This is a genomic window from Enterocloster sp., from assembly GCF_057861365.1.
In genome coordinates, this window is record NZ_DBMACH010000001.1 from 457,111 (window position 1) to 512,608 (window position 55,498).

General features: G+C 46.6%; 74 protein-coding genes (2 of these 74 running past the window's edge). 72 read left to right on the forward strand and 2 right to left on the reverse strand.

Annotated elements, in window-relative coordinates:
- The 70 genes from ACZM6M_RS02330 to ACZM6M_RS02675 form a co-directional block, all read left to right on the forward strand.
- Positions 1-118, forward strand: partial view of a hypothetical protein gene (locus tag ACZM6M_RS02330; protein ID WP_117483402.1) — the 3' portion only. The gene continues 1,139 nt to the left of window position 1, outside the view; only the last 118 of its 1,257 coding nucleotides appear in the window; its start codon lies beyond the left edge, outside the window; it ends in the stop codon at positions 116-118.
- A gap of 17 nt (positions 119-135) precedes the next feature.
- The gene (locus ACZM6M_RS02335; protein WP_117483401.1) at positions 136-567 is read left to right on the forward strand and encodes a structural cement protein Gp24; all 432 of its coding nucleotides are present in this window, start codon (positions 136-138) and stop codon (positions 565-567) included.
- A gap of 18 nt (positions 568-585) precedes the next feature.
- Positions 586-1,611, forward strand: a complete 1,026-nt coding sequence (locus tag ACZM6M_RS02340) for a hypothetical protein (protein WP_489489569.1) — start codon at positions 586-588, stop codon at positions 1,609-1,611.
- 12 nt (positions 1,612-1,623) lie between these two features.
- Complete coding sequence (locus tag ACZM6M_RS02345) at positions 1,624-2,223, forward strand: hypothetical protein (RefSeq protein WP_489489571.1); 600 nt, start codon at positions 1,624-1,626, stop codon at positions 2,221-2,223.
- Positions 2,223-2,633 (forward strand): hypothetical protein, encoded by a 411-nt coding sequence (locus ACZM6M_RS02350; protein ID WP_173850659.1) that lies wholly within the window; start codon positions 2,223-2,225, stop codon positions 2,631-2,633. The genes ACZM6M_RS02345 and ACZM6M_RS02350 overlap by 1 nt, the downstream gene beginning before the upstream one ends.
- Positions 2,630-2,986, forward strand: a complete 357-nt coding sequence (locus tag ACZM6M_RS02355; protein WP_118096189.1) for a hypothetical protein — start codon at positions 2,630-2,632, stop codon at positions 2,984-2,986. The genes ACZM6M_RS02350 and ACZM6M_RS02355 overlap by 4 nt, the downstream gene beginning before the upstream one ends.
- Entirely contained in the window at positions 2,983-3,441 is a 459-nt protein-coding gene (locus ACZM6M_RS02360) for an HK97-gp10 family putative phage morphogenesis protein (RefSeq protein ID WP_302765560.1), read from the forward strand. The genes ACZM6M_RS02355 and ACZM6M_RS02360 overlap by 4 nt, the downstream gene beginning before the upstream one ends.
- A gap of 13 nt (positions 3,442-3,454) precedes the next feature.
- Positions 3,455-3,757, forward strand: a complete 303-nt coding sequence (locus ACZM6M_RS02365) for a DUF5026 domain-containing protein (protein ID WP_012742939.1) — start codon at positions 3,455-3,457, stop codon at positions 3,755-3,757.
- Positions 3,754-4,635 (forward strand): hypothetical protein, encoded by an 882-nt coding sequence (locus ACZM6M_RS02370; protein WP_489489573.1) that lies wholly within the window; start codon positions 3,754-3,756, stop codon positions 4,633-4,635. Before ACZM6M_RS02365 ends, ACZM6M_RS02370 begins: the two co-directional genes overlap by 4 nt.
- An 11-nt stretch (positions 4,636-4,646) precedes the next feature.
- Positions 4,647-4,886, forward strand: coding sequence for a YqzN/YkzM domain-containing protein (locus ACZM6M_RS02375; protein ID WP_489489575.1), 240 nt, complete (start codon positions 4,647-4,649; stop codon positions 4,884-4,886).
- 2 nt (positions 4,887-4,888) lie between these two features.
- Positions 4,889-6,292, forward strand: coding sequence for a phage tail sheath subtilisin-like domain-containing protein (locus ACZM6M_RS02380; RefSeq protein WP_173850652.1), 1,404 nt, complete (start codon positions 4,889-4,891; stop codon positions 6,290-6,292).
- Positions 6,293-6,308: 16 nt separating this feature from the next.
- Entirely contained in the window at positions 6,309-6,770 is a 462-nt protein-coding gene (locus tag ACZM6M_RS02385; RefSeq protein WP_489489577.1) for a phage tail tube protein, read from the forward strand.
- A 79-nt stretch (positions 6,771-6,849) separates the two neighbouring features.
- Positions 6,850-7,419 carry a phage tail assembly chaperone gene (locus ACZM6M_RS02390; protein ID WP_302765569.1) on the forward strand — a complete coding sequence of 190 codons (570 nt, stop codon included), beginning with the start codon at positions 6,850-6,852 and terminating at the stop codon, positions 7,417-7,419.
- A 153-nt stretch (positions 7,420-7,572) separates the two neighbouring features.
- Entirely contained in the window at positions 7,573-12,261 is a 4,689-nt protein-coding gene (locus ACZM6M_RS02395) for a phage tail tape measure protein (protein WP_489489580.1), read from the forward strand.
- 3 nt (positions 12,262-12,264) lie between these two features.
- The gene (locus ACZM6M_RS02400; protein ID WP_173850644.1) at positions 12,265-12,948 is read left to right on the forward strand and encodes a LysM peptidoglycan-binding domain-containing protein; all 684 of its coding nucleotides are present in this window, start codon (positions 12,265-12,267) and stop codon (positions 12,946-12,948) included.
- 9 nt (positions 12,949-12,957) lie between these two features.
- A complete protein-coding gene (locus ACZM6M_RS02405) occupies positions 12,958-14,199 on the forward strand; it encodes an XkdQ/YqbQ family protein (RefSeq protein ID WP_173850642.1) in 1,242 nt (413 codons plus the stop codon).
- A 15-nt stretch (positions 14,200-14,214) separates the two neighbouring features.
- Complete coding sequence (locus ACZM6M_RS02410) at positions 14,215-14,571, forward strand: hypothetical protein (RefSeq protein ID WP_178684818.1); 357 nt, start codon at positions 14,215-14,217, stop codon at positions 14,569-14,571.
- A gap of 14 nt (positions 14,572-14,585) precedes the next feature.
- Positions 14,586-15,023, forward strand: a complete 438-nt coding sequence (locus ACZM6M_RS02415) for a DUF2634 domain-containing protein (RefSeq protein ID WP_489489582.1) — start codon at positions 14,586-14,588, stop codon at positions 15,021-15,023.
- A 14-nt stretch (positions 15,024-15,037) separates the two neighbouring features.
- Positions 15,038-16,156 carry a baseplate J/gp47 family protein gene (locus ACZM6M_RS02420; protein ID WP_173850636.1) on the forward strand — a complete coding sequence of 373 codons (1,119 nt, stop codon included), beginning with the start codon at positions 15,038-15,040 and terminating at the stop codon, positions 16,154-16,156.
- A 12-nt stretch (positions 16,157-16,168) separates the two neighbouring features.
- Positions 16,169-17,440: a putative phage tail protein gene (locus ACZM6M_RS02425; RefSeq protein WP_173850634.1), complete on the forward strand. Its 1,272-nt coding sequence runs from the start codon at positions 16,169-16,171 to the stop codon at positions 17,438-17,440.
- Entirely contained in the window at positions 17,437-17,832 is a 396-nt protein-coding gene (locus tag ACZM6M_RS02430) for a phage tail-collar fiber domain-containing protein (protein WP_173850632.1), read from the forward strand. Before ACZM6M_RS02425 ends, ACZM6M_RS02430 begins: the two co-directional genes overlap by 4 nt.
- 14 nt (positions 17,833-17,846) lie before the next feature.
- Positions 17,847-18,833: a hypothetical protein gene (locus tag ACZM6M_RS02435; RefSeq protein WP_489489585.1), complete on the forward strand. Its 987-nt coding sequence runs from the start codon at positions 17,847-17,849 to the stop codon at positions 18,831-18,833.
- Between the two features lie 54 nt (positions 18,834-18,887).
- Entirely contained in the window at positions 18,888-19,562 is a 675-nt protein-coding gene (locus ACZM6M_RS02440; protein WP_173850628.1) for a hypothetical protein, read from the forward strand.
- Between the two features lie 113 nt (positions 19,563-19,675).
- Positions 19,676-20,926 (forward strand): RNA-dependent RNA polymerase family protein, encoded by a 1,251-nt coding sequence (locus ACZM6M_RS02445; protein WP_173850626.1) that lies wholly within the window; start codon positions 19,676-19,678, stop codon positions 20,924-20,926.
- The gene (locus tag ACZM6M_RS02450; RefSeq protein ID WP_173850624.1) at positions 20,845-21,162 is read left to right on the forward strand and encodes a hypothetical protein; all 318 of its coding nucleotides are present in this window, start codon (positions 20,845-20,847) and stop codon (positions 21,160-21,162) included. Before ACZM6M_RS02445 ends, ACZM6M_RS02450 begins: the two co-directional genes overlap by 82 nt.
- Before the next feature lie 12 nt (positions 21,163-21,174).
- Positions 21,175-21,351, forward strand: coding sequence for an XkdX family protein (locus ACZM6M_RS02455; RefSeq protein ID WP_173850622.1), 177 nt, complete (start codon positions 21,175-21,177; stop codon positions 21,349-21,351).
- Positions 21,348-21,626: a hypothetical protein gene (locus ACZM6M_RS02460; RefSeq protein WP_173850620.1), complete on the forward strand. Its 279-nt coding sequence runs from the start codon at positions 21,348-21,350 to the stop codon at positions 21,624-21,626. Before ACZM6M_RS02455 ends, ACZM6M_RS02460 begins: the two co-directional genes overlap by 4 nt.
- Positions 21,613-22,074: a hypothetical protein gene (locus ACZM6M_RS02465; RefSeq protein WP_173850618.1), complete on the forward strand. Its 462-nt coding sequence runs from the start codon at positions 21,613-21,615 to the stop codon at positions 22,072-22,074. Before ACZM6M_RS02460 ends, ACZM6M_RS02465 begins: the two co-directional genes overlap by 14 nt.
- A gap of 16 nt (positions 22,075-22,090) precedes the next feature.
- Positions 22,091-22,312 (forward strand): hypothetical protein, encoded by a 222-nt coding sequence (locus ACZM6M_RS02470; protein WP_012742918.1) that lies wholly within the window; start codon positions 22,091-22,093, stop codon positions 22,310-22,312.
- A 66-nt stretch (positions 22,313-22,378) separates the two neighbouring features.
- On the forward strand, positions 22,379-23,083 hold the full coding sequence (locus tag ACZM6M_RS02475; protein ID WP_173850617.1) for an endolysin-like domain-containing protein: 705 nt from the start codon (positions 22,379-22,381) through the stop codon (positions 23,081-23,083).
- Positions 23,084-23,153: 70 nt separating this feature from the next.
- Positions 23,154-24,218 carry a GH25 family lysozyme gene (locus ACZM6M_RS02480; RefSeq protein ID WP_489489588.1) on the forward strand — a complete coding sequence of 355 codons (1,065 nt, stop codon included), beginning with the start codon at positions 23,154-23,156 and terminating at the stop codon, positions 24,216-24,218.
- 20 nt (positions 24,219-24,238) lie between these two features.
- Positions 24,239-24,412 carry a hypothetical protein gene (locus ACZM6M_RS02485; protein WP_012742915.1) on the forward strand — a complete coding sequence of 58 codons (174 nt, stop codon included), beginning with the start codon at positions 24,239-24,241 and terminating at the stop codon, positions 24,410-24,412.
- Between the two features lie 614 nt (positions 24,413-25,026).
- Positions 25,027-25,305, forward strand: coding sequence for a hypothetical protein (locus ACZM6M_RS02490; protein ID WP_173850597.1), 279 nt, complete (start codon positions 25,027-25,029; stop codon positions 25,303-25,305).
- An 81-nt stretch (positions 25,306-25,386) separates the two neighbouring features.
- Positions 25,387-25,665, forward strand: a complete 279-nt coding sequence (locus tag ACZM6M_RS02495; RefSeq protein ID WP_012742897.1) for a hypothetical protein — start codon at positions 25,387-25,389, stop codon at positions 25,663-25,665.
- 13 nt (positions 25,666-25,678) lie between these two features.
- Positions 25,679-26,113 (forward strand): hypothetical protein, encoded by a 435-nt coding sequence (locus ACZM6M_RS02500; RefSeq protein ID WP_489489590.1) that lies wholly within the window; start codon positions 25,679-25,681, stop codon positions 26,111-26,113.
- A gap of 1 nt (position 26,114) precedes the next feature.
- Entirely contained in the window at positions 26,115-26,444 is a 330-nt protein-coding gene (locus tag ACZM6M_RS02505) for a DUF4313 domain-containing protein (RefSeq protein ID WP_012742895.1), read from the forward strand.
- Positions 26,444-27,367 carry a DUF8626 domain-containing protein gene (locus tag ACZM6M_RS02510; protein ID WP_012742894.1) on the forward strand — a complete coding sequence of 308 codons (924 nt, stop codon included), beginning with the start codon at positions 26,444-26,446 and terminating at the stop codon, positions 27,365-27,367. Before ACZM6M_RS02505 ends, ACZM6M_RS02510 begins: the two co-directional genes overlap by 1 nt.
- A 2-nt stretch (positions 27,368-27,369) precedes the next feature.
- Positions 27,370-27,594, forward strand: a complete 225-nt coding sequence (locus tag ACZM6M_RS02515) for a hypothetical protein (protein WP_012742893.1) — start codon at positions 27,370-27,372, stop codon at positions 27,592-27,594.
- Complete coding sequence (locus ACZM6M_RS02520; protein WP_012742892.1) at positions 27,591-27,782, forward strand: hypothetical protein; 192 nt, start codon at positions 27,591-27,593, stop codon at positions 27,780-27,782. Before ACZM6M_RS02515 ends, ACZM6M_RS02520 begins: the two co-directional genes overlap by 4 nt.
- Positions 27,782-28,015: a hypothetical protein gene (locus ACZM6M_RS02525; RefSeq protein ID WP_489489593.1), complete on the forward strand. Its 234-nt coding sequence runs from the start codon at positions 27,782-27,784 to the stop codon at positions 28,013-28,015. Before ACZM6M_RS02520 ends, ACZM6M_RS02525 begins: the two co-directional genes overlap by 1 nt.
- The gene (locus tag ACZM6M_RS02530) at positions 28,005-28,700 is read left to right on the forward strand and encodes a hypothetical protein (protein ID WP_012742890.1); all 696 of its coding nucleotides are present in this window, start codon (positions 28,005-28,007) and stop codon (positions 28,698-28,700) included. Before ACZM6M_RS02525 ends, ACZM6M_RS02530 begins: the two co-directional genes overlap by 11 nt.
- 5 nt (positions 28,701-28,705) lie before the next feature.
- Entirely contained in the window at positions 28,706-28,960 is a 255-nt protein-coding gene (locus ACZM6M_RS02535) for a hypothetical protein (RefSeq protein ID WP_012742889.1), read from the forward strand.
- 93 nt (positions 28,961-29,053) lie between these two features.
- On the forward strand, positions 29,054-30,406 hold the full coding sequence (locus ACZM6M_RS02540) for a ParB/RepB/Spo0J family partition protein (protein ID WP_489489595.1): 1,353 nt from the start codon (positions 29,054-29,056) through the stop codon (positions 30,404-30,406).
- A 1-nt stretch (position 30,407) separates the two neighbouring features.
- Positions 30,408-30,887 (forward strand): type II toxin-antitoxin system PemK/MazF family toxin, encoded by a 480-nt coding sequence (locus tag ACZM6M_RS02545; RefSeq protein ID WP_012742887.1) that lies wholly within the window; start codon positions 30,408-30,410, stop codon positions 30,885-30,887.
- 14 nt (positions 30,888-30,901) lie between these two features.
- Positions 30,902-31,951, forward strand: a complete 1,050-nt coding sequence (locus ACZM6M_RS02550; RefSeq protein WP_012742886.1) for a phosphoadenosine phosphosulfate reductase family protein — start codon at positions 30,902-30,904, stop codon at positions 31,949-31,951.
- Positions 31,944-32,777 (forward strand): hypothetical protein, encoded by an 834-nt coding sequence (locus ACZM6M_RS02555; RefSeq protein WP_489489597.1) that lies wholly within the window; start codon positions 31,944-31,946, stop codon positions 32,775-32,777. Before ACZM6M_RS02550 ends, ACZM6M_RS02555 begins: the two co-directional genes overlap by 8 nt.
- Positions 32,771-33,118 (forward strand): ASCH domain-containing protein, encoded by a 348-nt coding sequence (locus tag ACZM6M_RS02560; protein ID WP_489489598.1) that lies wholly within the window; start codon positions 32,771-32,773, stop codon positions 33,116-33,118. The genes ACZM6M_RS02555 and ACZM6M_RS02560 overlap by 7 nt, the downstream gene beginning before the upstream one ends.
- Complete coding sequence (locus ACZM6M_RS02565; protein ID WP_118488049.1) at positions 33,115-33,501, forward strand: hypothetical protein; 387 nt, start codon at positions 33,115-33,117, stop codon at positions 33,499-33,501. Before ACZM6M_RS02560 ends, ACZM6M_RS02565 begins: the two co-directional genes overlap by 4 nt.
- Before the next feature lie 14 nt (positions 33,502-33,515).
- Complete coding sequence (locus tag ACZM6M_RS02570) at positions 33,516-33,938, forward strand: single-stranded DNA-binding protein (RefSeq protein WP_489489599.1); 423 nt, start codon at positions 33,516-33,518, stop codon at positions 33,936-33,938.
- 17 nt (positions 33,939-33,955) lie between these two features.
- Complete coding sequence (locus ACZM6M_RS02575) at positions 33,956-34,180, forward strand: hypothetical protein (protein ID WP_117502517.1); 225 nt, start codon at positions 33,956-33,958, stop codon at positions 34,178-34,180.
- Between the two features lie 2 nt (positions 34,181-34,182).
- A complete protein-coding gene (locus ACZM6M_RS02580; RefSeq protein ID WP_489489600.1) occupies positions 34,183-34,422 on the forward strand; it encodes a hypothetical protein in 240 nt (79 codons plus the stop codon).
- 7 nt (positions 34,423-34,429) lie between these two features.
- The gene (locus ACZM6M_RS02585) at positions 34,430-34,669 is read left to right on the forward strand and encodes a hypothetical protein (protein WP_012742880.1); all 240 of its coding nucleotides are present in this window, start codon (positions 34,430-34,432) and stop codon (positions 34,667-34,669) included.
- A gap of 496 nt (positions 34,670-35,165) precedes the next feature.
- The gene (locus ACZM6M_RS02590; protein WP_418926365.1) at positions 35,166-35,744 is read left to right on the forward strand and encodes a type III toxin-antitoxin system ToxN/AbiQ family toxin; all 579 of its coding nucleotides are present in this window, start codon (positions 35,166-35,168) and stop codon (positions 35,742-35,744) included.
- A 370-nt stretch (positions 35,745-36,114) separates the two neighbouring features.
- Entirely contained in the window at positions 36,115-36,495 is a 381-nt protein-coding gene (locus ACZM6M_RS02595; protein ID WP_066546722.1) for an Asp23/Gls24 family envelope stress response protein, read from the forward strand.
- A gap of 169 nt (positions 36,496-36,664) precedes the next feature.
- Positions 36,665-37,183, forward strand: a complete 519-nt coding sequence (gene nusB, locus ACZM6M_RS02600; protein WP_296038757.1) for a transcription antitermination factor NusB — start codon at positions 36,665-36,667, stop codon at positions 37,181-37,183.
- A 21-nt stretch (positions 37,184-37,204) separates the two neighbouring features.
- Positions 37,205-38,470 carry an exodeoxyribonuclease VII large subunit gene (gene xseA, locus ACZM6M_RS02605; RefSeq protein ID WP_489489601.1) on the forward strand — a complete coding sequence of 422 codons (1,266 nt, stop codon included), beginning with the start codon at positions 37,205-37,207 and terminating at the stop codon, positions 38,468-38,470.
- 20 nt (positions 38,471-38,490) lie between these two features.
- Positions 38,491-38,712: an exodeoxyribonuclease VII small subunit gene (gene xseB / locus ACZM6M_RS02610; RefSeq protein WP_066550643.1), complete on the forward strand. Its 222-nt coding sequence runs from the start codon at positions 38,491-38,493 to the stop codon at positions 38,710-38,712.
- Positions 38,705-39,616 (forward strand): polyprenyl synthetase family protein, encoded by a 912-nt coding sequence (locus tag ACZM6M_RS02615; protein WP_066546735.1) that lies wholly within the window; start codon positions 38,705-38,707, stop codon positions 39,614-39,616. Before xseB ends, ACZM6M_RS02615 begins: the two co-directional genes overlap by 8 nt.
- Before the next feature lie 29 nt (positions 39,617-39,645).
- Positions 39,646-41,559, forward strand: a complete 1,914-nt coding sequence (gene dxs / locus ACZM6M_RS02620) for a 1-deoxy-D-xylulose-5-phosphate synthase (RefSeq protein ID WP_418494350.1) — start codon at positions 39,646-39,648, stop codon at positions 41,557-41,559.
- 18 nt (positions 41,560-41,577) lie between these two features.
- Positions 41,578-42,405, forward strand: a complete 828-nt coding sequence (locus ACZM6M_RS02625) for a TlyA family RNA methyltransferase (protein WP_489489603.1) — start codon at positions 41,578-41,580, stop codon at positions 42,403-42,405.
- Between the two features lie 20 nt (positions 42,406-42,425).
- Positions 42,426-43,265, forward strand: a complete 840-nt coding sequence (locus tag ACZM6M_RS02630) for an NAD(+)/NADH kinase (protein ID WP_066546742.1) — start codon at positions 42,426-42,428, stop codon at positions 43,263-43,265.
- Positions 43,266-43,319: 54 nt separating this feature from the next.
- The gene (gene argR, locus ACZM6M_RS02635; protein ID WP_066546748.1) at positions 43,320-43,772 is read left to right on the forward strand and encodes an arginine repressor; all 453 of its coding nucleotides are present in this window, start codon (positions 43,320-43,322) and stop codon (positions 43,770-43,772) included.
- Between the two features lie 5 nt (positions 43,773-43,777).
- Entirely contained in the window at positions 43,778-45,454 is a 1,677-nt protein-coding gene (gene recN / locus ACZM6M_RS02640) for a DNA repair protein RecN (RefSeq protein ID WP_066546752.1), read from the forward strand.
- Between the two features lie 71 nt (positions 45,455-45,525).
- Positions 45,526-46,812 (forward strand): SpoIVB peptidase, encoded by a 1,287-nt coding sequence (gene spoIVB / locus ACZM6M_RS02645; protein WP_418496641.1) that lies wholly within the window; start codon positions 45,526-45,528, stop codon positions 46,810-46,812.
- A 214-nt stretch (positions 46,813-47,026) separates the two neighbouring features.
- The gene (gene spo0A, locus ACZM6M_RS02650) at positions 47,027-47,857 is read left to right on the forward strand and encodes a sporulation transcription factor Spo0A (protein ID WP_066546756.1); all 831 of its coding nucleotides are present in this window, start codon (positions 47,027-47,029) and stop codon (positions 47,855-47,857) included.
- A gap of 101 nt (positions 47,858-47,958) precedes the next feature.
- Positions 47,959-49,401, forward strand: a complete 1,443-nt coding sequence (gene glgA, locus ACZM6M_RS02655) for a glycogen synthase GlgA (protein WP_066546758.1) — start codon at positions 47,959-47,961, stop codon at positions 49,399-49,401.
- Positions 49,402-49,474: 73 nt separating this feature from the next.
- A complete protein-coding gene (locus ACZM6M_RS02660; protein ID WP_081422999.1) occupies positions 49,475-49,915 on the forward strand; it encodes a divergent PAP2 family protein in 441 nt (146 codons plus the stop codon).
- A gap of 140 nt (positions 49,916-50,055) precedes the next feature.
- A complete protein-coding gene (locus ACZM6M_RS02665) occupies positions 50,056-50,679 on the forward strand; it encodes a Maf family protein (protein ID WP_066546760.1) in 624 nt (207 codons plus the stop codon).
- Positions 50,672-51,457 (forward strand): HAD family hydrolase, encoded by a 786-nt coding sequence (locus tag ACZM6M_RS02670; protein ID WP_066546762.1) that lies wholly within the window; start codon positions 50,672-50,674, stop codon positions 51,455-51,457. The genes ACZM6M_RS02665 and ACZM6M_RS02670 overlap by 8 nt, the downstream gene beginning before the upstream one ends.
- 26 nt (positions 51,458-51,483) lie before the next feature.
- Positions 51,484-52,476 carry a peptidylprolyl isomerase PrsA gene (locus tag ACZM6M_RS02675; protein WP_296038741.1) on the forward strand — a complete coding sequence of 331 codons (993 nt, stop codon included), beginning with the start codon at positions 51,484-51,486 and terminating at the stop codon, positions 52,474-52,476.
- On the opposite strand, the gene ACZM6M_RS02680 is transcribed toward ACZM6M_RS02675, so the two are convergent.
- The gene (locus ACZM6M_RS02680; protein WP_167544869.1) at positions 52,458-52,634 is read right to left on the reverse strand and encodes a hypothetical protein; all 177 of its coding nucleotides are present in this window, start codon (positions 52,632-52,634) and stop codon (positions 52,458-52,460) included. The two genes, ACZM6M_RS02675 and ACZM6M_RS02680, sit on opposite strands and share 19 nt — an antisense overlap.
- Positions 52,635-52,636: 2 nt before the next feature.
- A complete protein-coding gene (locus tag ACZM6M_RS02685; protein ID WP_066546769.1) occupies positions 52,637-53,776 on the reverse strand; it encodes an RtcB family protein in 1,140 nt (379 codons plus the stop codon).
- Positions 53,777-54,213: 437 nt separating this feature from the next.
- Here ACZM6M_RS02685 and ACZM6M_RS02690 point away from each other — a divergent pair, with 437 nt between their 5' ends.
- Positions 54,214-55,185, forward strand: a complete 972-nt coding sequence (locus ACZM6M_RS02690) for a hypothetical protein (RefSeq protein WP_418496614.1) — start codon at positions 54,214-54,216, stop codon at positions 55,183-55,185.
- A 120-nt stretch (positions 55,186-55,305) separates the two neighbouring features.
- Positions 55,306-55,498, forward strand: partial view of a preprotein translocase subunit SecG gene (gene secG / locus ACZM6M_RS02695; protein WP_066546771.1) — the 5' portion only. Its footprint extends 59 nt past the window's final position; the window shows 193 of its 252 coding nt (coding positions 1-193); the start codon lies at positions 55,306-55,308; its stop codon lies off the right edge, out of view.

The following is a 55,498-nucleotide window of genomic DNA, read 5'->3' on the forward strand; positions in this document are numbered from 1 at the left end:
TATCGCCAAGAGCTATATGCAGAAAGAACCTTCCATGAGCTATACGGATGCGCTGGCTAAGGCTTGGGAAGATAACCCGGACCTTATGGACGCATACGACGCTGAGGAAGGATTTTAAGGAAGGAGGAAAAGACCATGGCAAAGAGAAACTTCAACGGCTCACAGATTAACCAGTCTGTGACAATCGCAGAGCAGGCCGGTGCTGCTATCGACGATGTGAGAAACCTCATTCTCAAATATGACGAGAATGGAGATGTAGTCGTAGCAACCGACGGCACAGCACCTATCGTAGGCATTGCAATTATTGAGGCAGGCTATAACGACATCTCCGGAGCAGAGTCCGGAAAGGTTGCAAAGGGCGACCAGGTAGATGTTCAGATTAAGGACATCGGCTACATTCTTGCTGGCGGAGCCATCAAGAAGGGCGAAGAGGTAACTGCAACCGCAGGAAAAGCAACAAAGGCAGCTGACGGAGATTATGTGATCGGCGTGGCGCTCAGCAATGCAGCTGAGAATGACTATGTGAGAGTTCAGATTTCCAAGTATCAGAAGAATGCCGCAAAATAAAGAAGGAGGAAATGGTAAATGAAAAGAACAGCAAAGAGCATCCAGGCAGACATTGCCAAGGGTGCTTTCAGACCACATACAGCGCTTTCCACTATGGCGCTGGCTTATTATCAGCAGGATTCAACGACCCTTGCAAAGAATATGTTCCCGGTTTGCCCGGTAGGGTTATCCTCTGACAACTATTATGTATTCGACAAAGAGGATCTGTTACGTGATAACTGGCAGAGAAAGCCTGCATACGGCAAGGTTGACACTGCAGTAATCTCTGAACACACAGAGACCTATGCTTGTACGGTAGATCAGATGATTATGGGTATTGACTCCATTCGCCAGACTGACCTTAACCGCCGCCAGGGGCCTCGTACTGCGGACCCTCGCCAGCAGAGAACTAAGGTTATGGCAGCACAGGCAAACATCCACCAGGATTCGGATTTCTCCAAGTCCTTTATGAAGCAGGGAGTATGGGCGAATGAAGGACAGGGCAAGGATGATACAGCTGTTTCCGGAAATGAATTTATCAAGTTCAGCAACGGCAACAGCGATCCTATTGCATTCTTCGATGCAAAGAAAACCGCCATGAGGCAGGCAACCGGTCGTACTCCTAACAGATTAGGACTCGGCATCAACGTATTTAATGCGTTGAAGGTACACCCTGCGATCCTCGAAAGAGTGAAGTTTGGCGGTACAACCGCAAATCCTGCAAATGTTACCGAGAACGTGCTTGCACAGCTCTTCGGAGTTGACAGAATTGTTATTGATCAGACCGTGCAGAACAAAGCCGGTTTAGGCCAGGCTGCAAATATGCAGTTCATCGGCGATCCTAACTCATTCCTGTTAGCGTATGCAACAGATACACCTTCCATCGAGGAGCCTTCTGCAGGTTACATCTTCACTTGGGACATGTTAGAGAACGGCATCTTACTTCCGGTACTCAACTACCAGGGTGAGGCCGGAACACATTCTGAGTTTGTCGAGGGTCTTATGGCTTACGACATGAAGAAAACTGCAGATGATCTTGCGTTCTTCGGTTACGACGCAGTGTAAGGAGGTTTCGCCATGAGATTAATTGCAAAGAAGCCTTGCAGTTATGGCGGCAAAAAATTCTTCATCGGGGATGAAATCCCAGCAGAACTCGTGGTAAACATCGAGAGAGAAGAAAAGCTCGGCGTAATCTCAGCCGCAAATGACGAAGCAGGGGTACCGGAACAGTCCGGTGCCCTTTATTCGCAGGAGCAGGTAGATAAGATGATCGCCGATGCAGTCGCCAATGCAGACAAAGGCTTTACACAGGAGCAGGTAGATGAAATGATCCAGTCCGCAGTCGCAGAGCTTAAACCGTTCGACTCCGACAATGCCGGTTTTACCGTGACAGTCAAGGGCGAGGGCGGCAATGTGACGGCGGTTTCCTGCAGTGCAGAGGATGTTCAGTCAGTTGTCGATGTACTGCAGATGAATGCAGAGGACGGTGCAAAGGCAGTAGCCAGTGTGAAGTCCGATAGCGTTCTGATTCTGCTTCACGCCTTAGACACACGTGCTACGGTCAAAAAAGCGGCTCAGAAACAGCACGACACCTTATTCTCCGCCGAAGGCAATTCAAACGAATCCGCAGGCGGTAACGCAACCACAGACAGCAATACGGAGGGAGCTGATACCTAATGTCAAAAGGTGCATACACATATGAGCCGGGAAACATCACAGAATTTGGCAAAGATCGTATGAGGTTTGAGCTTGGAGACACGATGGTAGAGGGCCTGGCAGATACGACGGCATTGACCGACGAGGAGATACAAGCAGCAATCGACGCATACCCGAAAAAGTGGAAGCGAGCAAAGCTGATGCTCCTTGAAAGTCTGTGCCGCCGCTTTGCGTATGAGGTCAACACAAAGACCGGTCCTCTCAGCCTGGATATGAACGGCAGGGCGAAACTTTGGAAAGAAGATTACGACAAGCTGAAAAAAGAGGTCCAGGCAGAATCAGTGTCAGTGCCGCGGTTTGGAAATGGGGTAGATGGTCCGCCTTACTTCCATACCGGAATGCACGAAAACGAGAGGGTGTGGAACGGATGATAAATGCGAGATTTATGTATTTAAGGCCGGGAAACCTATTCAAGGATTTTGTTGTCGAGTCAAATACGCAGGTTGTAACAGCGAGCGGAAGGGTAGCAAACGCACCAAAGGGAGACGGCTCAAAGATCATCAGAGGATGTCTTGCTGAGTCCACGAAGGAACAGAAGGAATCTCATTCAACGAGAGACCGTGTTTGCACCCATACGATTGTGCAGGCAGGCAGTCCGGAGGCAAAGAAGTCCGATAAACTCATACTCGGAAATCGCACGTTTTACATTATCGACCTGGATGAGGTGGGTAGCTTGGGTATATCCACAATCTACTACGCCGAGGAAAGGAAGGATGTCAAGTGAAGCTGTGGAACGATGGAAAAGCAGGGAGTGCAGGAAGTGCCATAAGGGCAACAGTCAAAGGACAGGTAGCCAAAATCAACCGACAAGTCGTAGCCAGGGGCGTTAGGGCAGTGAATGCCATGAGGAACGCAGAGCTGGAAGTGCTAAAAGGTCAGAGAAGCGGGCGAACATATCGCAAACCGCACAGCAAAGCGACCTACACAGCTTCGGCACCAGGAGAACCACCGGCAAGACGTACAGGAAATCTCCGTATGCACTGGAATGGCCAGGTAAAGAGTGAAGGCAGTACCGCTGGTGGCGGAGTCCAAATCATTGCAGAGCTGGAAAGCCAAGAGAAGTATGCTGGCTACCTTGAAAACGGAACGAAGAAAATGACAGCAAGACCATTCGTAGACAAGATCAAGGAGAAGGCAACCCCGGAAATTGAGAAAATTTACAAGGAGCCGTATGGCTAAGGAGGCATGATATATGGCACTGGTAGTAGAACAGCCGATAGCAACCTTCGATTTGAGCGAGATTGCTAGGGGCGATTTGGTCTATGGCAAGCATCGCACATGGCCGGAAGGTAAAGCCGGATTTGTAACATCAGCCACCGAGAAGGAGCTGATCGTCCAGTATCATCCGGGTATCGGCAATGTAACTAATCACTTTCGGATTCCCATTGATGAAGCGGTAGACGCTCAGTGGGAAATCCGATATTCACACGATATGTCGGAGGTCAAGACCTACGGCATCGAAAAGCAGGACACTGAGGAAGGGGCGACAGAGTGAAGCTGGAAGAACTGATTCAGAAAAGGTTCGTCAGTACGGCAGCACTCGCAGAGAGGCTTACAACCTACAACGGTGTGCCTGCTGTTTTTAGTCCGGAAGCACCGGGCGACGAACAGGATGGGTGGGGCGGTGAAACGCAGTACCCTATGGTAACTTACAACTACGACCTGCAGGCAAACGAAGAACGAAACAGTGCCGGTAGTCTTTCGGTATTGATATTCTGTCAGAACACAACAGATGTATTCCCGGAGGACATAGCGCCTATCGTGAAGGAATGCCTGCGTGATGTGATCCTTCTTCCGGAAGGCGGTACGCCGTACTGCTTTACCTGGGCGAGAACGGATGCGTTCACTATGGGCGAGGATGCAGGAAAAGCCGGTATTGTAATCGGCTGTGAAGTCAGATTTGACATCCTGGAATATCCGTCTATGGAAACGTCCGATCCGGACCCAGTAATGGCGGTTGATAAGTATATCAAGGAGTTGTACCCGGAATGCCTGGTTATGGGATATGACCGGATGGAGGAGATAACCGAAGCCTCAGCGGATCAGCCGGTGGTTTACTGCAGACTGATTTCATCTGAGAAGCAGGAAGAAACGAATACAGTAGCCTGGATGGACGGCAGGATTGCCGTCCATGTTTTATGTCCGGAAAACACAGTTAGATTGAAGATGGCCGCAGATATTGCCAACCACCTGTCATTCGACGGAGAGGTAATCATGCTGGACTATTCGCCTATGTTCATCAAGAGACTGCAGGTGAATTACAAATCTGACTACTTGAAGGAAGGCCAGGTATTCATCACAGGTCATTATGGATTGCTTAGGTACAAGGCTAAGCCTCATGTACTTGTGGCAGCTCATGGAAATTACAGTTAAGGAGGTAAAGCATGGCTAAGGAAACAGCAACTCCGGCACCTGCTGAAACAAAGGCAGAAAAGAAGCCGGAGAAAAAGGCCCCTGCAGAGTCCGTTTATACAGTAAGCGAGCTTGCAGGCAATGCAAGAAGCGTATTCGGCACAATGCAGGAATGTGTTATAGCTGCTCTGAAAACTGACGGCAAAGCCGAGTACACAGTATCAGAGGCAAAGGAAATTGTAAGCAAGTTCTTACAGAAGGAGGTTAAGTAGAAATGGCAGGAACATTCATTTTAGGCGAAACTAAGGTGCGTCCTGGTACCTATTTCAACATTCAGAAGAAAGGCGGAAATGCCACCGCTGGTGTTATGAATGGTGTTACAGCAGTAATCTTCCGTGCAGATTTTGGCCCTCTCAACGAGGCAATCGAATTATCTGCAGAGGATGGCTACGAAGGAACATTCGGTACCGCACTTACTACGGACGCAATGAAGGAAGCAATCGCCGGTGGCGCAAAGACGATCATCGCCTGCAGAGTCGGTAACGGCGGTACTCAGGGTAGTATCAAGTTGCAGGACAGCGAAAGCACAGATGCAGTAAGCATCACAGCTAAATATCCAGGAGCAAAGGATTTTGTAGTAACAGTCCGTGAAAAGCTCTCAGACAGCACTCTCAAAGAGTGCATTTTTTATGCCGGCACAACAGAGTTTGAGAAGGTGGAATTTACCGCCGGAACAGACGAAGCTAATGCCCTTGTGGATGCACTGGCATCTTCCAAGAATTTCAAGGCAGAGGTTATCAAGTCCGGCACCGTAACATTACAGAACGTGTCTCAGTCCCAGTTTACAAAGGGAACTGATCCGCAGGTAACGAATGGGGACTACTCCAATGCGTTTAAGCAGGTAGAGGCGTATGAGTTTAACACAATCTGCGTCGATACCGAGGACACTTCGGTACATCTGCTTCTGCAGAGTTTCATCAATCGTATTTTTGATGCGGCATCTCTTACACAGGCGGTCGTTGCTGAGAAGCATACGGTAGACCTGGAAACAAGGGAAGCACACGCCGCTTCATTCAATGACGAGAAGATGCACTACGTTCTCAATGCCCATGTGAATGAGCAGGGTACGGAGATCGACGGTTATCAGACAGCAGCACGTCTTGCCGGTATGATCGGCGCAGTAGCAGCCAACTCTTCGCTCACTCATACAGTAATCAGCGGCTTCTCCGAGATTAAGGAAAAGCTGACAAATACTGAAATGATCGCTGCAGAGAAGAAAGGCTGCCTGGTACTCAGCTACAACAAGGCTAAGCAGGTGTGGATTGATAACGCAATCAATACCCTCATTACGCCGAAGGACAACCAGGACGATGGTTGGAAAAAGATTCGCCGTGTTAAGACTCGTTTCGAGCTTATCAGACGTATCAACACCACTTCTGACAACCTGGTAGGCAAGGTAGACAACGACACCAACGGTCGAGCAACTGTAATTTCTCAGTTGCAGGGCGTAGGCGATGCAATGAAAGAAGAGAGTAAGCTCACTGCTTGCAAGGTAACTGAAAGTACCGCTTACACTGCTGATGGAGACAGCGCATGGTTTGACATCGATGTAATCGACAAGGATTCTATGGAGCATATCTACCTCAGCTTCATCTTCCGTTTCAGCACAAACGAATAGAAGGAGGTAAGAAGTAATGAGAAATGAAAGAGCAGCAGCCGATTCAAGGCATGCACGCACTGGCAAGGATGGAGCATTTTATAGTGAGGACGGCGTTTTACTTGCTACGGTTGACACATTCACGTCCAACGTAAACTGGAACAATGCAAAGTATAGCGTACTTGGAGATGCACAGGAACACGAGACATCCAATACATTTGCTGTCAGCCTCACTATGTCTCAGATCGTAGTGGAGGACGATGAGTTTATCCAGGCGCTTATGGAATCATTAGAAACACAGAATATGCCACACTGGAACTTCCAGGGCTCACTTCTCGGCCGCAATGGTTCCGAGGAACGTGTGGTTTACAAGGAGTGTATTCCTTCCGGACAGGTAGACATTCAGAATGTCACTGTCGGCGATGTTATCAAGAGAAACTGGAACTTCTTTGTCAACAGACCGCCTAAGTTACAGTCATTACTCGGCGTAGACAGATAAGAGGTACCACATAAGAAACCAGTAGGGGAGCCGGAGCGGTTCCCCTTTATTTAATCAAAAAGAATTGGAGGACATTCAAATGGCTAAAGAATTTGTAAAAGGCGTAACAGTAGGCGAGGCAACAGCTGAGGAGAATACTCAGCCCGCAGTAAGCACAGTGGAGACAAACGAAGAGGAAACAAAGCAGGTAATCAGAGCGAATGAGGAGGACTTCATCGCAGGTCTGATTGCGGCTGCAGATTTCGCTTCCGATGAAGAGGAAACACAGAGGATTGAGATTGTCAGAAACGGCAAGCTCGCTTTTGCATTCTATATCAGACCTCTCGGCTCAGAGGAGTACGACAAGTGCCGTAAGAAATTTACAAAGTATGTTCGTAATAAGCAGCTTGGTATCAAGATGCCGGAGGACACAGACCGTATCAAGTACCAGTCAGCAATCATCCACAAGGCGACTATCGCAGAGGATAGAGAGAAGTTATGGGACAACAAGAAGGTATGGCAGGCGCTTGAAAGCAAAGGATTTCAGATTATGTCCGGCCTGGATGTAATCGAGTACACACTTAAAGCTGGCGAGAAAGACCGCATTATTGATGCGATCGACACCCTCAGCGGCTACGAGAGCAACATTGAGGAAGTAGCAAAAAACTAATTGAAGCGGGGGGCAAGATGTGCTTGCTGCATCACATATTCCAAAAGACAGGAATAACCCCCGATGAATTTTACGAGAAACCGAAAGGCGTGCAGGCGTTCATGCTTGCGTCTATGCGGATAACCCTAGAATCACAGAAAGGAGGTAATGACGGTGGCGGAAACACTTAGAATCGAAATTCCTATTGAGACGGTCGATAATACCGATCCGGGAGTCTCCAATGCTACGAAGAAATTCGAGAAGATGGAACGAGCGGCCAATAGTGCGAATAGTTCAGCCAAGAAAGCGAGCGACACAGTTTCCAAGTTTGACAAGCAAGCTCAAAAAACCGAAAAGAGCCTGGCAAGCTGGGCGAAAGAAAAGTACGAAGTCCTGCTTGAAGCGAAGGAACGGATCAGTCCGGTACTCTCTACGCTGGGTAATGGGTTAAGGGGTTTTGCAGGGAAAACATGGAGCGTTACAATGCGAGCGATTGACCTCATAACCTCCCCGGTTCGAGGGATCATAAACCTGTTGAAGAATCCAATCTTCCAAGTCGGAGCGGTCCTGGGAGTCAGTATCGGTCTGAAAGACACGATAGAGACATACAAGGACTTCGAGGCCGCAATGTCACAGGTCCAGGCTATAAGCGGAGCCACCAGCACAGAGCTTGTCAAACTGACGAATAAGGCGAAGGAAATGGGTGCAACCACGAAATTCACAGCCGAAGAGTCAGCTCAGGCGTTTAACTACATGGCAATGGCTGGATGGAAAACCGACGATATGCTGAACGGTATCGAAGGCATTCTCAGCTTGGCGGCAGCTTCCGGAGAAGATTTGGCAACGACATCCGATATTGTTACGGATGCGCTTACGGCGTTCAATATGAAAGCCGGTGATGCCGGACACTTCTCAGATGTATTGGCAGCGGCTGCATCAAATGCGAACACGACAGTCTCCGGAATGGGCGAGACTTTCAAATATGCAGGTTCTATGGCAGGGTCGCTCAGTTACTCCATAGAAGATGTTGCCCTTATGACAGGCTTAATGGCAAATACCGGAATTAAGGGAACGATGGCCGGTACGGCACTCAACTCAATATTCACGAGATTATCGACGAACACCAATGGAGCGGCTGATGCTATGAAAGACTTAGGCATCAGCTTTTTTGATTCCAACGGACAGGCCAGGGATTTATCTGATGTGATGGGTGAGTTAAGGACGGCTACGGCAGGTATGACGGCAGAGCAGAAGTCAAACCTGGCAAATACAATCGCAGGAACACAGGCACAGAAAGGTTTGCTTGCTATCTTGAACGCCTCGGAAGAGGACTACAATAAGTTGGCAGATGCCATCAACAATGCAGACGGAGCAGCAGCGAATATGTCTGAAACGATGATGGATAACCTGCAGGGTTCTATCACATTGCTGCAGAGTGCAGTAGACGGAGTGAAAATCTCATTTGGCGAGAGGTTATCTCCATACGTGAGAAGCCTGGCAGATTGGCTTACCGATCAGATGCCAGCGGTTGAATCCGGTCTTGATGAAATGATGGACTGGGTAGATACAAAGGTGGACCGCATGAAGAAGAAATTCCATGACTTAACAGAGTCAGAAGAATGGAAAAACGCAGATTTCCTCGGCAAGGTGAAACTGAGCTGGGATGAATTTATTGCTGATCCGTTCAAGGAGTGGTGGGACACCAAAGGAAAGGCAAAATTTGCTGATTTCGCCGGAGACATCGGAAAAGGCATCGGTAGCGGAATTAAGATCGGCGTTATGACAATGCTCGGTATTGACATCTCGGAAACATTCGACGAGGGAACCAGCATCGGAGCGTCGTTCGCTAAAGGATTCTCAGAGGGATTTGATTTCGATGCCGTGTCTGCGAAGTTGATGGATGGACTCGGTAATTTAGTATCAAATGCGGGCAAACTGCTTCCGGGCGGTAAGTCTGCAGATTTGTCGTCTGTATTCTCAGCGGTATTGCTCGGTAAGATTGCCAGTCCGTTTATTAGTCTTGGCAAGGGAGCAATCAGCCTGGGGAAAGCAGGAAAGACGGTATTAGGTTCGGGAACCGGAGAGATGGGACTTGGGACAGCGATGCTTGGTTCGTCCGCAATGGGTACCAGACTTCTCGGAAAGTCAGCAATGCTGGCAATCAACCTCGGAGCAGGAAACCTGGCCGGGGGAGCATCACTAAGCGCAGGAGCTTTATCTGCAGTCGGAATGGGTGCAGGAGCAGGAGCGATTGCCGGTGGTGCAACACTCGTAAGTAGTGCAATGGATTTGTATAAATCTATCAAGTCCGATAATAAGGACGAGAAAGCCGCTTACGGCGGTTCAGCCGCTTGGAAAGCAGGCGGTGTAGCAGCTGGTGCGGCGGCCGGTGCAGCACTTGGTTCTGTAATTCCTGGTCTTGGTACAGCGGTCGGTGCTTTAATCGGTGCCGGTGTCGGAGGTATCGCAGGATGGATCAAGGGCAACAAGGTCAAAGAAGAGTACCAGGATAATGTTGAAGAAATGCAGAAGGAAGCTGAGAAAGCTCAGAAGATTTTCCAGGCAACCGGTTTGTCAATCGAAGATGTACGATTTCAGAATAAGGCTCTGCAGGATGCTATGAACGATAGCGAGGTTTCTGCGGAGCAGTTTTCAGCCATGTTCCAGGAAGAGTGCGAAAATGTGGCAAAGAATGCTTTTGGAAAGATTAAGTTATCCCTGGAAGAGGTCAAGAGTATTGCGAGTGATATTACATTCGGTGATATGACGGACGGACTGAACACCTTCACAACTGCAACCAGCGACACACAGCAGGCACTTAGCGACCTGCAATCATCAGTATCAACCTTGAAAAAGGAGAACTGGAAAGTCAGCTTAGGAATGAAACTGGACGAACTGCAGAAGGACGATTACAAGAGCGCAATCGAAAACTTCATCAGTGATAGTCAGTCCTATATTGACAACAACCATTACGAGGCTACAGTCGCTTTGAAGCTGCTTACTGGAACCGACGCAGATACTAGCGGTCTCGACAGCTACTATGGCAGCATGAAGAAACAGCTGGACGATTTGGGAAAAGAACTCAGCGGAAAAGTGGATATTGCCTTAGAAGATAGTGTTATCAGTCTTGACGAGTCTGCAGAAATTCAGAGCTTGCAGGATCAGATTTCTGCTATCACAGGAAAGATTTCGCAGGCCAGGACGGATGCGGAATTTGACACATTGAAGATTAAGTATTCCGGCGCAGAGTTGGATATGGATAGTTTCAATGCTTTGCAGGAAGAGCTGCAGACGCAGGTAAACAATGCGTCGGATCAGTACGAGCAGGCACTTACGCTCACGCTCACAAATCTGAACCTGCAGCTGGCAGACGGAGCTATCACGCAAGAAGAGTACGATGCGGCCGTGAAAGAAGCAACCGATGGCTACTACGCCCAGTTGAATGAGATTAACGCAAGGGTATCTTCATTCAACCTGGAAACGATTGCCGAGGCGTGGGACTCCTCACTTCAAGGCTATATGCCGGAGATTGAGGGAAGTACAAAGGAGAAGCTGGAAACAGCTTTGAACAATGCGTTGCTGGCACACCCGGACGTACAGACTTGGACTGCAGCTGATGTGGCAAGCTGGATGGGATTAGACAAGCTCAATCTCGATACGGCAGTTCAGACGGACATTGCGACTCAGATTTTACAGACGGCACTTGCGGTACCGGATGGCACCAAAGAGAAGATTATGCAGGATTTCAAAGATTCTGTACCGACTGCAGAGGAAATCAAGGAAGCAATCGACTGGGATTCGATGACTAATGAGGACTGGACGGAACTCATGGAGTCTATCACAGGTCCGACAGAAGGCGAGTCAATCGGCTTGAATACAGAGGATCTGAAAAAGAAGATGTCGGACTACTACGGCGAGTATTTCGAGAGTGTCAAGACGTCCTATTCGGAAGCACTTCACAATGCCCTGGAGAACAGCGGCAGTGAAGAAACACTCAGCACATTTATGCAACAGTATATGCAGGATCAGATGGCCGATTTTGATTTTTCGACGGTCATGGAGAATTACGGTCCTATCTCGAACGAGTATTTCGCTACGTTGCAGTCAGAGTGGCAGACAGCCGGCACAAACCTCGGAACATCTCTTAACGCAGGAGCATCAACGAGTCTTACCAATGGCTCAGCAGGGCTGAGAACCAGTCTGCAGACCTCTCTTAATACAGCAACGGCAAGTCCGTTCAGCATCAGTCCGACGGTAAACGTAACACCGAAGTACAACCTGCTGACGCTGCCGACAATTCCAACAACGACATCAACACCAGCGAAACACGCTGCAGGTGGTCGAGTTGGTGGCGGTCCTCAGCTGTCATGGTTAGCAGAGGAAGGTTGGGACGAGTTTGTTATCCCGACAAACCCAAGTCGGAGGACAAGAGCGCTTGAATTATATGAGCAGGCAGGCGAAGCACTCGGCGTTTCTAAACACGCAGAGGGCGGTCGTATAGAAGGCTCAAATTTGAGCGATATGGTATCAGACCATAATTTATTCACTGAGGCGACAAGAAACGCATCCTATGGCTATAACGACACCACAGAAGGTAATTATGAGGACAACTCAGCAGAAACATTTGCTCCGGTAAGTTCAGAGGTTCCGGTCTCTACACCACAGACTGGTCCGATTAGTGTAAATGTTGCAGTTAGTCCGAATTTCCAAATTGAGGCGAAGGAAGGTCAGAGCGAGGAAGATATTGTTGCCGTAATCAGAAGGCACTTAGGCGAGATCGCAGACGAACTCGGTGGAAACATAGCCGACAAGTTAAGCGAGGTATTCGCCAATATGCCAGTATCAAGCACGAAAGGAGCGTAGGCGATGGATATTAAACTGATTCCGGTGGAAAAGGGCTCAAAGTTTACGTTCCCGGCTCTACCCGAAAAGGTGCAGGGCAAATATGCAGCCAAGTACCAAAGTTTCGACATCATCTCCCTGGGTACCGTAAAGGTACCTAAGGGGACGGATGTTTCAGAGTTTTCGTGGGATGGTGTATTTTTCGGAGCGTCAAAGAAGAATGAGGCAATCGTCAAGACGAACGCCTGGAAAAGTCCAAATGAGTGTGTGAAAATTCTGAATGACTATATGTTTAATGAGACAGTGCTTACATTGATCGTAACGGAAACGTGGATAAACGTGGATGTTACGATTTCTTCATTTCAGCCGAGACCGGTTGGAGCGTATGGCAATGTCGAGTATTCCATTACGTTTGTTCAGAAGAAACCACTGAAAATCTACAGTACAAATGAACTGAAAATTGCGGCGTTCGTAAGGAAAACGAAGCCGAGAGCGAGTTCATCATCGAATGGAGGCAATTATACAGTAGTCTCCGGAGATACGCTGTGGGGCATCGCTTCAAAGAAACTGGGAAGCGGTACCAAGTGGACGACAATTTACGATGCAAACAAGGATACGATAGAGTCCACAGCAAAGAAGCACGGAAAGAGCAGTTCGGATCACGGTCACTGGATATGGCCGGGAGAAGTTCTGACAATCCCGGGATAGGAGGTCACTATGATTGATTTGACGAAAATCCAGTACCGGGTCGTGGTTATGGACGAAAGTAAGAACCAGTACAACATTAAGGAGTACATCGAAAACCTCGGATGGGAAGAGAACGATGGCGAGTTATCCGTCAGAACCTCATTTGTGGCAAAGAATGATAAGACATCCAAAGGCTATCTGTCGAAGATAATCAAGCCGGGATGCCTGGTCGGAGTATTCGCAACAGATGGTGCTTCCCAGGACGAGGAAGTAGCACGAGGGTACGTGGAAACGTGGAATCCGGTTGAAAAGAGCGGAGGACATACGCTGAAATGTACCTGCTACGACGAACTTTACAAGCTGCAGAAGAGCCAGGATAACAGATATTTTCCTTCCGGAACCGGCACAAAGTCGGCGATAGAAGGGATTCTTGATGATTGGGAGATACCGCAGGAATCATATCAAGGTCCGAATGCTTCACACGGCAAAACAGTGGAGAACAATAAGTATCTGTCAGACATCATCATCAATTTGCTGGACGATGCAGCAAAGAAAGGCGAAGAGCAGTGTTTTGTGCAGGCCAGGAAAGGCAAGACATCCGTTATTCCGAGAGGAAGCAATAAGACGGTGTATGTATTCCGAACGGATAACACACAGATGTTCAGTCAGAGCATAAGCACAGCAGATATGATTACCAGGGTCAAGGTTGTAGGGAAGGCAGACGATGATGGAAGAACCAGTGTTGAAGCCACGGTAAACGGCGAGACAAAGTATGGTATCCGTCAGAGAATTTATACGAGAGGTAAGGATGAAAGCCTTGCGGATGCTAAATCTGCAGCACAGGAAATCTTAGACGACGAGGGAAAAATCAAGAAGGAGATTAAAGTACAGTCTCCGGACGTTCCGTTTGTCCGAAAAGGCGACCTGGTGTATGTAATGAGTGAGCTTGCCCAGTCGTATTATTACGTGAAAGGCATCCAGCACACGGTAGACACCTACAGCATGACAATGGATTTGGAACTTGCAGAGCCAAAGAAAGAAAAAGCAAGCTCCGAGAAAAAGAAAGATTACAATGTGGGCGACATCGTGAATTTCCACGGTGGAACCCATTATGTGAGCAGCTACCCAGGTTCAAAAGGTTACAAAGCCAGGGCAGGAAAAGCAAAGATTACGATTAAGAATGGTTCCGGAAAAGCGCACCCTTGGCATCTGATTCACACGGATAGCGGAAGCAATGTGTATGGGTGGGTTGACGACGGAACTTTTGATTAAAGGCAGGTGATATAGATGGACCAATTTGACGGACACCCAGGGACAGCGAAACTGGCACAGGTGTTAGATAAACGAACCTCGCAGAAAACAGAGTCTCCGTTGACTTTGGACTTTGGAGAAATACAGGCCAACGGAAGTTTGAAAACGAACACATTCCCGGTGCCGATACCGAAGGGAGACTACACTATCTGCAGGCTGGCTGCAGGCTTGACGCTTTCAACCTCGGAACAGAGCTGGCTCAACAAAGCACCGTCGGGCGTTCCTCTTCACAGCCACAGCGTAACGATACCGGCAGTGAAAGCAGGAGATCGAGTGCTGGTTGCCTGGATTCAGAGTGAAGCAGTCGTAATCGATGTGATCGAGAAATCGTAAAGGAGGCGAGGCAAATGTCACAGCCACTATTTCCGGTTGTTGAGGTACCGGATTTTATCTCAGAGGACAGCCAGTACGATACTCAGTACAAAAGGAGTATGAAGTGGGACCCGGAACTGGGAGACTTCGTGAGAGATGGGGCGCACCGGATCAAGGAATGCGATGGCAAAGAAGCCTTCGCCATTTGGTGTTTTAAGATTGCACAGACAGAGCGGTACCGCTGTTTGGCGTACCCCAATTCAATCGGTACCGAGATGGAACGTGCCATGGATAACGACGATGAAAAAACTGTTGAGTCTATGGCAGAAAGAACAATCACAGATGCAATTATGGTAAATCCCCGGGCAGAAAATGTCCGGGATTTTCAATTTACCTGGGAAGGCGATCAGATGCACGTAACCTTCAAGGTAAAGGGCAGCAACTGGGATGAAGAAATAGAGATTAGCTTGTAAAGGAGGTGGAGAGTATGCAGCCGGAATTTAACAGACCGGAGTTCCTGGAAGGAAACTCAGCAGAGGAAATTCACGAGCGAATGATGAACAACCTGCCGGACGACATCGACGATATGCCGGGTGGTTTTCCGTATGATATGACGATGCCTGCAGCGTTGGAAAAAGACGAAATTATCAATTTCCATATCGTAAGGGCATTGATGATTTCTTTTCCGGAATACGCCTGGGATGAATGGTTAGACCTTCACGGTCGCCAGGTACATCTCACAAGACACGAAGCGGAACCGGCTTTTGGCTATGTGAAAATCACAGCCGCAGAAGGAACCGAGATTTTATCCGGAACGGTATTCTGTACGGCGGCAACCGAAACCGGCCCGTCGATTGAGTATGCCACCACAGAGGATGCGGTTGTTGGAGGCGAAGGAGCAGTGCTTATACCGGTATCAGCGGTTGAAGCAGGCACAGGTTCTAACGTAGCGGCGAATACGGTTGCCTTGATGATGGTACCCAATAAGAATGTGACCGAGATTAACAATCCGGAGCCTATTCGTGGCGGTACTGAGAGAGAGACAGACGATGATTTTTACGACAGGATCGCCGCAGAGTACGACAACAGCATGACCTACCTAGGGAATGATACGGACTATAAGAGATGGGCGAAGCAGGCAGGAGCAGGAGACGCGATAGTTATTCCTGCTTGGAACGGTCCTGGCACAGTGAAACTTGTGCTGGTAGATGGAAACGGAAAACCGGCCAATGCGAAGCTGGTGCAGGATGTGTATAACTACATCGTTTCTCCAAATGACAGGTCAGCAAGATTACTTCCTACCGGAACGGCAGAACTGACTTGTGCGGCAGCCACAACGGTTGCCGTAAATTATGTTATTACAGGGCTCAGCTACAATGAAACAACCAGCATTGAGCAAATCAAGGCAGACTTTACGGAAGTCGTGAGAGTGGTCTATGCGCAGGCGAAAATCGAAGGAGTTCTGAGATACAACGATGTAAGACCGCTGATTTCTGCAATCGCAGGAGTCGAGGACTTTGAAACATTCACAATGAATGGGAAAATGCAGAACATCACTCTAAAAAGCGAGGAGTACCCGGACACCGGTACCCTTAATTTTGGTTAGGGGGGTGTGAATGTGGAAAAGTTTGATTTAGAAAATTTCCCGGTCAGCGAGAGTGCGAAGAACATGATTGCCTCAGTGTCAGATGGCTTTTACGACAATTCCTATGTTGGAAAGTGGTTGTACGAGGTTATGGGCCAGGAGTATGACACGGCAAGAGAAATAGCTGAGGATATTCTGAACCAGCTGTTTCCGGAAACTGCCACATGGGGACTGATGTACCACGAGATTAAGTGGGGACTGCCGGTGCGAGAAAATCTTCCATACGAGGAGAGACGGCAGCTGATTTACCGGAAGAGAGACTATCGGGCGCCAATGACACCGTATCGGATGGAAGGGTACTTAAAAACCGCTACCGGGTTTGATGTACGAATTGCGGACATCAACGATCCGGGAGATTATGGTTTCGTGGCACCACACCCGAATGTGTTCAAAGCATATTTCATGGGCGAGGGAACGCTTGCGTCGAAGCGGGCGAGAGCCATGCTGAATGAGCTGAAACAGTCACACACGATGTTTATAATGAATGACCGAACCGAGATTGTATCAGACAATCGGAACTTAGAGGAGATGAATCTGAAAAAGATAATCTTCCATATCGCAGAGTCGTTTTGGTATAGCAATCTGCTGGATGGAAGAAAACTGCTGGATGGTTCCAGCCTTCTTTATCCGTATATGAGATACAATCTGATGCTTGGTTTTAAGTATATGCTCGGTGGATTTACAACCCCGACGGACGCAGACCTGCAGAAGGTAAAATTCAAAACAGAACAGGAAACGGAAAATGATGTCAAGGCAGGAGCAATCCGGATAGCCTCGGACATCATTTTTTGGAATACGCACCTATTGGACGGTTCGTGGAATTTGGACGGCTCACACAGGCTTGATGTTACACGAGGCTATCAACTGGGCGTTGCAATCGTTGCAATGGTCGCCTGCGCCCACAACAAGGTCACAGGCTCAATGAAAGTAAGAAGCACATACGGCTTACGGTCAAGTTCGGATGCCAGGGCGGCATTCCGTTCGGAGTTTGAGGCTGATTTTTGGAACACTGTCTATTTGGACGGAAAATTGTTGCTCGACGGCAACGCTATGTTGGAGTACAGAGGCGGCAATAAACGACTTGAAGCTGCAGTTACGCATCACATGGGAATTGAAAGAGAAGATGCGGATGTGGAGGCACAGGTCATTACCAAAACAAGGAATTACTGGTTTCTTGATGGCAGCAATACGCTGGACGGAAAGAAGAACCTTAATTCAATTTATAGAAAGGAGTATATCCAATGAGTACAGAAAAGAGCAAAAACGTGGTAATCACAAAGAAAGCCAGGGAAAACCTGGTTAAGGCACGTGCCGGAGCCATCACGCTTCCGAAAATTATTGGCATGGCATTTGGCGAAGGCGGTGTAAACGGTTCCGGTGTAGTCATTGCACCGACCGAATCCCAGTCCAGGCTCAATAAGGAATTGTTTCGCAAAGCCATTGATGGTTATACATTCCCGAACGACACAACCTGCAGATACGAATGTACCCTTGCAGAGAGTGAACTTGCTGGAAAAGAAATCAGCGAAATCGGATTGTATGACACCAATGGTGACATTGTGTGTATCAAGACCTTTACCAGGAAGGGCAAAGATGATGACGTAGAGCAGACATACGTGCTTGACGACATCTTTTAGGAAGGAGGAACAACGTGAAAAGTTATAAGGTCAACGAAGCAGATGCAGTATTTTCGGAGTCTATCAATATCACAGAAACGACAGATACAAACCATGCCGATAATATCAATGCGGCTCCTAAAGAGATTTTTGAAAATACGGTAGCTCTTAATCGAGAGGTTAAGACAATAAAAAAGAATATGGAGGAAGAAAGCGGAGAATCTATAGGCTACAACAATGAAAGCAGCGGATTAAACGCTGAAAATCTCCAGGAGGCAGTGGACGAGCTGGCTGGGAAAGCAAATGCCTTGGAGAATGGTTATGATAACGCTGGCTATCATAACAGTGTTTTTCGAGGCAAATATCTTGGAACCTCAGTCACTGCAGAGCAGCACGCACAGATTGCTGCAGGAACATTCAAGGATTTGTACATCGGAGATTACTGGACCATAAACGGAGTAAATTGGAGAATTGCTCATTTTGATTATTGGTTAAGAACAGGAGACACAGAATGCACAAAGCATCATATTGTTGTCGTTCCAGACACAAATCTTTATACAGCAAGAATGAATGCGACCAATGTCACTACAGGAGGTTACTTTGGATCAGAAATGAAAACCACAAACCTTGCTCAGGCAGAAACAATTGTCAAGGCGGCATTTGGGGTAGATAAGATTTTGACAGTCAGAAGATTATTTGTAAATGCAGTAGCAAACGGTAAGCCGAGCAATGGATCATGGTATGACAGCACGGTGGACCTCATGACAGAGGGGATGGCATACGGAGCGAACTGGTTCACACCTGCCTGCGACGGAAGCACGGTTCCATATCTGTACACTACGGATTTCAAACAGCTTGCATTGTTTGCACTAGCACCGTCCTTTATCTGTAATAGAAACTGGTACTGGTTGCAGAACGTGGTCTCGGCCGCCTACTTCGCCAGTGTCGCCGGCGGTGGCAATGCGAACTACGGCAACGCTTCCAATGTCGGCGGCGTCCGCCCGGCTTCCGCTATCATATAATCAGACATCAAGGCGGCCTTGTTGCCGCCTTATAGCTTTATAGAGGAATAGAAAATGTCAGATGTAAAATACAGTAAAAGAAAGAAGTCAAGGTTAGAAGCACAGCACATGGCATACGCCATTCGCAAAAGGATAACAGTTGAACTAATGGCATCTTTTGCTTTGAGTCAAAAGAGAATAGAGGCTTACGTGGAATCTGCGACCAAAGGAATTGCGGATATTTCCGAAAGAGAAGTAACTGCGAAATTGCTGAGAGAGCTGACAATGGATAGAAATGTGTGGTTTATCACGAAGGAAAGAGATACCGTGCTGGATTTATGCCAGGGTATTTCGAGGCAACTCCGCATGGGAAATACAGTCTTTCCGGAATATTATTCGGAATTTATCGAAAGGAGACTTCAACTGGATAGAGCGATGGAATATTGCAATGCACTGCAGGATGAACTACAGTTTATTGCTGAAACGATACCTTGCGATAAGAACAAGTATATGAATATCGTGTTGGAACTTAACAAGCTATACAATTATATAAAATCGCTCAGAGCGTCTGACAATAAATTCCTTCCCAAAATTAAAAAGAATGAGGGTAACTTCTGTTCAGACTGCTCTTCGGTGGTCTCGGCCGCCTACTTCGCCAATGTCAACAGCAATGGCAATGCGAACTACAACAACGCTTCCAATGTCAACGGCGTCCGCCCGGATTTCACAAACCCACACGACAGGACATAGATTTTCTAGTGGGTCAATGCGAAAGGAGAGGTTATCCGTGAGCCAGTGATGGCTCTTAATACTGGCCTTGATGCTCCTGGTTACGACTTGGAGCTATATACGAGGTTTTATCAATGAATCTGTTTGAAGATGCCAATTATTTATACGATGCCGGCACAAAGGCAATGAATGGCAGTAAGTGGAAATACTCAACGCAACTATTTGAAATAAATCATTTGCTAGAAACAGCTGTTTTACAGAAAAAATTGACAGAAAAGGACTACCACCCAGGGCGGGGACAAAAGTTCAAAATTTGCGAAAGAGGAAAACCGAGGTATATCACAAGCAGTGATATGGTAGACAAAACTGTTTATCATACGCTGTCAGACGATGTTCTCGGACCGGCACTAAAGCCATATATCATACAAGAAAATACCGCCAGTCAGAAGGGAAAAGGTGTGGCGATGTTCCGTAGACAGTTGGAAAATGATCTCCGCAGGTATTACAGGGTTCACGGAACAAACAAAGGGTATATCCTGCTTACTGACTTCTCCGGTTATTATCCGAATATGAACCACGACATATGCAAAAAGCAATTATCCGAATTTTTGGATAAAAGCAAACTAGATGCGGAGACGATTACAACAGCCAAGTTTATAATAGACGGACTGTTTAAGACGTTCGAGACAGATGTATCGCGGTTTTCGGATGATGAAATTGAAAAAATGTACTATACAAAGATCGACCCGATGATGAATTGCGGGGTCGATCCCAAATTACTGACCGGTGAAAAAATGCTGAGAAAGGGGGTGGATATAGGCACACAGCCGTCGCAGGATATAGGCATCATACATCCGTATAAGATAGATAACTGCGCAAAGATTGTCTTTAGCATAGAAGGCTATGGAAGATATACGGATGATATAAGAGCTATTTCCGAAAGTAAGGAACGGCTCGAAAATTTGCTGGAAGCTATCAAAAAGTTAGCTGATGAAATAGGCTTGATACTAAACATGAGAAAGACAAGGATTGCCAGGATAGACAAGCCGTTCAGAATACTGCAGATTCAGTATTGGCTAACTGATACCGGAAGAGTGGTTAAGAAAATTAACCCAAAATCTGTTACAAGAGAACGGAAAAAGCTAAAGGCATATAAGAGGCAATTAGACTTGGGAAAAATTGATTTTGCAACAGTTGAAAACAGCTTCAAGTCGTGGATTGCCAGTAACTATAAAATCATGTCAAGACTGCAGATTGACAATATGTTTAAGCTATATTACAGCCTATTCGGAAGGAGGATAACATGGAAAAAGAAACATTCAAGATTACGCTGGCTGATGGAACAAGCATTGAAGGACTTACCCAAAACGGAAACAACTTCATAAGCGAGACAGAAATCGACGAGACAATCTTCGAGGACAACTGCTCCCCGATGACAGTCGAAAGTTCCGGAGGAAATGTAACCACATACGAGAATGGTGCATTTATCCAGCAGACGCATTACGAAGGCGTAGATGGATATTATCTCGCCTTTAGAGAAAAAACTGCAGAGGAAATCAAAATGGAAACGATGCAGTCTCAGATCGATTATCTCAGTATGATGACTGGAATTGAAATTTAGGAGGTAGCAAGCATGGCAAAAACAAAGCATAGTCCAAAGTATTCGGTTGTAAAGAAATATTACAACACATATAAGCCGGATGGGACAAGATTGTGGACCGACGAAATGGTCCATAACGCTGTTGACAAGGGATGGATAACAGCAGCGGAGTTTGAAGAAATCACTGGTGAGAAGTTTGAGACAACATGATACCCTACGCAGAATTTTACAACTATGACCGCCTGGAAAGTGCGGCCGTAGAGTTAGGCTTGCTCAATACCGAGGCAGACGAAGAGGATCTGCTGAACCTGCATAATCATTTGGTATGGCATCTGTACCGGTTCGATAAGGACCTACGTGCGGATGCCATTCTTTATGCAGTAATAGAGGCCATTTTGGGTGAAAAGGCGGCAGATATTACGGATGTACCGTGGGAACTGCGGTGCGTTTGGGAAGGAGGTAAAAGAGCCAATGTCTTTGAATGAAATTCTTGCAAGCGGTGGAGCCCTACTGCTGTTCTTGACGCTGGTGCAGATCACACCCATCAAGGTAAATCCGTGGTCTGCAGTTGGAAAGATTATCGGAAACGGCATGAGAGTCATCGGAAAGTCGATGAACAAGGATGTTATGGATAAGCTGGAATCAGTGCAGAAAGAGTTAAAAGAACTGGGAGAAAAGCACAACAAGCTCGAAAGGCGCATGGATAAAGATGATGCGGACGGATGCCGTACAAGAATCCTGCGATTTGCCGACGAGTTGAGAAGGGATGTCAAACATTCCGAAGAGTTTTTCAATCAGATTTTAGATGATATTTCGGACTATGAGCGTTATTGCACAGAGCATCCGGAATATAAGAACAGCAAAGCAGTAAATGCCATTGCCGAGATAGACAAAGTTTATCAGAAGTGCATGGAAAAAAATTCATTTTTATAACAGGAGGTAAAGGAACATGAAGAAAATTGATTGGGTTAGAAAACTCACAAGCAGAAAGTTGTGGACTGCGGTAGCGTCATTCGTATCTATGATGATCCTGGCTACTGGCGGCACAGACAACACGGCAACACAGGTTACAGCACTCATTATGGCGGGAGCGTCAGTAGTGGCGTACATCATCGGCGAAGGCTTGACTGACTCAGCCAACATCGGCTCCAACAGTGAGGATGAGGAGTAATCTGAGAACATATCGTAAGCACAGGGCGGTCGAAAGACTGCCCTATTTTTGTTAGGAGGAAGAACCATGAGTTTAGTAGTTGGAAGCGCAAGAATTGACGAGAGCGGTCACATTTCCGGAGGAAAACCAGGAGATCAGACTGGAAACGAGGTATCAACCCAGGCGTATTACGTCCATTCAAAAGGCTGGTACTGTCTGAGGCCGAAGAGCATCACAGTAGCAAATGCCATTGCGGAAGCTATGCTGCAGGGATGCAGAAACAACAATATCGGATATTGCCAGGGGCACAGAAGCAATGTAATCGAACAGCTGAGAAAAGCCGGAAAGCTCGCAAAGATTTCTGCAAAAACAGAGGCAGACTGCAGTTCACTCGTGAGAGCGTGCTGCATCCAGGCTGGCTTTGATCCGGGAAATTTCAACACAGCGTCCGAGGTTTCGGCATTAAAAGCAACAGGACAGTTTATGGAACCGATTGCGGTAACTTCCAAAACTGAACTGTTCAACGGCGATGTGCTTGTCACAAAGACCAAAGGACACACGGTGGTTGTTGTTTCCGGAAATCCGAGACGTGGAAACGCCTATTACCCTAAGTATGAAGGGGCATCGGGTTCCATCATTACGGCGCTTGCCGCAGTGGGCGAGAAAGACACATCGAAGGCGCACCGGGCCAAGATCGCAGCCGCAAATGGAATTACAAATTACGCATATACCGCAGCGCAGAACACCAAGATGGTTAATCTTCTCAAAAAAGGAAAGTTAATCAAAGCGTAAGTTCTGAAAAGGTATCACATCGGGGTGGCTGAAAAGCTGCCCCTTATTTTGATTTAAGGAGGAGTTTTCTATGGAAAAACTATTTGGTATTGATATTTCACACTGGCAGGGAGATATGAGCATCGAGCAGGCCAGGAACGAAAGAGGAGTGAGATTTGCTATCATTAAAGTTGCAGGAGCAGATGATGGCAAGTACAAGGATAGCAAGTTTGAAAATTACTATGCACAGTGTAAGGCTATCGGACTTCCGGTAGGTGCATACTATTACGGCAATGCAAAGTCTGTTGCGGAGGCGGAACAGGAGGCAGATCATTTTCTGTCCGTCATTGCCGGAAAGCAGTTTGAATATCCTATCTACTACGACGTAGAAGGTAAGATGCTGAACAATAGCAGAGATGTTCTTACGGATATTGTGATTGCGTTCTGCGACAAGTGCGAGAAGGCTGGATATTTTGTCGGAGTATATACATCTGATTCACATTTCCAGGCGCACGTAGACGATGATCGCCTGCAGAGGTTCACTCATTGGGTGGCGAGATATTCTTCAAATGAGCCAGCAACAGGTCACGATATTTGGCAGTACGGAGGAGAGTATAACTACATTGCTGATAAGACGATCTGCGGAAGAACTGTTGATCAAGATTTTTGCTATCGTGATTTTGAGACAGAAATCAAGAAGGCAGGTCTCAATGGATTCTCTGCCAGCACAGGAGATGAAGCTAAGGAGCCGGAGATTTCAGAGCCGGAAGGCAGCACACTCGACCTACTTTACAGAACGATGAAGGACGAGTTCGGCGGGGGCGACGCAAGAAAGGCAGCTCTCGGTAGCAGATACAATGAAGTGCAGGATGTAATCAATCACATCGACAAAGCATCCGTGCAGGAACTTGTAGATGAGGTGTGGGCCGGTAAGTATGGTGACGATGAAGTGAGAAGGACTGTTCTTGGCAGTAGATGGCAGGAGGTCCAGGACGTAATCAACGCCGGAAACAAAAAGTATTACACCATTAAGAGCGGAGATACGCTTTCCGGTATTGCGGCGAAGTATGAAACTACGGTCAATGCGATTGCTCAACTCAATGGCATTGAGAATCCGAACCTTATTATCGCAGGAGACACCATCAGAGTAAAATAACAGGAGGAAACGGTGGCATTATGAAAAACTATATCGGCGTGAAAATTGTAAAAGCTGAGCCGAAGGAGAAGAACGGAGTACCTGGGTACGCCGTGAAATATCCGGATGGTTATGTATCATGGAGTCCGAAGGAAACCTTTGAAAAGGCATACCGGGAACTGGACTGCCAGGATTTCATCAACTCAGCAGAGTAAGTAAGAGAGCCTATGATCCGCAGGGGTTGTAGGCTCTTTTTTTATTGCAGAAAAGCGGAACAAGACCGCAGGTAAAATCAATATACAAAATAACCAAAATAAGACCGGGTATTTTGACGAAAAGTTCCCGAGACACGATAGGCGATTTTAGTACCTATCCTATGCCTAAAGACTAAAAGCCAGTATTGAACCGTGTACGAAGTCATAGTTCTATATGTTTTCAGAGGTGTAATTATCCACATTATCCACACGCATTTGTGGATAAAATACGCTTTTGAGAGTACGCAAATGAGCATATATTATTCTATCTCTAATATCTATTATCTAATCTCTAATATCTAGTAAAGAATCCTTGTAGAAACCATAGAAGAAATCATGTAAGAAATCTTACAACACACCAAGCAACCATGCGGGTTTGCAACCCTCGCAAATGAAAATGCAGAGCAATACACTAGTTGGCGTTGATGATCCGGAAATTGCAGAAGTTGTCGCAAGTGCGAAAATTATTTGGTAAAAACTCGGAAAACAGAAGTATATCTATTGACAAATACGCAGTTGCGAAGTATAATATATACATAATCAAACAACAAATAAAACACACGGAGGTAGTGGTTATGTATAACAGAGAAGATTATAGAGAAGCACTGGAAGAAAGAGAGAAATGCGACCTGCATTCAGATGAATGGAGATTTTGCCAGGCAAAAGTTCAGAGCATTGCAACAGCTATGGTAGCTGCAGGAAATAACTGGATGGTGGGTGAAATCATCGACGAGCTTTACAGTCTGAGTGACTGCGGTTGCGAACTTACCGACGAGGCAGTTCGATTTGACCTTTGGATTCTTGAAAGCAACGGCCTCGAAGAGAAGGCTGAGGAAATGAAAAAAATGTTCTAGGTAAAATTTTTTACCTGTACAACTCGCAAATGAGTGTTTCACGTGAAACACAGTTCGCAAATTTGAAAGGAGCGTATTTGTATGAAGGAAGTATTGAAGAAGTTAAGAGATTTAGAGGCTGAAATGGAAGAAGCCGAGAACCAGTCAGAGTATTGGATGGAAGAAGAACACCTGGATATGGAAAAGTCAAACAGCTACGAGGCTGAGGCAGACAGATTGTACCAGGAAGTGTATAAGATGCACAACCAGGTGGCAGATTTCATCGTAAGCCTCACTTCCGGTCAGATTGACAAAGTGACAGCAATGTTGATGATGCGTCAGAGAAGATCAGACGTAGAGAGAATTTTAGAGATGGCGTAGGAGGACAACAGATATGATGAAATCAGAGTTTATCGAGAGAACAGGGTTTGAGCCGACTGAGGCAGAATACAGAGAAATTGAAGTAGAGTACATGGGATGCGACATCGACAAAGACGAGTTCTGCAAGACATGGAAAAAGCAAGGTGGCATTCAGAGACTGATGAGACTCCGTGCGAGAAGAATCGAGGAACTCGAGGCAGAGCTTGCAAAAGAGAAGAATGACTACGACAGAATGGATGCTCAGTATTGCACCAAGATTAATGAACTTAAAAAGCAGATTTCAGATGATGGACTGGCTCTTAATAGCATGAATGCTCAGATGGGATTGATGAGAAATAAGGCTGCGGGAGAAATTGAGGAATTACTCAAGAGAGCGACCGAGGCAGAAAGAAAACTGGCAATCCTCAAAGAGGCATTCGATATCATCACAGGAAAGGAGACGAAGTAATATGGCATTATTAGAGGTTAGGACAGAGTGGGCGGTGTATAAAGATTGCTTCCTGCAGGTGGCAAGATACCAGGCAGATAACAGCAGAGCAATCGAGATATGGAACAACGAGGAAGGACCTATCGCAAGAATCACGGTATACATTGCAGGAAGCGGACTTGCAGAGGACGAGACAGTGATCGACACGAATAATTGCCCTTGGGCGATGGAGCTTATCAAGCAACATGGTTTCGGGCAGGCTACCGGCAGAATGGTAAGAAGCGGTTACTGCACATATCCGGTAGTAAAGCTGGACATTGAGAAAATCGGTGAGTATTTGGAGGTGGCGTAATGGAAAGAGTGTATTTCAGCATCAATGAGGCCGGAGCAAAAACGGCAAACGATATGATGTCATTCAGCGAGTATAAGACCGGGAGCAAGACTGCTGGTTACAAGGCACAGGTCGATAAGGCATACGAGCTGGCAGAGAAGGTAATCGAGGCAAGACCGACCGAAGAAGAAAGAGTGTCGAAGCTCTGCGAGAGATATTCAAGACGACTGGCTCAGAACATCAACAAGGATATTCAGATCGGCATGATGTGTCCGTCGGTAATGATTTCCGGAGCAGGAAACTTCCCGGTCAAAAAGAAGGAAAAGCAGGTAGCGGCATGGGATAAGAACCATGAGGACTATAAAGAGGTTGAGGCAATCCTTGGAAAGATTGAGGCAATTTTTTATGGCAAGGACGTTATCAAGTCTGATGATGAGAACGCAATCGAGAAGCTGCAGGATAAGGTTGACGGATTGAGAGAGGACCAGGAGAGAATGAAGCAGGCCAACAAAGCAATCCGTATGAAGGACAAAGAAAAAGGCGATGCAACGCTGCATGACATGGGATATACAGACGAACAGATCGCCCAGCTGAGAGAACCGGACTTCTGCGGAAGAATCGGTTTTCCGGACTATATGCTGGCGAACAACAACGCCAATATCCGAAGATTGGAAGGAAGAATCAAGAGCCTGCAGAAAACGAAGTCCCAGGGAACACAGGAGAGCGAGAATAAGTTTTTCAAGGTCAAGGAGAATGTGGAGGCTATGAGAATCCAGCTGTTCTTTGAAGGAAAGCCGGAACCGGAGGTAAGAGATATTCTGAAAAGCAATGGGTTCAGATGGGCACCGTCGGTAGGTGCATGGCAGAGACAGCTCAACAATAATGGAAAATATGCGGTAGAGAGAGTTATCAGAGAGCTGGAAGAAATGGAGGCGGCAGAGTGAACATGAAGTTAGAACCGAGAAAGGCTACAGATCGAGGTGGCTGGTTGTGCATGCCACTGGTAATAAACGGACCGGAGGGAAAACCTGGTTGGAAAAAGGTACGTTGCCCGGAATGCGGGACACTCTGCTGGCAGAGACCGGAGGACGCAGGAGTTGTTAAGGCATCACACCTTGACGGTGCGGTATGTACTAAGTGCGCATTAAGAAAGGCGGGTGATGTAGTGTGACATTACGAGAGGCAAGCAAAGGAGTAGTTAAATCCGGAGGAGGAACCTATAACATTGGCTTCAACGGTGGAGACGAGACGCAGTTTGACGCTCAGAACCTCAAAGAATTGCAGGAGTGCTGGTCGGAGTTCTGTAAGGATGAAAAAATCAGTCCTGGATGCGTTGATTACGTGGAAAGGGTGAGTTAGTGGAAATTCTGACAAGAGCCATAGCAAATGAATACAGAGACAGAGCGTTGCTCCTGCCGTCTAACGGAATGCAGGACATTGAAGAAAGAAGAAAGTTGCGGGAAGAACTGCAGGCCAGGTGCAATCTAACAGAGCTGCAGGCGGTGAATATCATAAATGGCTTTCATATCCCGGACTATGTGAGAATCGCAGAAGTGAGAGCAGCAAAGGAGGCAGAAGAACATGAGAATTGAGAAAGAAGGATTTGTGTTACACCTGGAAGGAACATGGTGCGAAATCTCAAATAAGTACGCTGTTTTGGAAAGCGGAGATGTAGCAGTAAATGAAGAGGACATTCCTGCAGGGTTTGCAGAAAAGAAACTGGATCGCTATATCGAAACGCACAAGATCAGAGGATATGGAAAGGTTGACGGATGCGTAAAGAGAGTTGCGTGCGACGAAAGAACGAAGGAGTACATTCAGTTGCAGGCAGTAAAGCTGGACGATGATACATATATGGTGCAGGAGTTTGACAACGAGCTGGTATTTATGGGCGAGTTATGGAGCGGATGCAAATATCCGGACGAAGTGATTGACTGGATGAAGAGTAACTATGAGATTGAAAGTTGTCTGACCGCAGAGGTGTACCGTAGCAGTTTGGGAGATTGCACGAATAACGGCATATCTTCCTACGCAAGAGAGCTGTATATCCTGGATACACAGAAAGGTCCTTTTGAACCGGACGACATCAGACAGTGCGTGTATATCGAAAAGCGTGAGGTTATGGGCCAGGAGTACGTTGACTGTAAGCCTGCATACTGCCGGAAACGTTGGTATATGGCAGGCGGCAATATTCTTTACACATCGGACAGCAGATTCAAACAGATTACCGGGATCAGCTACCCGATTGCTATTCACGACAGATACGAAGGGAGGTAGGAGATATGGTAATTGTCGGGTACTACGCACATGGCAATAAGCACTATGTAGCTTTCAAGGACGAGACAGATGCGAAGGACAGATTTATGATTACGGACGGATTCCACGACAGACCGGTTACGGAAAGAAACCAGGGAAAGTATGAAGGGTACGTGAAAATCGACAAAACAGAGTGCAATATCAAGAAGATTATCGGCCGTATTCGAGGCACAAGACCATGGCATCCGCTTCTGAGATTGCTGCAGAAGGAAGTAGGGTAAATTTTTTTACCATAAAAGCTCGCAAATGTGAGCGTTGGAAAATATAAAATTCGCAATATGCGGTATTGGCTAAGAGATTAAGGAGGACAGGCAATGGAAGTTAAAGGAATCGTAACTATTGGATTGGAGCATATCCACCCACACCCGGACAATCCGAGAAAAGATCTCGGAGATTTGACAGAGCTGGCAGAGTCCATTAAGAAGAATGGAATTATGCAGAATTTGACGGTAATTCCGAAAGAAGGAGAACCGGGAGAATACATCACAATCATCGGTCACAGACGAAGTGCGGCGGCTAAGCTGGCAGGCGTTACAGAGGCACCCTGCAGGGTTGTAGAAGGCATGACAGACAAAGAGCAGATGTCAACGATGCTGGAAGAAAATATGCAGCGTAATGATCTGACGATTTGGGAACAGGCCCAGGGATTTCAGATGATGCTTGACTTGGGAGAAACAGAGGACACAATCGCTGAAAAGACCGGCTTTAGTAAGAAAACAATCAGACACCGCTTGAATATCGCAAAACTGGATTCCAAGACGCTGATGGAGAAAGAGAGACAGGACGGCTACCAGCTGTCGCTTACGGATTTGTACGAGCTGGAAAAGATCAAGGACGTAAAGACCAGGGACAAGATTTTGAAGGATTCCACAGATTCGAGAGATTTGGCAAGAAGAGCAATCAACGCTCAGAAGGAGCAGAAACGCCAGGAAAACATGAAGTTGTACGTGGCAATGATGAAGAAACTGGGATTAAAGAAAGCTCCGAAGGAAGCGGACAGTGAGCTTTACACGGATAAGTGGGAACGCATGAAGGACTACAGCCTCGACAAGGAGCCGCCTAAGACAATGAAGTTCGAGGACGATGGCGAGCCGATGTTCTACCTGGAAAGATATGGAACATTGTACGTGATCCGTAAGAAAAAGAAGGAAAAGAAGGTGCTTACGCCGGAAGAGGAAGCCAAAAAGCAGAATATGCGGAATAAGAAACAGATCAAGGCAATTCTGAAAGAAGCGGCCAATACGAGGAAGGCGTTCATTGAAGGTATTTTATCCGGAAGAATAAAAAAAGTCACAGACGAAAAGCAGGTTGAAGCGGACCTTTTCGAGCAGATGATGGATTGGGAGACATTCACAGGTCATAACAAGCTGATTGAGTTCTTTGTGGGATGCGAGGTTTACAATGCGCCGGAAGAAGAAAAAGAAGCAGCACGTAAGAAAATGCAGGGACTCAGCGTACTGCAGAAACTTCTCTGCCTGGTATCCGCAATGGTCGCTGACGCAGATTTGGTTGAGTGGAATTACACATACAACACGGTCAAAGGTGAGAAGGTGAAGGCGTTCTACGGAATACTGGAACAGTACGGCTTCCAGTTTCCTAACGACGAAGAGAAGGGCGTGGTCGAAGGAACCAGCGATTTATATGTAAAGAAAGAAGGTGCAAAGTAGCATGAAGAGAGGACAGATTTACTACGTCAGAAGCAATTACAGAGAAGAGGGAAGTGAGCAGCGGGGGGGGCGCCCAGCAGTTATAGTATCAAACGATAAGAACAATGCGAACAGCAACACGGTCGAAGTGGTATATATGACGACCAAACCAAAGACTGACCTTCCGACTCATGTATATATTGAGTCAGCACTTAGACCATCAACACTCTTGTGCGAGCAGATTTCCACGGTTTCGGAGGAAAGAATTGGAGAGTGGATTGGAGAGCTGACAGAAAGTGAAGTGCAGGATTTGGACATTGCCCTGGCGGTTTCGTTAGGAATGAAGTGTGGGCCAGGGCAGTTAGATACGGACACATTAGAACATTTGAATAATCTGCAGGCGGAACTCGACAGAACCAAAGCCGAGCTGAGGGAAGCAAAGAGTGGTCCGGACTATAAGCTGTTATACGACCAGCTGATCGAGAAAATGCTCAGCAGATAGAAAGGAGACACGAGATGTACCTACTGGAAGAAGATTTGAAATTTCCAAAGGACAGTTTCAAAAGCATGAAGTACCAGCCGTATGAGATGAAGCCGTCATTCTCTATGGTAAGAGTATATCAGTGGTGGAATTATTGGTACGGAGAGGTTTACATATCATTCAGCGGCGGACTGGATAGTACAGTCTTGGCGTACATAGTGTGCCAAGCGTACAGAAAGTATAAATTGACCGGTAAAATTCCCTTGGTGTTTGCGGACACCGGGACGGAATTTCCGGAAATCAGAGAGTTTGTTAAGACATATACGAAATGGCTCAAAGAGCAGTTCCCGGAACTCGATATTGAGTTGGTAGTGATCCGGCCGAAGCATAGTTTTAAGTGGGTATGTGAAAACAAAGGATTTCCGATTACAAGCAAAGATACAGCAGGAAAGATTAGGAAACTGAGACATGGAAAGCTTAGCGAGAAATACAGAAACTACTTGCTCAACGGAGATAAGAGAGGAAAATTCGGAATGCTGGCGAAGAAGTGGCAGTATTTGACGGACACGGAACGGATGCCTGCAGACATTTCGGAGTATTGCTGCGAGGCACTAAAAAAAGAACCGTTCAAGAGGTATGTCAAGGAGACAGGCAGACAGCCATTTATCGGCATAACACAGGACGAGAGTTTCAGAAGAGAGAACCAGTACAACCACACGGGATGCAATGTGTACGACGGTCACACAATAAAGAGCCAACCTATGGGATTTTGGCCGAAGAATGAGGTTATCCAGTATGCGGTAGAGCAGCGCATTCCGATCTGCAGCGTGTATGGAACGCCATACCAGGACAAGAAAGGTAACTGGTACTTTACAGGAGAACAGAGAACCGGCTGTTGCGTGTGTGGCTTCGGGTGCCACTTAGAGCCGGTGCCAAACAGATTGCAGCGGTTGAGAACATCCGATAACGATAAGCACAGGAGAATGTGTGAGGGATGCCTGCAGATAAAAAATCACGGCATGACATATGAGCAGGCGTTGAATTACGCAGGAATACCAACGGAGGAGGTGCAGGAAGATGAATAGCAGGCCAGAGATCACGGTGATGTTGTCGCTCTCAATCCAGCGGCACATCTGCCCGAACAATGATCCGAGAATTTACTGGGCCAGGGAAGTGACTTTCGACTACGCCACTACGAATGCGGTGCGAGTGGATTTTATGAAATTCAAGCCGGTAAACAATACAGTGTCCGGCATAGAGAAGGGAGACTTCTACTGCTACGAGGTCAAGTCCTCAGTGGAGGATTTTCACTCAAAGAACGGTCACAACTTCCTGGGAGACTACAATTACTACGTGATGCCGGAGGAAGTGTACGAGCAGATCAAGAAAGAAATTCCATACCAGGTAGGCGTGTATGTTCCGGTCTGCAGCGAGAGACAGGAGGTGCCGGAATTGAAGCTGAGAAGATGTAATAAATATATGTTTCAGACAGTGAAGTGCAGTAAATACATGAGAAAAATTAACGATGGAAAATGTATAACGCTTCTGACTGGGGATGAAACAGAAAACGGAAAGCCTGCATACTTCTACACAGATTACTCAGAGAAAAAAGAGAAAGACAGATTTAGGGAGGTTCCGGCAGAAGATTGGGGCGGTGGAGACTTTATGAAAACATATTACGAACCGTCAGAAAAGGAGTTTGTTGGAATTATTATAGGCATGAAGATGATTGTGGTAAAAGCAGAATTGTTTTGCGACACAAATTATGGGTACGATGGCTCGGAAAAAGATTACATAGGAAGAGATGTAAAAGAGCAAATGAAAGTCGCTATAGTTGCCTATGGATGCAATAAAACAAGACTTGTACCAATGGATAGCTTTGAAATAATAAAGGAGGAAGATAAATGCTGATATTACCAATCAAGAAGAAGTGGTTTGATATGATTGCTTCCAGTGAAAAAACAGAAGAGTACAGAGAAATCAAGCCGTACTATGACAGCAGATTTATGAACGCTTTCGGTTTTATCCTGGTTGGAGGTCAGATGGTATATGGAGATGCAGCACCGGGAGAAATCCGGAAGCCATGGCCGGTACCGATAGTATTTAGAAATGGTTATTCCAAAGAATCTCCGGAAATCATCTGCAAATGCACATTACATTTTGGAAAAGGTAAGCCGGAATGGGGAGCTGAACCAGGAAAGATATACTACGTGTTAAAAATACAGGAAGTAGAGAGGAGGTGCGCAGTGTGAGTTCATTAAACACAGGGAAGAGGACGTGCAGACAATACGGCTGTATATGTGCAACGTGTCTGATGAGGAATACCGGAAGATATTATTGCACGACAAACTGTAATGATTGCAATCCGGATTTGCCTGCTAACAGGAGAGAGGATAAATGCGAGGAATACACAAGGAAACCCGATAATTACCCATGCCGGTGTTTACACAAAGATCACTATTGCATAGAGTGCATATTTTCTAAAATAAAAGGTAGATACGACATAACGAAAGCACAGGGCATGTGCAAACTGGGTGACTGGTTTCACAAAAATTGGATAACAACGGACGAAGCAAACGAGATGATAATGAGTTTACCCAAAGAAGAAAGAGAAAAATACATATTTGCAGAATGATATAGGAGGTAGCTATGAATAAAGTAATTTTGATGGGTCGCCTCACACGTGATCCGGAAGTTAGATATACTCAGGGAGAGCAGGCTATGGCAGTGGCGAGATACACCCTGGCAGTTGACAGAAGAGGAAAAAACCAGGAAAACTCAGCAGACTTCATCCAGTGCGTTGCATTCGGCAAGGCGGGAGAGTTCGCTGATAGATACCTGCATAAAGGGACAAAGATTGTGCTGACCGGCAGAATACAGACTGGAAGCTACACGAATAAAGAAGGCCAGCGTGTATATACGACAGACGTTGTAGCAGAGGACCAGGAATTTGCCGAGAGCAAAAACACCGAGGGCGGTGGCACATATAGCAATCAGCCAGCACCGGCACCACAGCAGAATGACGGTGGATTTATGAGCGTGGACGAGGACAGCGAATTGCCGTTCACATAATAGGAGGTATAGATGCAATGCAGGACAATATGAGCCAGGAAGATGTTGAGAAGGTAGAGGCATTCATACAAAACGAAGAACTATGTGATTTTTGCACGCTTAGCGAAGAATGTCCGAAAGGAATGAGGTGCTATGGCGGAGAACCGATAGAACCAGCCTGTACGGATTTAAGCGATCATTTTGTAGAGATGTGCATAGATAAAGAAGCAATATTAGAGTACCTGGAAGGATTGGAGGAATGATTGTGAAACAGTACACATTGAATCGTAAGACGTACAAGGACGTAAAGAAAATGGATCATCAGCAGATGGACCAGTTCTGTCAGAATTTATACAAGGCAGGCCATGCAGACGGAATGAAGGATGCGGAAGGATTGACAGAGAGTGAGGTTCGAGATGTGATCTTGGGCGTAAAAGGAATTGGGTCAAAGAAAGCAGAGGACATCGTGAAAGCTCTGACGAAAGCACAGAAAGAAAGGAGTTAATTGACAAATGGATAAGAGTAAGGTATATTTGGAAGTACCGGAGTTCACTGGCGAAAATGTTCCGGTAGCGGTTGCAGCAAGAGTGATGAAGAAAGACCAGCAGTTTATACGCCAGGGTATTATCCTTGGATTTTTGAAATTCGGAGTTGCATTCAAGAAAGAAGGAAGCAGCCAGTACGACTACTACATTTCCCCGATGAAATTTTGGGAAGAGACAGGGTTTGTATATGCCGGAGAAGAGTGCTAAAATTGCCGTGAGAAGCGCTCGCAAGTGCGAAAAATTGCTGGATAGGAAACACGCAGGTAACAAAAACGTCGATGCGTGCGATAAATAGGCGATTCACTGTTTCTGTTGAGGAAGCTGCAAAAGAAGGCAGATTCTAGTAAATAGCCGTATTTAGCGGTTTTTAGAAGTAATTAAGAGTAATTTGGGAGTGACTTTTTATGGCAAATAAGGGGTCACTCCTACACTATTTATACATTAATCCTATATGATATTCCTACATTTTGATGTGTGAATAATTGATTTACATAATATTGTCGTTTGACAAAAGTTATTGACTTTGCGCATATACTAATGTATATTAGAATTAGAAAAAGGGAAAATGTTAAAGAGGGTGTCCCACTACCCATTACAAAGGTGGAGCATTAAAGAAGGTGTCCCGCTACCTATATCCCAAAGGTGGAACATTAAAGCTTAGTGGAGAAGAGAAATCTTCTCCACTTTTTGACTAAGGAGAACTATGGCCGAATTTGAAAATTTTGGTTTCTATACTATTGATGCTGATTATTTGGAATATCTAAATAATAAGAATTCAGAAGTATATTATAATGCTTCTTATAGGTATGCGATAAAACCTTTTGTTGGTATTATCATAGACATGACAGAATGTAAATATTTTATTCCTTTAACATCGGCAAAGGAGAAACATAAGAAGTGGAAAAATAGTTGTGACGAACATTTTTTAATATATGAAGTGATAGATAAGTCTGTAAATATTTCGGGTGATGTATACAAAGAATATTCCAAAGATAAAAAAATGCATGTGTTGTCTGTCTTGGATATCAAAAAAATGATACCTGTTCCGGATGAGGCTTACAAAAGAATTATATTTGATGAGTTGGGCGATGAACGTTATCAGGACTTATTTGAAAAGGAATATGCTTTTTGCTTAACCATTAAGGATAAAATACTGACAAAAGCAGAAAAAATTTATAAGCATCAAAAAGAAACACAAAATATAAGGCGTACATACTGTGATTTTTCATGTTGTGAAAACGCAATGAGGGAATGGCTGAAAAACAGAAAAAATGAGACGTAATCAACATAGAAGTAGTTAGAAGTATTTAAGTGTAGATTATTTCTATTTTATTCCTACATTTTGCTGGAAGAAATGGCTTAAAATCAAGGTTTCCTGTTTCGATTGAGGAGGCTGCTAAGGAAGGCAAGTTCTAATAAAAAACCTTGGATTTACAGGGAAAAATGAACCTTTAAACAGAGAGGGGAATCGTCTTTTGACGGTTCCTCTTTTGTGGCTTTTGGGATATAGATGCGGTTTTGTCTACCATTTGGACTTCTTACGGGAGGAATTGTCGCCTATTCAAAGAGAAATCCCCCTATACAGATTTCCCACGATTTGTTATAATAAAGAGTAATAAAAATCAAGCTTCAGGAACAGGAGGTAAAGAGGATTGTCTGAGGAAAATCGCGGTACCCATAAATTATATGAAAAAGACAGGATCGGAGAGGTTCAGATCGCAGATGAGGTGGTAGCCATTATTGCAGGGCTGGCAGCTACAGAGGTTGAGGGAGTAGACTCTATGGCAGGCAATATTACCAATGAGCTGGTAGGAAAGCTTGGCATGAAGAATCTTAGCAAGGGAGTAAAGGTGGATGTGACAGAGAACCATGTATCTGTGGATCTTTCCTTAAATATCCGTTATGGCTTCAATATCCCTTCTGTCAGCGAGCAGGTGCAGGAAAAGGTCAGTGCTGCCATCGAAAATATGACGGGGCTTACAGTGCTGGATGTGAATATCCGGATTGCAGGCGTGAATATGGAAGAAAACTGACAGAAAGTTTAATGCGTTTGGGTGCTCAGGTCCGAATAAGGGTCTGCAGCACCTTTTGATATTTTTTATTGTGTTTATCCGGCGCCTTTGGTATAATCACAGTTAGCGGATCAGAATAGAGAAAGGAAAATGTATTCGAGAGCCCAGGCTTTTCGTACAAGCAGAAGATATGACCAGAAGAGAATTAAGAGAACACTGTTTTAAAATGCTGTTCTCCGCGGATTTTTATAAAACCACAGAGGAAGCAAAGGAGCAGATGTGGCAGTATTTCCAGTCTCCTCAGGAATATGAGACAAATGATGAGGGAAGCCTTACGATCCTTCATAAAGTAGAGCTTACAGATAAGGATATGGAATATCTGCAGACAAAAACAGGAAATATAGTAGATAAGATCCAGGAAATCGACAGCCGGATCGATGAGGTGGCTGCAGGCTGGAAGACAAGACGTATGGGAAAGGTGGAGCTTACTATTCTTCGTCTGGCCCTTTACGAGATGGACTATGATGATACGGTTCCTGCAAAGGTAGCGGTGAACGAGGCGGTGGAACTTGCTAAGAAGTTTGGAGGAAGTGACTCTCCGGCTTTTGTAAATGGTGTACTTGCAAAGTTTATCCGCAAAGAAGAGACAACGACAGAGACTGAACCGGCGAATGAGAAGACTGCGCAGGCTCAGGAAACAGAAGCGTAGGAAAGAAAGCAGAGGGAGCAGATGGCAAGTGTATTTACCGTATCCCAGGTGACCTCATATATCAAAAATATGTTTACCCAGGATTTTGCCCTGAACTGGATCTCCATCCGGGGCGAGGTTTCCAACTGTAAATACCATACCTCCGGTCATATATATTTTACGTTAAAGGACGGCGGCGCTCAGATTGCCGCCGTCATGTTTGCAGGCCAGAGAAAGGGACTTTCTTTTACACTGCAGGAGGGCCAGGAGGTAGTGGTAAAGGGAACGGTAGACGTATATGAACGGGACGGCCGCTATCAGCTCTATGCCAGAGAGATTACAAGAGAAGGAATCGGTGATCTTTTTGCCAGATATGAAAAGCTGCGCACGGAATTAGAAGAAATGGGGATGTTTGATTCCTGTTATAAGCGTCCCATTCCCAGATATGCCAGAACGATTGGAATCGTGACAGCCAGAACCGGAGCTGCCATCCGGGATATTATGAATATTGCGGCCAGACGCAATCCCTATGTACAGCTGGTGTTGTATCCTGCTCTGGTGCAGGGAGAGCAGGCCAAATACAGTATTGCAAAGGGAATCGAGACTCTGGACCGGATGGGACTGGATCTTCTGATCGTAGGCCGGGGCGGAGGTTCCATTGAGGATTTATGGGCTTTTAATGAGGAAATCGTAGCAAGAGCCATCTTTAACTGTACGACTCCGGTGATATCGGCTGTGGGCCATGAAACAGATGTTACCATTGCAGACTATGTGGCAGATTTAAGGGCGCCTACGCCTTCTGCGGCAGCAGAGCTGGCGGTTTTTGATCATCGCCAGTTTGAGGAACAGACAGCTCTTTATAAGCGGGTTTTGGAACGTTCCGTTTACCGCAGGATTGAAAAGGCGCGATTCCTTTTAGAGCAGTGCCGGATGCGTCTGCAGTTAAAGGATCCGGTCCGTATGGTGAATGATAAGAGGCAGAGGCTGGCTGATTTGGAGCAGGCGCTGCAGCGTAAGATGAAGGATCTGCTGGAAACGGAAAAAATTCGTTTAAAAGAGGACAGACTTGTTCTGGAACGTTTGACGCAAACCGCTGTTACAAAAGAAAAACACAGGCTGGCTTTGGCATCCAGCCGTTTAGACGGCCTTTCGCCTTTAAAAAAGCTGGGTGGGGGCTATGGCTTTATTCAGGATGAGAGGGGAAAGTGCCTGCGCTCCGCAGGCCAGGTAAAAGAAGGGGAAGAGATACGGATCTATGCCGCAGACGGCAGGATCGACGGGATCGTAAAAAGAGTGGAATATTCATAGCAGGAAAGGAAGGGATGACCGTGCCGCGAAAGAAAGCAGAGCCGCAGGAAGCTGCCAGCATCGAGGAAAATTTCGCCCGGCTGGAGGAAATTATAAAAAGGCTGGAAGCAGGAGAAGAGTCCTTAGAGGAGACCTTTGCGGGCTATGAAGCAGGCATGAAGCTTGTACAGTCCTTAAACGGACAGATTGATAAAGTAGAAAAACAGATTCAGATATTGAGCGAGGGTGAAGATAATGATTGATAATACAGCATTTAAAAAAGAACTGGAAGAGAGAGTAAAAGAGATAAATGCAGGCATTGCAGGGTATCTTCCAGAGGAAAAGGGCTGCCAGAAGACGATTTTTGAGGCCATGAACTACAGCATGAATGCAGGAGGAAAGAGGCTGCGCCCGCTGCTGATGCAGGAAGTGTGCCGTCTTTTTACAGGAGAGGTGTCTGAGATTGTAAAGCCCTTTATGGCTGCCATTGAGATGATCCACACCTCATCTCTGGTCCATGATGACCTGCCCTGTATGGATGATGATATGATCCGCAGAGGCAAAGCCAGTACCTGGGCAGAGTATGGCGAGGACATTGGCGTCCTTGCGGGAGATGCTCTGATGATGTACGCTTTTGAGACGGCATCCAAGGCCTTTGATGCGGCAGAGGATGCAGATGCGCTTTTGAGAGCCGGAAAGGCAATGGGGATCCTGGCAGCAAAGACGGGCGTTTACGGTATGATCGGAGGCCAGACGGTAGATGTAGAGCTGGCAGGAGGTCCCGTTCCCAAGGATAAGCTGGATTTTATCTACCGCTTAAAGACGGGAGCCCTGCTTCAGGCAGCGATGCTCATAGGAGCTGTTCTTGGAGGAGCCGCAGATGAGGACTGTAAGATTGTAGAGGATCTGGCTGGAAAGGTAGGACTTGCTTTCCAGATTCAGGATGACATTCTGGATGTGACCGGAGATGCCTCTGTCACCGGAAAAGCGGCAGGAAGCGACGAGAAGAACCAGAAGACCACTTATGTAACTTTAGAAGGGCTTTCAAAGGCCAGGAAAGAGGTAGAGGCTCTTTCAGCAGCCGCTATTGGGGATCTGGATAAGCTTCCCGGAAATAATGAATTTCTGGAGCAACTGATCCGCCTTCTGGTAAACAGAGAGAGATAATGAAATAAAAATGAAGGAAGTGCGAGCCTATGATATTGGAACAGATAAAGGGGCCGGAGGAATTAAAGCAGCTTTCATCCCGTGAACTGGCCATTCTGGCAGAAGAGATACGCACCTTTCTGATCGAAAAGATCAGCCGTACGGGAGGCCATCTGGCTTCTAATTTAGGCGTGGTGGAGCTTACAATTGCTCTGTTTAAAACATTTGATCTGCCTCAGGATAAGATTATCTGGGATGTGGGCCATCAGTCTTATACCCATAAGATATTAAGCGGACGCATGGCTGAGTTTGATGAGCTGCGCCAGTATGGAGGGATCAGCGGTTTTCCTAAACGAAAGGAAAGCCCCTATGATTCCTTTGACACGGGCCACAGCTCTACCTCTATTTCTGCCGGCCTTGGTATTGCCCAGGGCCGGGATCTGTTGGGAGAGGATTACCGGGTGGTGTCCGTGATCGGAGACGGCGCGCTCACCGGCGGCATGGCTTACGAGGCTTTAAATAATGCTGCCCGTATGAAAAAGAATTTCATTATTATCTTAAATGATAATGAAATGTCTATATCAGAAAATGTAGGCGGTATGTCCAGGTATTTAAGCGGACTCAGAACCGGAACCGGCTACAATGATTTAAAAAAGAATATCGTGGAGGCTTTAGAGCGGGTACCGTTGGTGGGAAATGCGGTGATCGACAAGCTAAAGCGCACCAAGGACAGCATTAAGCAGCTGTTTATTCCTGGAATGCTTTTTGAAAATATGGGGATCACCTACCTGGGTCCTGTGGACGGCCACAATATACCTGCCCTGTGCAAGGTTCTTAAAGAGGCTAAGAAATTAGACCACGCAGTTCTGATCCATGTGATCACAAAAAAGGGAAAGGGATATAAACCTGCGGAGAAGAATCCTTCCATATTTCACGGTGTGGGTCCTTTTGATATTGCAACGGGAAAAGAAAATGGGAAAAAGAAGGAACCCTCCTATACAGAGGTATTTTCCAGAAAGCTGTGCCAGCTTGGGGAAACCCATCCAAAGCTGGTAGCCGTGACAGCGGCTATGCCTGACGGTACGGGACTTGCAGCTTTTGGAAAAAAGTTTCCGGACCGCTTTTTTGATGTGGGAATTGCGGAGGCTCATGCAGTGACAAGCGCTGCGGGCATGGCGGCTGCGGGCCTGCGTCCTGTGGTGGCAATCTATTCCTCCTTTTTGCAGAGAGGATACGATCAGGTGCTTCATGACGTATGTATCCAGAATCTTCCGGTCCTTTTTGCCGTAGACCGGGCAGGACTGGTGGGAAGCGACGGAGAGACCCACCAGGGAATCTTTGATTATTCCTATCTGACCTCCATCCCCAATATGACGGTAATGGCTCCGAAAAATCTCTGGGAGCTGCGCGCTATGATGGAATTTGCCATGGATTACAATGCACCCCTTGCGATCCGTTATCCCAGAGGAACCGCTTACAGGGGGCTTAGGGAATACAGGCAGCCCATTATCTACGGAAAGGGAGAGCTGCTCTGTGAGGAAAGTGATATTGCGCTTCTGGCGGTTGGAAGCATGGTAAGTACGGCAGAGCATATTAGGGAAAAGCTTAAGGAAGAGGGGTATTCCTGCAGCCTGGCAAACGGCCGTTTTGTAAAACCGTTTGATAAAGAATTGACAGAACGCTTGGCAAAAAACCACCGTCTGCTTGTGACCCTGGAGGAAAATGTGCTTCAGGGCGGATATGGCCTTGCAGTGACTGCCTATATCCACAGCCATTATCCGGAGGTTAAGGTTGTGAATATTGCTCTTCCGGATGCATATGTGGAGCATGGAAATGTATCGCTTCTTCGGAAAGGACTGGGAATTGACAGCGATTCCATTATCCGAAGACTGAAGGAAGAGGGCTGGCTTTCCGGTATCCACAGGGAAGAAAACGGAGAAGAACGGCAGAGACCGTCTGAATGAAAGACAGGAGAAATACAGATGAAAGAACGATTAGACGTACTGCTTGTAAAGCGTAATCTGGCAGAGTCACGGGAAAAGGCAAAGGCCTTGATCATGTCCGGTATTGTGTATGTAAATGGGCAGAAGGAGGATAAAGCCGGAACGACTTTTGAGGAAACGGCGCCCATTGAGGTCAGAGGCAGTACTTTAAAATATGTAAGCCGCGGAGGGCTGAAGCTGGAAAAGGCCATGGATCGTTTTGGCGTCCGCCTGGATGGAAAGATCTGCATGGATGTAGGGGCTTCCACCGGCGGCTTTACAGACTGTATGCTGCAGAATGGAGCGGTGAAGGTGTATTCTGTCGATGTGGGCCATGGACAGCTTGCCTGGAAGCTGCGCAATGATGAGCGTGTGGTCTGCATGGAGAAAACCAATATCCGCTATGTGACTCCGGAGGATATTGCAGATCCTATTGGCTTTGCAAGTATTGATGTGTCCTTTATTTCACTTACTAAGGTTTTGGGACCTGTGAAGGCTCTTTTAGAGGACAATGGGCAGATCGTCTGCCTGATTAAACCGCAGTTTGAAGCAGGCAGGGAAAAAGTAGGAAAAAAAGGCGTTGTTCGAGAGCCGGCCGTTCATTTGGAAGTGATCGACATGGTGATCGATTATGCGCTTTCCATCGGATTTGAGGCCCTGAATCTGGAATTTTCTCCGATCAAGGGGCCGGAAGGAAATATTGAGTACCTGCTCTATCTTCAGAAGCATCCAGAGGATCAGGAGGCAGAGTATGCGGTGCGCCGGGAAGCGGCTGCCGATCCGAAGGCAGTGGTAGCTGACGCACATCAAACTCTGGATCGTTCATAGGAAATGGCGGTAAGTGGCAGATGAAACGATTTTTTTTGATTGCCAATCTGGCGAAAGAGTTTGTTCCTGAAACCAGGGCGTATATCCGGGAATGCCTGGAAAAAAGAGGGGCTGAGTGCCGTTTTCTCACCCTGGCTCAGCATAATAAATACGGAAAGCATACGCCTTCTGAGTTGGTCCCGGAGGATACAGAATGTGTGATAACCATTGGCGGAGACGGCACCCTGATCCAGGCGGCCAGAGATCTGGCAGGCAGGAATATCCCTCTTTTGGGAGTAAACCGGGGCCATTTGGGATTTTTAAACCAGATCAGCTCTCAGGATGAGATTGAAGAAGCCATTGCTTCTTTGATCGAGAACCGTTTTGAGCTGGAGCGGAGAATGATGATACGGGGAACAGTGTTTCATCAGGGAAAACCCGTATTTCAAGATATTGCGCTAAATGAAATCGCTGTTACCAGCCGGGTTCCCCTGCGGGTACTCCGGTATCAGGTATCAGTGAATGATGAATACTTAAACCATTACAGCGCAGATGGAGTCCTGGTGGCAACGCCCACCGGTTCCACGGCCTACAACCTGTCCGCCGGTGGGCCAGTGATGGCTCCGGCAGGCCGGATGATGGCCCTGACTCCGGTGTGTCCTCATTCCCTAAATGCGAGAAGCATTGTGCTCGCAGCAGAGGATCGGATCCAGATCGGGGTATTAAGCAGCGGAAGAGTTTCCTTTGACGGAGATTCCTGGGCAGATCTGGAGACGGGGGACTGCCTGATCGCAGAGCGTTCCGCTTTGGAGACAGTGATGATCCGAAGGAAAAAGCAGTCGTTTATGCAGAATTTAAGCGATCATTTAAGCGGAATCTGAGAAACAGCCACAAAAGCTCTGCGCTTTGCAGAGCTTAACAAGGAGGAAAGATAGATGAAGGTAGAACGCCACAGTAAAATTGTGGAACTGATCGGGAAATATGAGATCGAAACGCAGGAGGAACTGGCTGAAAAGCTTAACCAGTCTGGTTTTAATGTGACTCAGGCGACTGTTTCCAGAGATATCCGTGAATTAAAGCTTACAAAGATTCAGGGAGAAAACGGAAGACAACGGTATATGGTTCTTGAAAGTCCAAGAGGAACCTCTGCGATCAAATATATCCGTATTTTAAAGGATGGTTTTATGTCCATGGATATGGCACAGAACATTCTTGTGATCAAGACCGTAGCCGGTATGGCAATGGCAGTGGCGGCCGCCCTGGACGCCATCCATTTTCAGGAGGTAGTAGGCTGTATTGCAGGGGATGACACCATCATGTGTGCGGTACGCAGTGTGGATGACACGATCATCGTGATGGAAAAGATCAAAAAGATGGTGGAGGACTGATCGATATGTTATTAGAGCTGCACGTTAAAAATCTGGCCCTTATTGAAAGAGCAGATGTGGAGTTTGGCGAGGGCCTAAATATTCTTACCGGCGAGACCGGCGCCGGTAAATCCATTATAATCGGCTCCGTGAGTATGGCTCTGGGAGGAAAGGCTTCCAGAGACAGCATACGCCACGGAGCCGATTATGCCTATATAGAGCTCGTTTTTTCAGTCAAGGGAGAAGACAGGCTGCGGGCGCTGCGGGAACTGGATACAGAACCTACCGAGGATGGCCTGGTGATCATCTCAAGGAAAATCACCCCGTCACGCAGTATCAGCCGCATCAATGATGAGACAGTTACGGCAGCAAGGCTGAGACAGATCACAGGCTTGCTTTTAGATATTCACGGTCAGCATGAGCATCAGTCTCTGCTGTATAAATCAAAACATCTTGAAATCCTGGATGCCTATGTCAAGGCTCAAACCCAACCGGCAAAAAAGAAGATGGAAGAGGAATACAAAAATTACTGTATTCTAAAGAAACGGCTATCCTCCTTTGAGATGGATCATGACGCCAGACTCAGAGAAGCGGACTTCCTGCGTTTTGAAATCCAGGAGATTGAAGAGGGCAATATAAAAGAAGGGGAGGAGGAGGAGCTGACCGCTCGTTACCGCCGTTTCTCCCATGCAAGACGCATTGCTGAAAATCTGAATGAAGCCTATGACAGCCTTCAGGCAGATGCAGTTACAAGAGCCCTTCGGTCGGTGGAGCAGGTGACAGAGTATGATGAAGCATTGCAGAGCATAAGAGATCAGCTTTATGATGCAGAGGCCATATTAAGTGATGCCGGAAGGGAAATTTCAGCTTATATAAGCAGTATGGAGTTTGATGAGGAAAGCTGGAGACAGACGGAGGAGCGTCTGGATCAGATCCACAGCCTCCAAAACAAATACGGAGCTTCGGTTTTGGCAATCCAGGCCAGTCTGGAAGAAAAAAGGAAACGCCTGGAAGAACTGGAAAATTATGATGCATTTAGGGAACAGACGGAAAAGAAGCTGAAAATTTCCACGGATCATCTTTGCAGACTCTGTACAGACTTATCAGAAATACGTAAAAAAGCATCGGTGGAGCTTGTAAAACGGATCCGGAGCGGACTTCTTGATTTAAATTTCCTGGATGTGGAATTTGATATGGAATTTGAAACGCTGGATCATTTTACGCCGGATGGCTGGGATGAGGTTCAGTTTCTTATTTCCACCAATCCGGGACAGCCTATGCGTCCTTTAAAGGATGTGGCTTCCGGAGGCGAGCTCTCTCGTATTATGCTGGCGATCAAGACGGTGCTGGCGGATTCAGATGAGATCCCCACGCTTATTTTTGATGAAATTGATACAGGCATCAGCGGACGCACAGCCCAGAAAGTATCAGAAAAGCTTTCTTATATTGCAGGCAGCCACCAGGTGATCTGTATCACCCACCTGCCTCAGATCGCAGCTATGGCGGATATCCATTTTGAAATACTTAAATCGGCCAGTGAGGGTTCCACTGCTACCACCATTGAACGTCTTGGACGGGAGAAAAGCATAAGAGAGCTTGCCAGATTGTTAGGCGGCGCGCAGATCACAGAGGCAGTTCTTAAAAATGCACACGAAATGAAGGATTTGGCAGACCAGACAAAAAAGCCATGGATGGAAAGATAAAACCAGATTGAAATATGCCATGCAGACTCATACTAATGACAGGATCATTAGAAAAGGAGGCAGGGCATATGATGAGGAGAACAGGGGGATTTTACCGGAAGCTGGCCCTGGGGTTCTGGCTGTCAGCCATAGCCGGAGGGGTCTTTGTGTGGCATCTTGCATACCGGGCAGTACCCGATCAGATCAGTATGCTTGAAAACCAGAAAGAGGAATTTTCATTTTCTCTGCCCTGGCGGGCTACGCTTTCCAGCGAAAGCGCAGAGGTATCCCTGGGAAATGAAAGCAATATTCCGGGGGATGAGATCACTGTAAACAGCAGCGAGCCATTTCATGTTTTTGCGGGAAAAAAGGGAAGTTATCAGATGAATCTGAAGCTTCTGGGGCTGATCAAGCTGAAAGAAATACAGGTGGATGTAGTGGATACCAGGTATGCCATACCCTGCGGAAGTCCCATAGGAATCTATCTGAAATCTCAGGGAGTCATGGTGGTAGGAACCGGACGGATTACCAGGGAAGACGGCCGGGAAACCGAGCCGGCTTTCGGCAAATTAAAATCAGGGGATTACATTGAAACGTTTAACGGAACGCCGCTGTCAACCAAGGAGGATCTGGTCAGGGAAGTGGGGAAGTGGAACGGGGGAGAAGCAAGTCTTACCATACGGCGCAGAGGAGAAAACATGGAGGTAGCCCTGTCTCCGGTAAAGGGAGAGGACGGAAGCTATAAGCTGGGGGCCTGGGTCAGGGATGATACCCAGGGGATCGGTACTATCACTTATGTGGATCCCAACGGACATTTCGGAGCCCTGGGCCATGGGATAAGCGACAGTGATACGGGAGAACTGGTGGAAATAGAGACAGGCGCTCTCTACACAGCTAAGATTATGGGAGTGGAAAAGGGAGAGGCGGGAAAGCCGGGGCTTCTTTCGGGGGTGATCTACTATGGTCCGCAGTCCTGCAGGGGAGAGATTACCGCTAATACGGAGGACGGTATTTTTGGAATGGTCGATCAGCAGCTTAAAAAGCAGATCCAGGGAGAACCGATGGAGGTCGCCAGATGTCAGGAGGTAAAGCCGGGGCCGGCAGTCATCCGAACGGCTGTTTCGGGTGAAGTAAAGGACTATACAGTAGAAATACAGAAGGTGGATCAAAGCCCGTCCAAACGAAATAAGGCAATGGTTCTTAAGGTAACAGATCCAGAGCTTCTTTCGCTTACAGGCGGTATTGTCCAGGGACTTTCCGGTACTCCCATTCTTCAGAATGGAAAACTGGCCGGAGCTGTAACACATGTGTTTGTCCAGGATCCATCAAGAGGCTATGGAATACTGGCAGATGATATGATGAAATATGGGGAAGAATGAAAAGATGGGTTACAAATAGTCGAAAAACACTAAAAATAGTCGAAATTTTGTGTCTAAATTTGCGATTACCATATATTGTCAAATGACAATAAGTAACGGTATAATATAAAATGTTACTTTTAAAGACAAAGGGGCCGTAAATGGGCGGCTCCTTTGTGCTAGTTTGGACAAGGGGGGGATAATACTCCCGGTCCTGATGTAATAAGGAGGAAAAATGGAAAAGCAGGAACAATTAAACGTGGTAATTGTGGATGATAATCCCATGGTATTAAGTACTTTGGATGAGATGATCAATGCCGAGGACGGGCTGACGGTCATTGGAAAAGCTGACAATGGAGAGGATGCCATTGATATGATAAAGGACACTACACCAGATATTGTGCTTCTGGATATGGTTATGCCAAAAGTAGACGGGATTACAATTGTTGAGAAATTCAATCACAGAGACACGTTTCGCAAGCATCCTGTTTTTATCATGCTCAGTGCTGCCGGAAGTGAGCTGGTTACGGAGGAAGCGTTTCAGGCCGGAGTAAATTATTATCTGATGAAGCCCTTTGACCGGGATATCCTCATGAGGAAGATCCGTCACGCAGGCCATCTTCCGCGCCGGATCACGGCAGGAAAGATGATGGAAGTGCCAAGGCCGGCTGTGATGGAAGAGCCTGCGGTTACAAAGGAAGAGTATATGGAAGAACATCTGGAAGCAGATATCACAAAGATGCTTCATGAACTGGGAATTCCCGCCCACATCAAGGGCTACCAGTATTTAAGAGATGCGATCATTATGGTTGTAAAGGATCAGGAAATGATGGGTTCTGTTACAAAAATTCTTTATCCAGCGATTGCCAAGAAAAATCAGACTACAGCCAGCCGCGTAGAGCGCGCGATCCGCCATGCGATTGAAGTGGCCTGGGGAAGAGGTAAAATGGAAACGATTGATGAGCTGTTTGGATACACCATCAGTACGGGAAAAGGAAAGCCTACCAATTCTGAATTCATTGCTCTGATTTCTGATAAAATATTCCTGGAATACAAAAAAATTTAAGACAAATCCTAAGAAAACAGCTTCCTAATTTTGAAAAAGTACGCTATACTATATGGTAAGGCAAAACGCCGCCTGGATACGTCAGGAGAGGGAGGGTTTGGATGAAGAAGATTTTATTTGCAGCTTCTGAAGCAGTACCATTTATTAAAACCGGGGGACTGGCAGATGTAGTAGGTTCTCTGCCAAAATGTTTTGATAAGGATTATTTTGACGTAAGAGTCATGATTCCCAAATATCTGTGCATCAAGCAGGAGTGGAGAGACAGGATGCAGTATGTGGATCATTTTTACATGGATTATCTGGGACAGAGCCGTTATGTAGGAATTTTACAGTATGTCCATGAGGGGATCACATTTTATTTTATTGATAATGAAAGCTATTTTAACGGAGAAAAGCCATATGGCGATTGGTACTGGGATCTGGAAAAGTTCTGCTTTTTCTGCAGGGCTGCTCTTTCTGCCCTGCCTGTGATCGGCTTCCAGCCGGATGTGGTCCACTGCCATGACTGGCAGACAGGCCTGATTCCTGTACTATTAAAGGATACTTTCCGGGGAGGTGATTTCTTCCGCAATATGAAGTCTGTTATCACCATCCACAACTTAAAGTTCCAGGGGGTGTGGGATGTAAAGACCATCAAGCGTTTTACAGAGCTTCCAGATTACTATTTTGCTCCAGATAAGCTGGAGGCCTATAAGGACGGCAATCTGTTAAAGGGCGGTATTGTATATGCGGATGCCATTACCACGGTAAGCAATACATACGCAGAGGAGATCAAGATGCCGTTTTACGGAGAAGGCCTGGATGGCCTGATGCGGGCCAGGGCCAACAGTCTTCGGGGAATCGTAAACGGAATTGATTATGATGATTTTGATCCGGAGACCGATCCTTTTATCGCCCAGAAATATAATGCAAAGAATTTCCGCAAGGAAAAGGCGAAAAACAAAAAGGCGCTCCAGCAGGAGCTGGGACTTCCTGTGGATGAGAAGAAGTTTATGGTGGGTATTGTATCCCGTCTTACAGACCAGAAGGGCCTGGATCTGATCCAGTGTGTGATGGATGAGCTTTGCAGTGACGACATGCAGCTGGTGGTTCTTGGAACGGGTGATGAACGCTATGAAAATATGTTCCGTCACTATGACTGGAAGTATCACGACAGGGTTTCCGCCCAGATCTATTATTCTGAGGCCATGTCTCACAAGATTTATGCAGCCTGTGACGCATTCCTGATGCCGTCCCTGTTTGAACCCTGCGGTTTAAGCCAGCTTATGGCCCTGCGCTACGGAACGGTACCCATTGTCCGGGAAACCGGCGGTTTGAAGGATACGGTTCAGCCATATAATGAATATGAGAGTACTGGAACGGGATTTTCCTTTGCCAATTACAATGCGCATGAGATGCTAGGCAGCATACGCTATGCCAAGTATGTATATTACAGCAGACGCCGGGAGTGGAACAAGATAATCGACCGTGCCATGGCGGCAGACTTTTCATGGAAGACCTCAGCAGCTAAATATCAGGAGCTTTATGACTGGCTGATCGGCTGAGAGACACTGCATTTAAACAGATAAATACCCGAAGAAAGGGGAAAGAAACTACACTATGAATGTTTGGAACGATATGCTTGGCAATCAGATCCTTGTAAGTGCCGTAGTAGGCTGGACAGTAGCCCAGGTTTTAAAGACGCTCATCGACTGCGCTTTAAACAAAAGCTTTAATGCGGAACGTCTGGTGGGATCGGGCGGTATGCCAAGCTCCCATTCAGCTACGGTCTGTGCATTGACGACGGCTGCGGCGCTGGAATACGGCGCTGGCTCCTTTGAATTTGCCGTATCCTTTGTTCTGGCCATGGTCGTCATGTATGATGCCATCGGAGTGCGCAGAGAGACGGGAAAACAGGCAAAGCTTTTAAATTCCATTTTGATGGAAAATCCTCTGAAGCTCAATGCGGAGGTTCTTCAGGAGAAACTTAAGGAGTATGTGGGCCATACGCCCCTTCAGGTTCTGGCCGGAGCGATTTTGGGAATTGGCCTGTCTCTGCTTCTGGATTCCTATTATTGAGAAATCATCAGCAGCCCCTTACATTCATATGAACCAGCAGATGCGGACCGTGGCTTTTGCCATGGCCCCTTTTGCGTCGTAGGTATTTTCCCGCGTACAGGCATATTCCCATATTTACAGATAAGAGCAGGAGAATAGAAATGAAAATGACAGAATATTTTAAGGGTCATCCGGTGGTTTTAGCTTCCGGTTCTCCCAGAAGAAAGGAACTTTTGGAACAGATTGGGATCAAAGCCCGGATCAGGCCCAGCGTGCAGGAGGAAAAGTCCCAGGCTGAGACGCCGGAGGAGCTGGTGATGGAACTGGCCGCTGTAAAGGCGCAGGATATTGCCGCAGGCTGTGAGTCTGGAACCTTAGTCATTGGAGCCGATACAGTGGTTGTCCTGGATGAGAAAATTCTTGGAAAGCCTCAGACCCCGGAGAGGGCTGTCGAAATGATACAGAAGCTTCAGGGCCGGGAACATCAGGTTTATACCGGTGTTACGGTAATCCTGTGTATGGAGAATGGAGAACTGCACGGAACATCCTTTGCGGAGCGCACAAATGTAGAACTCTGGCCCATGACAGAGGATGAAATTTCTACATATGCACAGAGCGGGGAGCCGCTTGATAAGGCAGGCGCATATGGGATACAGGGCAGTTTTGCGGCCTATATAAAGGGGATACAGGGAGATTATACCAATGTGGTAGGACTGCCTTTAGGGCGTCTGGTCCATGAGATGAACACACTTTTGACAGAAAATGGAGGAACACAGGATGATTAAACTTATAGTATCCGATGTAGATGGAACACTGGTAGAGGACGGATCTGCCGATATCAATCCGGAACTGTTTGAGGTGATCCTGAAACTGAGAGAAAAGGGGATTCAGTTTGCCATAGCCAGCGGACGGCCCTGGTCCAGTGTAGAGCATACCTTTGACCCGGTAAAGAAAAAGATTTTTTATATTTCCAATAACGGTTCCTATATTGGCTGCCATGGCCGCAGTCTTTATACCTATACGATTGATAAGAAACTGGCAGAACGGGTGATCCGCTCCGTCCGCCGTCATCCGGAGCTTGAACTTGTTTATGCCTGTGCCGGAGGAGATTATGTGGATTCAAAAAATGAAGACCTTGTGCGCTGGCTTGTTGATGGGTATAAATTTAAGCTGAACCGGGTGGAAGATTTATTAGATCTTGAGGAGCCCCCTGTAAAAATATCTATTTACAAGCCGGACGGCATCGAGGAGGCCACCCGTTTTGTGTTTGATGAATTTGGAACAGAGCTTAAGCTTGCCTGTGCCGGAGATATGTGGATGGACTGCATGGCTTTGGGGGTAAATAAGGGAAATGCTGTAAAAACCATTCAGGAGAGTCTGGATATCCGCCCGGAAGAAACAATGGCGTTTGGCGATCAGCTCAATGATCTTGAGATGCTTGATCAGGCATACTACAGCTTTGCTGTGGCAAATGCCAGAGAGGAAGTGCGCCGGGCTGCCAGATTTCAGGCGGATAGCAATGTAAATGACGGAGTTTTGAAAATTCTTAAATATCTTCTGTAGAATGTACGACTGGAAAGGAGACTTCATTGGACCAGAGAAGGAAGGATAAAAAAAGAAAATGGTTCCGGCCTTTAAAGCAGGGATTTCTGATCGCGTTTTCAGCGGGATGTCTGGCGGCCTGCGGACAGACGGCATCCTATCAGAACGCAAAGGGTTCTGCAGCAGAGTACACGCCGGGGCAGATCATGACTGTTGCGGCGACGGAGCGCAACCGCTATCAGAACATCTACACCGGACAGCTCTGGTCTGTTGCGGCTGATGGATCGGGAACCACCTTTGAATCCCTTTTAAAAGGCCAGATGGAGCAGTTTTTGACAGAACTGGCAGCCATAAATCTTTTGGCAGAAGAAAAAGGGGTTGAGCTTACCAATCAGGAAAAGACGCAGGTGCAGAGTCTGACGGATACCTATTTTTCATCCCTTACACCGGAGGATCTGGATTATATGAAGGTATCCAAGGATGAAATCTACGATTTATACAGCAAATATTATCTGGCGGATAAAACCGTATCTCAGCTGACAGATGAAAAAGCGCTGGAGGTAAGTGACGCAGAGGCAAAAGTGATCCGGATTCTGCAGATTGAAACAGATACAGAAGAAAAGGCGGAGACGCTGTGGAAAAAGGTCAATGAGCCAAAAGCTGATTTTGCTTCTATCGCTGAAAAAGAGTCGGGCGGCAGCCAGGTCGAGTTTCAGCTGGAGTGGAGCGATACATTAAATGCTTTGGAGGAGACGGCTTTTTCTCTGGAACAGGATCAGATCAGCGAAATTATTTCCTGGGAAGGGAAATTTTATATTCAAAAATGCATATCGGCCTATGATGAGGAAGCTACAGCTGCCAGAAAGCTCCGGCTTTTGGAAGAAAAAAAAGCCAGAGCCTTTGACCAGATTTATACGCCGTTTATTCAGAACCATCCGATCCGCCTGAAAAACGGGATTTGGGAGGGCGTGGACTTTTCACAGGGAGAAGAGTGCACCTCCGATGATTTTTTTCAGCTGTATCATGAGATGGGGGAATGAAAGCGAAATTCCTTCTTTTTGTTGATACAGCGAACCTTTGCCCGGGGAACATATTTGCCGCAGTGCTGGCAGTAGGTTTTGTGGCAGGCGTTCCGCCCTTTTTGGCAGAGGCCAAACGCTTCATAATACTTACAGGGGATTTCTCTGTACTTAGCCATTTTTACGCCTCCTCTCCTGCTTTGAAGTTGTATACCGGGCGCAGGATTTTTTCTATGGATACGGCATCAGCCGCCGCCGAACGGATTTCCTCCAGAGACCGGTAGGCAAAGGGGGCTTCATCTAATGTCCTCCTGGAGATGCTGGGGGAATAGATCCCTTTCATTTCTTTTTTGTAATCAGAAAGAGTCCAGTGTTTTCCCACATCTACTCTTTTCATGATCCGCCCTGCGCCGTGAGGGGCGGAACAGTTCCAGTCAGGATTTCCCAGACCTTTTCCGAGAATAACCCCGTCTTTCATATGAATGGGAATAATAACAGGTTCATCTTTTTGGGCCGAAATGGCGCCTTTGCGCAGGATGGGGGGATTTTGGGTCTGATCCACATAGTTATGCTGGCAGGAAATGACCGTATCCGCTTTCCACTTCATTCCGCGGAGAAGTTCATCCAGAATAGCTTTCCGGTTCAGTGCGGCAAACTGCTGTGTCAGTTCAAGATCATTTAAATACTGCTCTTTTAAACCGCCTTCCAGCCATGTGAGCTCATATGGAACGTGAAGGCCCTGTTTTTTTAAGTATTTCTGGCCTTTTTTCATATAATGATCGAAAATATTCTTTCCGAGACAGCGGCTTCCAGAATGAATGATAACGTAAAAACAGCCATTTTCATCCTGATCCAGTTCAATAAAATGGTTTCCTCCGCCCAGACTTCCCAGACTTAAAACGGCTTTTACCTCATTGATGCTGTTTTTGCAGCAGAAGGCTTCCGGATGGAAGTGATCTGCGTATCGGTGGAGTGTTCTGCGGATTTGTGAGCCAGAGGGAATCTGTTCCCGGATGAGTGAGTCGAGCTTGGGAAAATGATCCGTTCGGACTTTGCCGGACAGTCTGGCCATGGTAATTCCGCAGCCGATATCAATTCCTACCGTTTGCGGCAAGATCTGTTTTCCGACAGTGGCAGTAAAACCGATGGTGCCTGCCTTTCCGGGATGGACATCCGGCATGATGCGGATCTTGCTGCCTTCAAAGGCTGGATTGTCACAGAGCATCTGGATCTGGGCCAAAGCATATGGCTCAATGGAGGTTTTGGGGTTATTTGTGTGATAAATGATAGCGGATGTATAGATTCCAGTTACTGTTTTCATTGTATTCCTTTCTCTGTAAGGGTGTTTTGCCTGAAAAAGGGCGCAAAAAAACACCTCATAAACGGTTAGGCTCAGAGGCGGGAAACTGGAAATATTTGGAATGGACTTTGCCTGTGAATACAGAAATATCCAATCAGATATGGAGTTTAGAACCTCTGAGAAATTTGACTGCTGTATCATTGTTTATAGCTGCATTCATAGTAAATCCTCCTTTCGTCCGGGTTGATAGCTGCAAACAGTCGTGCTCCTGTTTTATGGCCTCATTATACGCGGGAAAGATAGGATTTGTCAATATGAGAAAATGGCAAAACAAAAATGCGTTATGATTGAAAGAACTCTTCGGTTTTTGATGAAATGGGTTAAGGTAGCTTAAATGAGTGGATTATGATATACTTAGAAAAGCAAAAATACATAAGAAATGGAAAGGGGAAAACACAATGAAAGCAGTAAACGTGCATAGACTGTGGAAAGGGATTTTTATGGCAGCAGTATTATCCTGTCTTCTTGCTGTTCCGGCATCGGCGAAAGAGGAGAGGACGCCGGTAGGCCGCATTACGCTGAATTTCAGCGCGGATATTCAGGCGGGAGACTCAGAGGCGTACATCGATGTATCGGTAGAAGATGGAAGCTGCTCCGTGGAAAGCGCAGATTTTGTCAATGAGCAGGAATACTGGGCAGGAGGCGTTCGCCCCAAAGTGGAAATATGGCTGGAGGCAGACAGCGACTGTTATTTTAAAAAATCAGGAAAAAGTGCGTTTACCTTTACGGGGGATGATGTAAAGTATGTTTCAAGCTCTACCAAGTATGATAGGGAAATGATGCGTCTGGTGGTAACGCTTGACAAGCTGGATGAAGAGGATGAGGATCTGGAGGTATCAGGACTTATCTGGGATGAGGACAATGCCATTGCTCACTGGGATCAGAATGGGATCGCAAAAAAATATAAGGTGCGTCTGTGCCGGGGCCGGGGAGGAAGCTCCACGGAGGATGGCGTGGGCTCGGTTCATACGGTGACAGAAAACAGCTTTGATTTTGCAGAGCAGATTCCCAAGGCAGGAAATTATTATTTTAAAGTAAGAGCCGTTGATATCAGGGACAATCTGGGCGATTGGGAAGAATCTCCATGGTTTGAGGTGACAGAGGAGGATTTATCTGAGTGGAAGGGAAACTGGAAGCAGAATGAGCGCGGTTGGTGGTATGAAAACAGGGACGGCTCCTGGCCGAAGGAGTGCTGGCAGATGATCGATTCAGACTGGTACTTTTTTGACAGTGAAGGCTATATGAAAACAGGATGGATTGACTGGAACGGAAAATCCTATTTCTGCAGCGAATCAGGAGCTATGCTGGTATCTTGTACAACGCCAGATGGATATTCGGTAGGAGAAGACGGCGCTAAGATTCTTCCATAGCTTTTTCGGGATATAAGGCGGTCTTTTCGGGTAAAACCGCAAGAAAAGCCTTGAGTTTACAGAAAAAGTATGATATATTAGTTTTGTTTGACTATAAGGAAACGGAAAGAGGTACAGGTCATGGCAGTGATTCAGGTTATTTTATCGATCATATATGTACTCCTTGGCATCGCTATTTCAATCGTAATTCTGATGCAGGAGGGTAAGTCCAATGGACTGGGCGGCGCTATCGGCGGCATGGCTGAGAGCTATTGGAGCAAAAATAAAGGCCGTTCCATGGAGGGTGCATTAGAGCACTTTACAAGATACGGCG

Coding starts and splice junctions, on each gene's coding strand:
- ACZM6M_RS02570 (WP_489489599.1), top strand. CDS start 33,516: ATGAATAAAGTAATTTTGATGGGTCGCCTCACACGTGATCCGGAAGTT.
- ACZM6M_RS02535 (WP_012742889.1), top strand. CDS start 28,706: ATGGTAATTGTCGGGTACTACGCACATGGCAATAAGCACTATGTAGCT.
- spo0A (WP_066546756.1), top strand. CDS start 47,027: ATGGAAAAGCAGGAACAATTAAACGTGGTAATTGTGGATGATAATCCC.
- ACZM6M_RS02335 (WP_117483401.1), top strand. CDS start 136: ATGGCAAAGAGAAACTTCAACGGCTCACAGATTAACCAGTCTGTGACA.
- ACZM6M_RS02505 (WP_012742895.1), top strand. CDS start 26,115: ATGGCATTATTAGAGGTTAGGACAGAGTGGGCGGTGTATAAAGATTGC.
- xseA (WP_489489601.1), top strand. CDS start 37,205: ATGGCAAGTGTATTTACCGTATCCCAGGTGACCTCATATATCAAAAAT.
- ACZM6M_RS02485 (WP_012742915.1), top strand. CDS start 24,239: ATGAAAAACTATATCGGCGTGAAAATTGTAAAAGCTGAGCCGAAGGAG.
- ACZM6M_RS02380 (WP_173850652.1), top strand. CDS start 4,889: ATGGCAGGAACATTCATTTTAGGCGAAACTAAGGTGCGTCCTGGTACC.
- ACZM6M_RS02450 (WP_173850624.1), top strand. CDS start 20,845: ATGGAAAAAGAAACATTCAAGATTACGCTGGCTGATGGAACAAGCATT.
- spoIVB (WP_418496641.1), top strand. CDS start 45,526: ATGAGGAGAACAGGGGGATTTTACCGGAAGCTGGCCCTGGGGTTCTGG.
- ACZM6M_RS02415 (WP_489489582.1), top strand. CDS start 14,586: ATGTCACAGCCACTATTTCCGGTTGTTGAGGTACCGGATTTTATCTCA.
- ACZM6M_RS02490 (WP_173850597.1), top strand. CDS start 25,027: ATGTATAACAGAGAAGATTATAGAGAAGCACTGGAAGAAAGAGAGAAA.
- ACZM6M_RS02515 (WP_012742893.1), top strand. CDS start 27,370: ATGAAGTTAGAACCGAGAAAGGCTACAGATCGAGGTGGCTGGTTGTGC.
- ACZM6M_RS02475 (WP_173850617.1), top strand. CDS start 22,379: ATGAGTTTAGTAGTTGGAAGCGCAAGAATTGACGAGAGCGGTCACATT.
- ACZM6M_RS02430 (WP_173850632.1), top strand. CDS start 17,437: ATGAGTACAGAAAAGAGCAAAAACGTGGTAATCACAAAGAAAGCCAGG.
- ACZM6M_RS02460 (WP_173850620.1), top strand. CDS start 21,348: ATGATACCCTACGCAGAATTTTACAACTATGACCGCCTGGAAAGTGCG.
- ACZM6M_RS02590 (WP_418926365.1), top strand. CDS start 35,166: ATGGCCGAATTTGAAAATTTTGGTTTCTATACTATTGATGCTGATTAT.
- glgA (WP_066546758.1), top strand. CDS start 47,959: ATGAAGAAGATTTTATTTGCAGCTTCTGAAGCAGTACCATTTATTAAA.
- ACZM6M_RS02390 (WP_302765569.1), top strand. CDS start 6,850: ATGGCTAAAGAATTTGTAAAAGGCGTAACAGTAGGCGAGGCAACAGCT.
- ACZM6M_RS02560 (WP_489489598.1), top strand. CDS start 32,771: ATGCTGATATTACCAATCAAGAAGAAGTGGTTTGATATGATTGCTTCC.
- recN (WP_066546752.1), top strand. CDS start 43,778: ATGTTATTAGAGCTGCACGTTAAAAATCTGGCCCTTATTGAAAGAGCA.
- ACZM6M_RS02345 (WP_489489571.1), top strand. CDS start 1,624: ATGAGATTAATTGCAAAGAAGCCTTGCAGTTATGGCGGCAAAAAATTC.
- ACZM6M_RS02405 (WP_173850642.1), top strand. CDS start 12,958: ATGATTGATTTGACGAAAATCCAGTACCGGGTCGTGGTTATGGACGAA.
- ACZM6M_RS02480 (WP_489489588.1), top strand. CDS start 23,154: ATGGAAAAACTATTTGGTATTGATATTTCACACTGGCAGGGAGATATG.
- ACZM6M_RS02550 (WP_012742886.1), top strand. CDS start 30,902: ATGTACCTACTGGAAGAAGATTTGAAATTTCCAAAGGACAGTTTCAAA.
- ACZM6M_RS02575 (WP_117502517.1), top strand. CDS start 33,956: ATGCAGGACAATATGAGCCAGGAAGATGTTGAGAAGGTAGAGGCATTC.
- ACZM6M_RS02660 (WP_081422999.1), top strand. CDS start 49,475: ATGCTTGGCAATCAGATCCTTGTAAGTGCCGTAGTAGGCTGGACAGTA.
- ACZM6M_RS02585 (WP_012742880.1), top strand. CDS start 34,430: ATGGATAAGAGTAAGGTATATTTGGAAGTACCGGAGTTCACTGGCGAA.
- ACZM6M_RS02540 (WP_489489595.1), top strand. CDS start 29,054: ATGGAAGTTAAAGGAATCGTAACTATTGGATTGGAGCATATCCACCCA.
- ACZM6M_RS02545 (WP_012742887.1), top strand. CDS start 30,408: ATGAAGAGAGGACAGATTTACTACGTCAGAAGCAATTACAGAGAAGAG.
- ACZM6M_RS02690 (WP_418496614.1), top strand. CDS start 54,214: ATGAAAGCAGTAAACGTGCATAGACTGTGGAAAGGGATTTTTATGGCA.
- ACZM6M_RS02555 (WP_489489597.1), top strand. CDS start 31,944: ATGAATAGCAGGCCAGAGATCACGGTGATGTTGTCGCTCTCAATCCAG.
- ACZM6M_RS02420 (WP_173850636.1), top strand. CDS start 15,038: ATGCAGCCGGAATTTAACAGACCGGAGTTCCTGGAAGGAAACTCAGCA.
- ACZM6M_RS02445 (WP_173850626.1), top strand. CDS start 19,676: ATGAATCTGTTTGAAGATGCCAATTATTTATACGATGCCGGCACAAAG.
- ACZM6M_RS02670 (WP_066546762.1), top strand. CDS start 50,672: ATGATTAAACTTATAGTATCCGATGTAGATGGAACACTGGTAGAGGAC.
- ACZM6M_RS02455 (WP_173850622.1), top strand. CDS start 21,175: ATGGCAAAAACAAAGCATAGTCCAAAGTATTCGGTTGTAAAGAAATAT.
- ACZM6M_RS02685 (WP_066546769.1), bottom strand. CDS start 53,776: ATGAAAACAGTAACTGGAATCTATACATCCGCTATCATTTATCACACA.
- ACZM6M_RS02440 (WP_173850628.1), top strand. CDS start 18,888: ATGTCAGATGTAAAATACAGTAAAAGAAAGAAGTCAAGGTTAGAAGCA.
- ACZM6M_RS02630 (WP_066546742.1), top strand. CDS start 42,426: ATGAAACGATTTTTTTTGATTGCCAATCTGGCGAAAGAGTTTGTTCCT.
- ACZM6M_RS02495 (WP_012742897.1), top strand. CDS start 25,387: ATGAAGGAAGTATTGAAGAAGTTAAGAGATTTAGAGGCTGAAATGGAA.
- ACZM6M_RS02625 (WP_489489603.1), top strand. CDS start 41,578: ATGAAAGAACGATTAGACGTACTGCTTGTAAAGCGTAATCTGGCAGAG.
- ACZM6M_RS02665 (WP_066546760.1), top strand. CDS start 50,056: ATGAAAATGACAGAATATTTTAAGGGTCATCCGGTGGTTTTAGCTTCC.
- ACZM6M_RS02615 (WP_066546735.1), top strand. CDS start 38,705: ATGATTGATAATACAGCATTTAAAAAAGAACTGGAAGAGAGAGTAAAA.
- ACZM6M_RS02385 (WP_489489577.1), top strand. CDS start 6,309: ATGAGAAATGAAAGAGCAGCAGCCGATTCAAGGCATGCACGCACTGGC.
- argR (WP_066546748.1), top strand. CDS start 43,320: ATGAAGGTAGAACGCCACAGTAAAATTGTGGAACTGATCGGGAAATAT.
- nusB (WP_296038757.1), top strand. CDS start 36,665: ATGACCAGAAGAGAATTAAGAGAACACTGTTTTAAAATGCTGTTCTCC.
- ACZM6M_RS02500 (WP_489489590.1), top strand. CDS start 25,679: ATGATGAAATCAGAGTTTATCGAGAGAACAGGGTTTGAGCCGACTGAG.
- ACZM6M_RS02680 (WP_167544869.1), bottom strand. CDS start 52,634: ATGGCTAAGTACAGAGAAATCCCCTGTAAGTATTATGAAGCGTTTGGC.
- dxs (WP_418494350.1), top strand. CDS start 39,646: ATGATATTGGAACAGATAAAGGGGCCGGAGGAATTAAAGCAGCTTTCA.
- ACZM6M_RS02510 (WP_012742894.1), top strand. CDS start 26,444: ATGGAAAGAGTGTATTTCAGCATCAATGAGGCCGGAGCAAAAACGGCA.
- ACZM6M_RS02470 (WP_012742918.1), top strand. CDS start 22,091: ATGAAGAAAATTGATTGGGTTAGAAAACTCACAAGCAGAAAGTTGTGG.
- ACZM6M_RS02350 (WP_173850659.1), top strand. CDS start 2,223: ATGTCAAAAGGTGCATACACATATGAGCCGGGAAACATCACAGAATTT.
- ACZM6M_RS02340 (WP_489489569.1), top strand. CDS start 586: ATGAAAAGAACAGCAAAGAGCATCCAGGCAGACATTGCCAAGGGTGCT.
- ACZM6M_RS02410 (WP_178684818.1), top strand. CDS start 14,215: ATGGACCAATTTGACGGACACCCAGGGACAGCGAAACTGGCACAGGTG.
- ACZM6M_RS02365 (WP_012742939.1), top strand. CDS start 3,455: ATGGCACTGGTAGTAGAACAGCCGATAGCAACCTTCGATTTGAGCGAG.
- ACZM6M_RS02465 (WP_173850618.1), top strand. CDS start 21,613: ATGTCTTTGAATGAAATTCTTGCAAGCGGTGGAGCCCTACTGCTGTTC.
- ACZM6M_RS02530 (WP_012742890.1), top strand. CDS start 28,005: ATGAGAATTGAGAAAGAAGGATTTGTGTTACACCTGGAAGGAACATGG.
- ACZM6M_RS02355 (WP_118096189.1), top strand. CDS start 2,630: ATGATAAATGCGAGATTTATGTATTTAAGGCCGGGAAACCTATTCAAG.
- ACZM6M_RS02375 (WP_489489575.1), top strand. CDS start 4,647: ATGGCTAAGGAAACAGCAACTCCGGCACCTGCTGAAACAAAGGCAGAA.
- ACZM6M_RS02400 (WP_173850644.1), top strand. CDS start 12,265: ATGGATATTAAACTGATTCCGGTGGAAAAGGGCTCAAAGTTTACGTTC.